Source organism: Aromatoleum sp. (genome assembly GCF_036675785.1).
In the GTDB taxonomy this organism is placed as follows: Bacteria; Pseudomonadota; Gammaproteobacteria; order Burkholderiales; family Rhodocyclaceae; genus Aromatoleum.
The window spans coordinates 1-47,490 of record NZ_JAKFEF010000014.1; the positions used below are offsets into that span (position 1 = coordinate 1).

Here is a 47,490-nt window from a genome sequence, read left to right on the forward strand (position 1 = left end):
CACGAAGCCGAGGATCTCGACCTGCTGCGCGGTGATGACGCCCGACGACGAGTGGTTCGAGAACCACGGGAACTTCACGAGCGCCCAGACGATGAAGAACTGCGCCGCGAGCGTCGCGACCGCGAGGTAGAAGCCCTTGATGCGCAGGCTCGGCAGGCCGAACGCGACGCCGACCAAGGCCGCGCACAGCCCGCCCGCCATCAGCGCGACGACGAATGGAATGCCGTCGAGACGCAGCATGAAGTTGTACGCGCCGAACGCGCCGACCGCCATGAACGCCGCCGAGCCGAGCGACAGCTGCCCGGCGTAGCCGGTGAGGATGTTCAGCCCGATCGCGGCCAGCGAGAAGATCAGCACCGGAATCAGGATCGCCTGCAGCCAGTACTCGTTCGCGAGCGCCGGCACGGCGAGGAAGAAGAAGCCGAGGATCGCGAGGAATCCGAGCTTGTCCTGGCGGATCGGGAAGATCTGCTGATCCGCCTGGTAACTGGCCTTGAACTGGCCCGCTTCGCGGTAAAGCATGCGTTGTCTCCGTTGTCTTTGTCGTCGCCGCCCGCGTCTTTGCGGCGGCGCGGATCGTCGTATCGGTCGTCAGACGCGGTCGATGTGGCGCTCGCCGAAGAGACCTTCGGGGCGGATCAGCAGGAAGCCGAGCGCGAGGACGTACGGGAACCAGCCTTCGATGCCGCCGCCGACGAAGGGGCCGACATAGACTTCGGCGAGTTTCTCGGATGCGCCGATGATCAGCCCGCCCACGATCGCGCCCGGCACCGACGTGAAGCCGCCGAGGATCAGCACCGGCAGCGCCTTCAGCGCGGTGAAGGTCAGTGCGAACTGCACACCGCTCCTCGCGCCCCAGATCAGGCCGGCGACGAGCGCGACGAAACCCGCCACCGCCCAGACGATCGCCCAGATGTGCTGCAGCGGGATGCCGATCGACAGCGCCGCCTGGTGGTCGTCGGCAACCGCGCGCAGCGCGCGACCGACTTTCGTGTATTGGAAAAGCAGCGCGAGCGACGCGACCAAGGCTCCGGCGAGCGCCGCGGCGAAGAGGTCGAACTTCGACACGAGGATGTCGGCGCTCTCCATGATCCACTCGACCGGCTCGTCGGCGATACCGAGGCTCAGTCCCCGCACGTTCGCGCCCCAGATCGCCTGCGCGATACCTTCGACCAGGAAAGTCAGGCCGATCGTGGCCATGAACAAGGTGATCGGCGGCTGGTTCACGAGCGGCCGCAGCACGATCTTCTCGGTCAGTATCCCGAGCATGATCATCGACGCGAGCGCGAGCACGAACGCGAGCCAGAACACGGTATTGCCGTCAGCCTCCAGCCCGGTCCAGCCGGGCAGCACTTCGCGGAAGCCGACGAAAGTCAGCGCGGCGAAGAACACCATCGCGCCCTGCGCGAAGTTGAACACGCCGGACGCCTTGTAGATCAGCACGAAGCCGAGGGCGACCAGCGCGTACAGCACCCCCGACAGCAGGCCGCCGATCAGCACTTCGAAAAAGAACGTCATTCCTGTCTCCTCGTCCCTGTCATTCGTGCGTCGTCTAGTGCGACGTGCCCAGATAGGCGGCGATGACTTCGGGGTTGTTCTTCACTTCGTCGGGCGCGCCGTCGCCGATCTTCTTGCCGTAGTCGAGCACGACGACGCGGTCCGAGATGTCCATGACGACGCCCATGTCGTGTTCGATCAGCACGATCGTCGTGCCGAACTGGTCGTTCACGTCGAGGATGAAGCGGCACATGTCCTGTTTCTCCTCGACGTTCATGCCGGCCATCGGCTCGTCGAGCAGCAGCAGCGACGGCTCCGCGGCGAGCGCGCGACCGAGCTCGACGCGCTTCTGCAGGCCGTACGGCAGGCGCCCGACCGGCGTCTTGCGGATGCTCTGGATCTCGAGGAAGTCGATGACCTCCTCGACCTTGCGCCGGTGCTCGATCTCCTCCTTCTGCGCGCGGCCCCAGAACAGCGCGTGCGCGAACAGCCCGCATTTCATCTTCAGGTTGCGCCCGGTCATGATGTTGTCGATGACGGTCATGCCCTTGAAGAGCGCGATGTTCTGGAAGGTGCGCGCGATGCCCTGCGCGGCGGCGACGTGCGGCTCCATCTTCTGCCGCGGCTCGCCGCGGAACAGGATGCGGCCTTCCTGGGGGTGGTAGACGCCGTTGATGACGTTCAGCATCGAGCTCTTGCCGGCGCCGTTCGGGCCGATGATCGAGCGGATCTCGTGCTCGCGGATGTCGAAGCTGATGTTCGTCAGCGCCTTCACACCGCCGAACGACAGCGAGATGTTCTGCAGGTCGAGGATCACCTCTCCGACGCGGCGCTCGGTCGCGGTCGGCGCTTGCTGGAGTTGGGCGCCGGGGGCCAGGTCGTTCATCATCATGCTCCTCTCCTCACGCGGCCCGCTTCGCGGCCTGCGGCGCGAAGGTCTTCGCATCCTCGATGCGCAGGTCGGCACTGACGCGGCCTTCGCGACCGTCCTCGTACTTCACGACCGTCTCGATGTGCTGGCTCGTGCGGTCCGAGAAGAGCGCGTCGATCAGCGCGTCGTAGCGCTCGGCGATGAAGTTGCGGCGGACCTTCCTCGTGCGCGTGAGTTCGCCGTCGTCGGCGTCGAGCTCCTTATGCAGGATCAGGAAGCGCCGGATCTGCGAGCCGCTCATCTTCGGGTCGGCCGCGAGATCCGCATTGACCTTCTCGACGCAGTCGCGGATCAGCTCGTACACCGCCGGCTGCGCCGCGAGGTCGGTGTAGCCCGAGTACGCCATGCCTTTGCGCTCGGCCCAGTTGCCGACGGCTTCGAGGTCGATGTTGATGAACGCGGTCACGAAGTCGCGCCCGTTGCCGAACGTCACCGCCTCCTTGATGTGCTGGAAGAACTTCAGCTTGTTCTCGATGTAGTTCGGCGCGAACATCGAGCCGTCATTGAGCCGGCCGACGTCCTTCGCGCGGTCGATGATCTTGAGATGTCCGTCGGCGTCGAAGAAGCCCGCGTCGCCGGTCATGAAGTAGCCGTCGGCGTCGATCGACTCGGCGGTCGCGTCCGGGCGCTTGTAGTACGCCTTCAGCAGCATCGGCCCCTTGACGAGGATCTCGCCGTTATCGGCGAGCTTCACCTCGACGAACGGCGCCGGCTTGCCGACCGAGTCGAGCTTGATCTGGCCGTCCGGCTGCAGGCAAACGTACGCGCAGGTCTCGGTCTGGCCGTAGAACTGCTTCAGGTTCACGCCGATCGAGCGGTAGAAGCGGAACAGATCCGGCCCGATCGCGGCGCCCGCGGTGTAGGCGACGCGGATGCGGCTCATGCCGAGCACGTTCTTCAGCGGCCCGTAGACGACGAGGTCGCCGAGCCGGTACAGCAGCCGGTCCGCGACCGACACCGGCTTGCCGTCGAGAAGGTCGGCCCCGCAGCGGCGCGCGACGTCCATGAAATAGCGGAACAGCGCGCGCTTGACCGCGCCGGCGTCCTCCATGCGGATCATCACCTGCGTCAGCAGGTTCTCGAACACCCGCGGCGGCGCGAAGTAATACGTCGGGCCGATCTCGCGCAAGTCCGTCATCACCGTCTCGCCGGACTCGGGGCAGTTGATCGAGAAGCCCGCGACCATCGCCTGCGCGAACGAGAACAGGTGATCGCCGACCCACGCCATCGGCAGATACGACAGGATGTCCTCGCGGTCGGTGAGCCCGTCGACCTGCATCGCGCCGGTCGCCGCGGCGATGAACGCGCCGTGCGTCTGGCATACGCCTTTCGGCTTGCCGGTGGTGCCCGAGGTGTACAGCATCACCGACACGTCGTCGGGCGCGCCCTTGTCGATCTCGGCGTCGAGGAAGTCCGGATGATTGCGGTCGTGGCTGCGCCCCGTCTCCTGCAGCGCGTCGAGCGCCATCAGCAGCGTCTGCGTGTAGTGGCGCAGGCCGCGCGCATCGTCGTAGATCACGTGGCGGAGGAAGGGCACGTCGGACTGGACTTCGAGCAGCTTGTCGACCTGCTCCTGGTCCTCGACGATCGCGAACTGGATCTCGGCGTCCTGCAGCACGTAGGTCATTTCCTGCGCGACCGCGTCCTGGTACAGCATCACCGGAATGCCGCCGAGGCACTGGCACGCGGCGACCGACCAGTACAGTCGCGGCCGGTTGTCGCCGATGATCGCGAGGCGGTCGCCGCGCTTGAAGCCGAGTTCCGCGAGGCCGCAGGCGATCGCACGGACGTTCTGCGCGACCTCGGCCCACGTGTACGTCTGCCAGATGCCGTATTCCTTCTCGCGCATCGCCGGCCGCGTCGAACGCACCGCGGCGTGATGCATCAGCAGCCGCGGGAACGTGTCCAGCGCGGCCGCCTGCGAGGTTTGCCCGCTGTCGGACATACCCACCTCCTCCTTTGGTCCAATTCCGTCGTCTCGGCCGGCCGCGGTGTAGTCGTTATCGGCGGCCGGGGGTGGGCGCGTCGTGGCGCCCGGCGTCGGTCGGTCCCGGGGACCGTTTCGCGCTGTTGTCGGGTCGCAGTGTCGCAAGCCATGTTTGCGCAACTGTTTGGGAAATGTACTCAATTGTTGCATTCGCGCTTCCGGCCGCGGCGCGAGGTCGCGAGCTCCCCGATTCGTCCCATTCGTCATCGAAATCGTGCCTTCGTGGCGTGCGTGGACCCTGAAGCACCAGCAACTCGCCCGCTGCTCGAGCGGTGCGGGGTTCCACTTGCCACCAACCGCTTCGTAACAGTGTTGCGGCCGCCCCGCCGGCGGCGGTTGGCGCATCGCGGCGTCGGGTAAAATCGCGCTCCCTGTCGACGTCACCCACTGCCTTTCGCCCATGGAACTTCTCGATCTCTTCCTCGATATCGTCCTGCACCTCGATCGGCATCTCGAAGTGCTGGTGCAGTCGTACGGCATCTGGATCTACGCGATCCTGTTCGCGGTGATCTTCAGCGAGACGGGTTTCGTCGTCACGCCGTTCCTGCCGGGCGACTCGCTGCTGTTCGTCGCCGGCGCGCTCGCCGCAATCGGGCGCATGGACATCGCGACGCTGATCGCGGTCCTGACGATCGCGGCGGTCCTTGGCAACACGGTCAACTACGCGATCGGCCGCTATTTCGGCCCGCGGGTCTTCCACTGGAAAGAGTCGCGCCTCTTCAACCGGTCGGCGCTCGAAAAGACCCACGCGTTCTACGAGAAACACGGCGGCAAGACGCTCGTCATCTCGCGCTTTCTGCCGCTGTTCCGGACCTTCGCGCCGTTCGTTGCCGGCATCGGCAGCATGACGTACGCGCGCTTCACGCTGTTCAACGTCATCGGCGCGCTCGCCTGGGTGGTGTCGCTGACGCTCGCCGGCTACTGGTTCGGCAACATGCCGTGGATCAAGCAGAACCTCACCGCCGTCATCGTCGCGATCATCGTGCTGTCGCTGGTGCCGGTCGGGATCGGAGCCTGGAAATCGCGGTCCACCGCTTGAGACGTGACGCACGCCGCAGCGCCCGGTGGCACTTCATTGCGCCCCCTACTGCCGGGCTCTAGGATGACTTCAAGGAGGGCGCCGTTCGCGCTGTCCCCCTTTCTTCAACGGTTTTCACCGCGCGACGCGAAGGATAACGAGATATCGTGCCGTACGGGCACGAGTGGACGCCGCGAAGCCGGCTCGAACCGGCCGCGCTCGAGGAAAAGGGGGAACGATGGATTATGCGGAACGTGCGTTGCGCACACTGAGCGCGGGAAATCGCACGCTGCTGCGGGCAGTTGATGAACAGGGCCTGTTGCGCGAAATGTGCCGCGTGATCGTCGAAGTCGGGGGCTACCGCATGGCATGGGTCGGCTTTGCCGAGCATGACGAGCGAAAGACGATCCGCCCCGTCGCCCACTACGGGTTCGAATCCGGGTTTCTCGAAGTCGGCCATTACAACTGGACCGACGAGGAAGGCGGCCCGACCGCCGAAGCCGTAAGAACCGGAAAGCCCGCCGTCGCGCAGGACGTCAGCGCGGTCCTCGCTTCGCACTTGCCGATGCCGCTCACGGAGGCGCTCGATCGGGGTTATGCGTCGGTGGCCGCGTTTCCGCTGATCGTCCGCGGCGAGATCGTCGGCAACCTGACGATCTTCGCGCCCGAGCGCGACGCTTTCCGCGAGCGCGAAGTCGCGCTGCTCGGCGAGATGGCCGACGACCTCGCGTTCGGGATCGACACCCTCAGGGTTCGCGCGAGTCACCGGGAGGCGGAAGAAACGATCCGCCGCATGGCCTACTTCGACACGCTGACCGACCTGCCGAACCGCACGTCGCTGCAGCAGGAGCTGGCCGGTTCGATCGAAGCGGTTCAGGCGGCGCACCACCCGCTGGCGATGCTGATCATCAAGATCGGCCGCTTCCAGGAAATCGGCGACACGCTCGGCTACCAGGAAGCCGACCTCCTCGTGCTCGAGATGTCGAAGCGGCTGTCGCAACTCGCGGGCGAGGGCCGGACGATTGCGCGCGCCGGCGAGGACGAATTCGCGCTGGTGCTGCCGGAAACGAGCGCCGAGGTCGCCCTCCGTCTCGCGCAGCGGATGATGCGCGAAGTCTGCGACCCGGTGCCTGTCGGCAGCCTGACCGTCGACCCGCACGCCTTCATCGGCATCGCGATGTTTCCGGGGCACGGCAACACGCCGGACGCGATCCTGCGGCGGGCGAAGATCGCCGCGGGACAGGCGCGCAACACGATCGGGAAGATCGCGCTCTACAAAGGGACTGTCGACCAGGAATGCACGCGGCGCCTCGCGCTGATGAGCGACCTGCGCACCGCGATCGACAAGCACGAGTTGCTGCTCTATTGCCAGCCCAAGGTCGCCATCGCGACCGGACGGGTGTGCGGCGCCGAAGCGCTGGTGCGCTGGGAGCATCCGCAGCACGGGATGGTCGCAACCGGCGAATTCATCTCGCTCGCCGAGCGGGCCGGCCTCATCATGCCGCTGACGCGCTGGGTGCTCGAGACCGCGTTCCGGCAGAGCCACACCTGGTACGAAAGCGGCATCCGGCAGCCGCTGTCGGTCAACCTGTCGGCGCAGGACCTGCGCGATCCGCGCCTCGTCGATCGCATCGCGAGCCTGTTCGCAACCTGGGCGATGCCGCCGGAGATGGTGCAGTTCGAGCTGACCGAGAGCGCCCTGATGGAAGACCCGGCCGGCGCACTCGAGACACTCGCCCAACTCAAGGGGCTCGGCGTCGAACTCTCGATCGACGATTACGGCACCGGCTATTCGAGTCTCAGCTACCTGCAGAAGCTGCCCGTCGACGCGCTGAAGATCGACCAGTCGTTCGTCGGGAGCATGCTGACGAACGCGGGCTCGGCGGTCATCGTGCGCTCGACGGTCGAGCTCGGCCACAACCTCGGCCTCGGCGTCATCGCCGAAGGCGTCGAAAGCGAGGCGCTATGGGACGGCCTGCGCGCCCTCGGCTGCGACACCGCGCAGGGACATTTCGTCGGCCGCCCGATCCCGGTCGACCAGTTCGTCGACTGGGAAGCCCATTCACCGTGGCGCAAGGATGCACCGCCGGCGGATACGACGACCGTCGCGAGCTGATCGACCGGTTGCGCAAAAACCCCCGTCGGATGGGGACCGGATGCCTCGATCTGGGCAATCTTGCAGTTCGGGCCCCGCAGCGCCCCTAGCACGGCGGCACCCCATACTGGCGGCTGCCACATCCGACGGCTGCGGCACGTGACCTACCTGCGCTAGGGCGAGCGCAACCTTCAAGGAATCGGCAAAAAAACGGCACCCGAAGGTGCCGTTTTCTGTCTCCCGCAGAATCGCGCGCTTACATGCTGCGCCGGTACTGACCGCCGACCTGATACAGCGTCGAGGTGATCTGACCGAGCGAGCAGTAGCGCACGGCGTCGACGAGCACTTCGAACACGTTGCCGTTCTCGATGACCGTCTGGCGCAGCTTCGCGAGCCACTTCGGCGCTTCCGCGGCGTTGCGCGCCTGGAAGTCGGCGAGGCGCGCGAGCTGGCCCTGCTTCTCTTCCTCGGTCGAGCGCGCGAGCTCGATCTCCTGCTGCGCCTGGCCCTTCGGGTTCAGGAAGGTGTTCACGCCGATGATCGGATACGAGCCGTCGTGCTTCTTGTGCTCGTAGTACAGCGATTCCTCCTGGATCTTGCCGCGCTGGTAGCCGGTCTCCATTGCACCGAGCACGCCGCCGCGCGACGCGATCGCCTCGAACTCCTTCAGCACCGCCTCTTCGACGAGGTCGGTGAGCTCGTCGATGATGAAGCTGCCCTGGTTCGGGTTCTCGTTCTTCGCGAGGCCCCATTCGCGGTTGATGATCAGCTGGATCGCCATCGCGCGCCGCACCGATTCCTCGGTCGGCGTCGTGATCGCCTCGTCGTACGCGTTGGTGTGCAGCGAATTGCAGTTGTCGTAGATCGCGATCAGCGCCTGCAGCGTCGTGCGGATGTCGTTGAAGTCCATCTCCTGGGCGTGGAGCGAGCGGCCCGAGGTCTGCACGTGGTACTTCAGCTTCTGGCTGCGCTCGTTCGCGCCGTACTTGTTCTTCATCGCGACGGCCCAGATGCGACGGGCGACGCGGCCGATCACCGAATACTCGGGATCCATGCCGTTCGAGAAGAAGAACGACAGGTTGGGCGCGAAGTCGTCGATGTGCATGCCGCGCGCGAGATACGACTCGACGTAGGTGAAGCCGTTCGACAGCGTGAAGGCAAGCTGCGAGATCGGGTTCGCGCCGGCTTCGGCGATGTGGTAGCCGGAGATCGACACCGAGTAGAAGTTCTGCACCTGGTGATGGACGAAGTACTCCTGGATGTCGCCCATCATCTTCAGCGCGAATTCGGTCGAGAAGATGCAGGTGTTCTGGCCCTGGTCTTCCTTCAGGATGTCGGCCTGCACGGTGCCGCGCACCGACGACAGCGTCCATTCGCGAATCTTCTGGAACTCGGTCTCGGTCGGCTCGCGGCCGTTGTCGGCGCGGAACTTCGCGACCTGCTGGTCCATCGCGGTGTTGAAGAAGAACGCGAGGATGATCGGCGCCGGGCCATTGATCGTCATCGACACCGAGGTCGTCGGCGCGCACAGGTCGAAGCCGTCGTACAGCACCTTCATGTCGTCGAGCGTCGCGATCGACACGCCGGAGTTGCCGATCTTGCCATAGATGTCCGGGCGCACGTCCGGGTCGCAGCCGTACAGCGTCACCGAGTCGAACGCCGTCGACAAGCGGTGCGCGGGCATACCTTCGGAGACCTTCTTGAAGCGGCGGTTCGTGCGGAACGCGTCGCCTTCGCCGGCGAACATCCGCGTCGGGTCCTCGCCTTCGCGCTTGAACGCGAACACGCCGGCGGTGTACGGGAAGGAGCCGGGGACGTTCTCCTTCATCAGGAAGCGCAGCGACTCGCCGTCGTCGTCGAAGTTCGGCAGCGCGACCTTGCGGATCTTGCTGCCCGACAGCGACTCGGACGTCAGCTTGGTGCGGATCTCCTTGTCGCGGATCTTCACGACATACTCGTCGGCGGCGTAGAGCTCCTTCGTCTTCGGCCACATCTCGAGCAGCTTCTTCGCCGTCGGCGTCAGCTCGCCGTCCTTCCAGTCGATCAGTTCGGCGAACGAGCCCGCGTCCTTGCCGCACTGCTCGAACAGTCCCTTCGCGATCTTCAGCGACTGGCGCTCGCGCGCGACCTTCGCCTGCTGCTCGACGTGCTTGTGGTAGTCGCGGACCGTGTCGGCGATCTCCGCGAGGTAGCGCGTGCGCTCGGCCGGGACGATTGCGCGGCCGTGCGAGGACGCCTTCGTCGTGACGAGCGGCAGCGCGCCCAGCTTCGCCTTCAGGCCCTTCTCGACGAGCTTCGGGAACATCGCCTGGTACAGCGCGGTGACGCCGTCGTCGTTGAAGCGCGCGGCCATCGTGCCGAACACCGGCATCGCGTCGGTCGGCTGGCTGAAGAGTTCGCGGTTCCTCTGGTACTGCTTCCTCACGTCGCGCAGCGCGTCGTCAGCGCCCTTGCGGTCGAACTTGTTGATCGCGACGAAGTCGGCGAAGTCGAGCATGTCGATCTTCTCGAGCTGGCTCGCCGCACCGAATTCGGGCGTCATCACATAGAGCGACAGGTCGACAAACGGCACGATCGCCGCGTTGCCCTGGCCGATGCCGGAGGTCTCGACGACGACGAGGTCGAAGCCGACGAGCTTCGTCGCGGCGATGACTTCGGGCAGCGCGGCGGAGATCTCCGAGCCGGTGTCGCGCGTCGCCAGCGAGCGCATGAAGATGTTCTCGTGCTCGATCGCGTTCATGCGGATGCGGTCGCCGAGCAACGCGCCGCCGGTGCGCTTCCGCGACGGGTCGATCGACACGATCGCGAGCTTGAGCTTGTCATTCTGGTCGAGGCGGAAGCGGCGCACGAGCTCGTCGGTCAGCGAGCTCTTGCCCGCGCCGCCGGTCCCGGTGATGCCGAGCGTCGGCGTCTTGAGCTTCGCCGCGGCCTCGACGAGCGCCTTCTTGACGTCGTCGCCGTACGCGCCGTTCTCGAGCGCGGTGATGATGTGCGACAACGCGCGCTGGCGCGGGGCGCGCTCGCCGGTCGTCAGCTGCTTGACGACTTCGTCGGCCGACTGCGGGGCGACTGCGGTGAGGTCGAAGTCCGACTTCTCGACGACGTCGTTGATCATCCCCTGCAGGCCCAGCATCGCGCCGTCTTCCGGCGAATACACGCGCGTGACGCCGTAGTCGTGCAGCTCGCGGATTTCCGACGGCACGATGACGCCGCCGCCGCCGCCGAACACCTTGATGTTCTCGCCGCCGTTGGCCTTCAGGAGGTCGATCATGTACTTGAAGAACTCGACGTGGCCGCCCTGATAACTGGTGATTGCGATGCCCTGCACGTCTTCCTGCAGCGCCGCGTTGACGATCTCGCCGACCGAACGGTTGTGGCCGAGGTGGATGACTTCGGAGCCGGTCGACTGGAGGATCCGCCGCATGATGTTGATCGACGCGTCGTGGCCGTCGAACAGCGCCGCGGCGGTCACGAAGCGGACCTTGTTCTTCGGCTTGAAATTGACGAGCTTCTTGGCTTCGCTGAGGTTGGTCATGTCGATTTCCACGTGATGATCGCTGATGTCCGGCATCTTAGGAGCCGGAGGGAGCGATGGCCATTGTCCGGCCGGACGCTGATCGTGCAAAATTCGCCAACCTTTCGGTCGAACGCACCCCGTTTGCAGACCCCGCACAAAGATGTCCCTGCCCTCCGCCGATGACGCATTCCCAGCCCCTGCGACGCGCCCCGTCCGCAGTCGCCGTGCGACCGTCGCGATGGGCTTCGTCACCGGCATGCTGTCGGGAATGCTCCGGCAGGGGCGCGATCCGAAGGCGTTGCTCGCGGCGACCGGGATCGACCTTGCAGACGCCGCCAGCCGCATTCCGATCGACCGCTACGCGGCGCTCTACAACCGGATCGGGCGCGAGATGGACGACGAGGGCTTCGGACTCTTCGCGCAGCCGATGCGCTCGGGCAGCTTCGAGTTCCTGTGCCGCGGCATGCTCGGGGCGGCGACGCTCGGCGAAGCGCTCGACCGCGCGGCGCGCTTCCTGCGCATCGTGCTGCCCGACCTCGCGTTCGGCGTGCGCCGCGGCGACGGCGACGAGCGCGCGGAGCTGCGCATCACCGAGACCCGCCGTCTCGCAGACCGGCGGGGCGACCCGGCGCGCGTGTTCGCGTTCGAGTGGCTGCTGCGCCTGATCCACTCGGTGTCGTGCTGGCTCGTCAGCCGCGAGCTCGCGCTCGACTCGGTACATTTCCCCTACCCTCGCCCGCCGCACGCCGACGACTACGCGCTGGTGTATACGGAGCATTCGTTCTTCGACGCCGGCACGCTCGTCGCGAGGCTGCGCGACAACCTGCTCGACCTGCCGGTCCGCCGCGACGAGGCCGCGCTCGCCGACTTCCTCGACGGTGCGCCGGGCAAGATCACGATGCTGTACCGGCGCGACCGCGACATGGTGTATCGCGTCCGCGACCTGCTGCGCGACGCACTGCCCGACAACTTGTCGCTCGAGACCGTCTCGCACCGCCTGCACCTGTCGCCGCGCACGCTGCACCGGCGGCTCGAGGAGGAAGGGTCGAGCTTTCGCACGATCAAGGACGCGCTGCGCCGCGACATCGCACTCGCGCGGCTGACCAAGACCGCGCAGCCGGTCGCGCAGATCGGCGCCGAACTCGGCTATGCGGACACGTCCGCGTTCTATCGCGCCGTGGTCGCCTGGACCGGGGTGTCGCCGGAGCGATTCCGGAAGCAGTTGCTGAATCAAGTCGGCTCGCCGGACCTGCCCACCCCGGCACCCGTGTCCCCCGCGCCGCGCCGCGTGAGGTAGTCGGCGCCTCTGCGCCGACGCAGGTGGCTAGAATGGCCGGGCGCTACCACCGCACCGAACCCCGGAGGATGCCCGCCCAATGCTGCGCAACACCCCGACACCGCCCCCTTCGAAGTCGGCACTGCCGTCGCCGAAGCCATCGTCCCAGGAGCTTCGGCGCTACGACCTGCTGCTCGCGGGGCTGGACCTGCTCGACCAAGCGATCGCAGTGTTCGATGCGACGCCGAAGCTCGTCACGTGGAACAAGGCGATGCTGCGCCTGCTGGATTTTCCCGAGAAGATGGTGCGCGTCGGCACGCCGTTCGAGGACTTCGCGCGCTTCAACGCCGAGCGCGGCGAATACGGCGACGGCGACGTCGAAAAGCTCGTTGCCGAGCGCATGGCGGCGGCGCGCGCGTTCCTGCCACACTACGCCGAGCGCGAGCGCCCGAACGGCAAGATCCTCGCGATCCGCGGCGTGCCGATCCCGAACCTCGGTTTCGTGTCGCTGTGGACCGACATCACCGAGCAGCGCCGCTACGAAGCCGTCATCGAGCGGCAGAACGCCGAACTCGAAGCACGGGTCCGCGCGCGGACCGTCGAACTCGAGAGCGCGAACATCCGCCTCGCACACGCGAACGCGGAAATCGACGAGATCGCCGGCGCGCTACGGCGCAGCGAGGAACGGCTGAAGCTGATCATCGATTCGATTCCGGCGCTGATCGCGTACGTCGGCCGCGACGAGATCTACCAGTTCGCGAACCGTGGCTATGCGGAATGGTTCGGCCTGACGAAGGACACGATCGTCGGGCGCAGCATCACCGAAGTGTTCGGCGCCGAGCTGTATCCGCTCGTCATCGACCAGCTGAAGGTCGCGGTGACCGGCGAGCGCGTCAGCTATGAATATTCGCGCAAGCTCGACAACGGCCGGCGCGTCCATGCGCGCAGCGTGATCGTGCCGGAAGTGTCCACGGAGCGCGAAGTCGTCGGCTACTTCGTGCTGTCGACCGACATCACCGAACAGAAAGCGAGCGAGGCGGCGCTCATACAGGCGCAGAAGATGGAAGCGGTCGGCCAGCTCACCGGCGGGCTCGCGCACGACTTCAACAATCTGCTGACGATCATCATCGGCAACCTTACGGCGCTGCAGCAAAAGCTGCCGGCCGGCGTCGACCGCGCCGAGCACCTCGACCCGGCGCTGCATGCCGCGCGCCGCGGCGCCGACCTCATCAAGCGTCTGCTGACGTTCTCGCGTGGCCAGGGGCTGGAACCGGTCGCGGTCGAGGTCGGCGCACTGGTGCTGAACATGGCGCAGCTGCTGTCGCGGTCACTGACCGAGAACATCCGCCTCGCGACGCGACTGCCGCCGTCGCCGCTGCACGCCTTCGTCGATCCGCACCAACTCGAGAACGCGCTGCTGAACCTCGCGCTGAACGCGCGCGACGCGATGCCGAACGGCGGCGAGCTGACGATCGCGATCCGCGAGCGTCGGATTTCCGCCGCCCAGTCCGCGCGCACCGAACTGCCGGTCGGCGACTACGTGCAGATCGACGTCGCGGACACCGGCAGCGGCATCGACCCCGAACTGCTGCCGCGCCTGTTCGAACCGTTCTTCACGACGAAGCCGTTCGGCCAAGGCAGCGGGCTCGGGCTCGCGATGGTGTACGGCTTCGTCCGCCAGTCGGGCGGCAACATCCGCATCCGCAGCGCGAAGGGCGCCGGCACGACCGTGACCTTCGTGCTGCCGCGCGCGGCGCCTCCCGCCGCTACGTCGGAGGGCAGCGAGAAGGCCGCCGCCGGCAGGGTGCGCGCGACCGCCGGGCCGGTGCTCCTCGTCGAGGACGAGCCCGAAGTGCGGCGCGTCATCCGACTGCAGCTCACCGCGCTCGGCTACCCGGTCCTCGAAGCCGGCGACGGCGTCGAAGCCTGGACGCTGCTCGAAGCGGTGCCCGAAATCGCGATCCTTGTCACCGACACCGTGATGCCGGGCGATATCGGCGGGCGGGAACTCGTCGCGCGCACGCGGGCATTGCGGCCGGACCTGCCGATCCTGATGATCACGGGCTATGCGAGCGACAATGCGCTCGCCGGCACCGCTGAACTCGACGTGCCGATCCTGCGCAAGCCGTTCGAGCAGGACGCGCTCGCCGCGCAGCTCGCGGAGATCCTGGATTCGCCGCCCACGACCGGAACAACGACCGACCGATGACCGACACCCTGCTTCCGCCGCCGCAGATCCTCGTGCTCGAGGACGAGCCGGACATCGCGAAACTCATCTGCAGCGCGCTCGCCGGCTACGGCTTTCGCGCCGACCATGTCGCGACCGGCCGCGAGTTGCTCGCGCGCGCGCGCCAGTCCCCGCCGGATCTCGTGATCGTCGACCTCGGCCTGCCCGACATGGACGGCATGCAGGTCGTGCGCGAGCTGCAGGACGGCAGCCCGTGCGCGGTGCTGATCCTGACCGGGCGCAACGACGTCACCGACCGCGTCCTCGGGCTCGAACTCGGCGCCGACGACTACATCGTCAAACCCTTCGAACCGCGCGAGCTCGTCGCCCGCGTGCGCTCGATCCTGCGCCGCTACCTGCGCGCGCCCGCACCCGAAGCCGACGCCCCCGAGCGCAACGTCGCCGTCTTCGGCAACTGGCGCTTCGACAGCGCGCGCCACGCGCTGATCGGCGCCGACGGCGGCGAAGTGGGCCTCTCCGCCGCCGAAGCCGTGCTGCTGCTCGCGCTGCTGCGCCGGCCGAACAAGATCCTGAGCCGCGAGCAGCTGCTCGGCGAACGCGACGTCGACCCGTTCGACCGCAGCATCGACGTGCGCATCTCGCGGCTGCGCCGCAAGCTCGACGACGACCCGTACAATCCGAAGCTGATCAAGACGGTGTACGGCGCAGGCTACCTGTTCTCGGCTCAAGTCAGCTGGGAGTGAGACCGGCGAGCGCGGCGTCGGGCTTCGCTGTGCGCGACGACCTGCGGCGGTTCGCGCGGCCACGCGCCCCCGCGTAGGTCGGACCGAGCGAAGCGATGTCCGACAAAGGCCGGTTCTCGGCCGTTCGCGTCGGCCTTCGCTGCGCTCACGCCGACCTCCGTCCACGCGGAACCGACGCTCGAGGTCGCCTGCAAACGCGCTTGCGGCTCCTCGCAGCCGGCTCTCGACTCCGTCCTTCTCGCCGGCCATAATTATGAATTCTTAACAACGGAGAGACCCATGGCGCAGCGCCCGTTCAAAATCCTCGGCATCCAGCAGATCGCGATCGGGGGCCCGAGCAAGGAAAAGCTCAAGGCCTTGTGGGTCGACATGCTCGGACTGGAAGTCACCGGCAATTTCGTCAGCGAGCGCGAGAACGTCGACGAGGACATCTGCGCGATGGGCACCGGACCGTTCAAGGTCGAGGTCGATCTGATGCAGCCGCTCGACGCGGACAAGAAACCCGCGGTGCACGCGACGCCGCTGAACCACGTCGGCCTGTGGGTCGACAACCTGCCGGTCGCGGTGGAGTGGCTCAGCACTCAGGGCGTGCGCTTCGCGCCGGGCGGCATCCGCCGCGGCGCGGCCGGCTTCGACATCACCTTCCTGCACCCGAAGGGCAACGACGAGTTCCCGATCGGCGGCGAAGGCGTACTCGTCGAACTGGTCCAGGCGCCGCCGGAAGTCGTCGACGCGTTCGCACGCCTCGCGGGCTGACCGAGCGGCCGGCGCCTTTTAGAGCGCTTGCCGCCCCGTCCGCATTCACAGCGCCCCGGCGCTGAAGGTATCACACGCGCGCAGATCGCCCCGTTCGAGGCCGGTGCGGAACCAGCGCGTGCGCTGGGCGGAGCTGCCGTGCGTGAAGCTGTCGGGGAGGGCCCGCCCCTGCACCTCTTTCTGCAGCCGGTCGTCGCCGATCGCCGACGCGGCGCCCAGCGCCTCCTCGACGTCGCCCGTTTCGAGGATCTGCCGCGTGCGGTCGGCATGATGCCCCCAGACGCCGGCGAGACAGTCGGCCTGCAGTTCGAGCCGAACCGACAGCGCGTTCGCCTCGCGTTCGGACACCCGGCCGCGCGCCTGCTGCACCCGCTCGGAAATCCCGAGCAGGTTCTGCACGTGGTGACCGACTTCGTGCGCGATCACGTACGCCTGCGCGAAGTCGCCGGGCGCCGCGAAACGGCTATGCAACTCGTCGAAGAACGACAGGTCGAGGTAGACCTTCTGATCGGCCGGGCAGTAGAACGGCCCCATTTCGGCTTGGCCGACGCCGCACGCGCTGCGCGTGGCCCCCGTGAACAGCACCATCCGCGGCTCCCGGTATTGGCCGCCGGCGGACTCGAAGATCGGACCCCAGGTGTCCTCGGTATCGGCGAGCACCATCGAGGCGAAGCGTGCGAGCTCGTCTTCGGCCGGCGAGCGCGGCGCGGCGGATTCGGGGGCGGGCGACCGGACGACGCTCGCGGTGTCGAGCACGACGCTCGGGTCGATGCCGAAATACATCGCGACGAGCGCGAGCACGATCGTGCCGATGCCGATGCGCCCGCCACGCCCGCCGAGCCTGAAGCGATGCCCGCCCTCGCCGCGCCGATCCTCGACGTTCTCGCTCTCGCGGTGGTCATCGAATCGCATGTCGCTCTCCCGATAGGTTCCCGTTCGCGGTCGTCCTTCCGACCGGGAGCCTAACCGAAAGCGGCCGATCTCGTGCAACCCGTGCTTCCGCGCCCCCTCGCGCGGTCGCCGGGACGGACGGACGCGCGACGGGGCTGCGTTGCAAGTTCCGCTCCGGGCCCACCCCCGCGAGCGACGGGCGGGCGCCGCCCCCGGCGGACCTCAGCTGTCGTCGCGCATCGCCGCGTACTCGTCCTCCCAGAACCACTTTTCGTCGCCGAAGGCCGGCTTCAGATGGTTCAGCCAGGTCGCCTGCTCGTCGTACTTCGCGAAGAACGGCCGCTGCACCCAGTCGGGGTTGCGCCCCTGGATGAAGCGCAGCACGAACACCTTCTCGCCGGCGACTTCGGTGACGCCCTGGATCTCGACCTTGCCGGGGCTCGCGCTCATGCTCGGCCCGCGCGCGGTCCGTCCGAGTCCCGACACCCGCTGCATCGCGTCGCGATAGATCTCCCACGCGCGCACGAGCGGCACCTCGAAGTAGTTGCGCGCGCCGGTGTCGCGCTCGACGAACATGTAATACGGCACGATGCCGAGGCGCACCTGCGTCTGCCACAGCCGCGCCCACACCGCCGGATCGTCGTTGATGTGCGCGATCAGCGGGCCTTGACCACGGATGACCGCACCCGTCGCGCGCACCCGTTTCACGGCCGCCTGCGCGGGGCCGGTCTCGAGTTCCTTCCAGTGGTTGTAGTGGGCCATCAGCGCGACGTGCTTGCCGCCCGCGACGAGCCGCTCGAGCAGCATCATCAGCTCCTCGGCATCCTCGGCGCCGAGGAAACGGAACGGCCAGAAGCTGAGCGCCTTTGTGCCGATGCGGATCGTCCGGACATGTTCGAACTCCGGCGCGAGCAGCGGCTCGAGATATTCGCGCAGATGCCGCGTCTTCATCACCATCGGGTCGCCGCCGGTGAACAGCACGTCGGTGACTTCCGGGTGCGCGCGCAGGTAAGCGTGCAGCGTGCCGGCTTCCGACGACGCGATCTTCAGTTCCTTGTCGCCGACGAACTGCGCCCATCGGAAGCAGAAGCTGCAATAGCTGTGGCAGGTCTGGCCCTGGCTCGGGAAGAACAGCACTGTCTCGCGGTACTTGTGCTGCATGCCTTCGAGACGGTTGCCGTGCTCGTCGCGCGGCATGTTCATTTCCATCTGGTCGGCGGGGTGCGGGTTCAATTCGTGACGCACGGCAGCGACCGCGGCTTCGACCGCCGTCTTGTCGGCGCCGTCGGCGAGCAGCGCGGCGACCCGCTCGTAGTGCTCCGGCGCGAGCATGCCGCGCTGCGGGAAGGTCAGCTGGAAGATCGGGTCGTCGGGGACGCGGCTCCAGTCGATCAGCTCGTCGATCACGTACTGATTGACGCGGAACGGCAGCACCGAGGAGACGACTTTCATCTCGAAGCGTTGTTCGGCGGGAAGTTTCGCGAGCGGCGCGATCTGATCGAGATCGCGCTGGGTGTAAACCTTGAAAGGCTTCGGCACGAAGCGGGAGGACGCTTCGAGGATGAGCGGGCGGGTCAGCGGATGGACTTTGGCGTTCATCGTAGTCTCCTGAGTGGTCGTTCGAGCATCGCGCGCGGCGCCGGGCGACGGAAGCCCGGCGAGGGTTCCGGTCGAACTTCGGTCTCGTGGCAGCGGTTCGGATGTCGCGATGGAAAGGAAATGCGACGTGCTGCCGTTCAGGAAGGCCATCCGTGCGTCATGACGAATGGCCGTTTGGAGGTCGCATCCTATCTCACGAATTATTTTCGCGCAAATATATCGACACAAAAGCGCGTCGCATGCCGCCATGCTCAGCAGCCCGTTGGCGGGCGACCTCCCGTTTTCGAGCGGCCTGCCCGAAAAATCGGGCGAGTCAATTTCCTTGTGATCGGCGGGGGAACTCGCCCCCCTCAGGTGCGCGCCGCAACTTGAGGTGACACTCGCACGGCATGAGCGGCAGGCAGGCGCCGTGGGCGTCGATACCGTGCACCCAGAAAAATGGGCCCGCTTTCGCGAGCCCAATCAAGTCGGGACGGACGCGTTGCACGCCCGTCCGGCCCGTTGCCAGCCTTACTCGAACTCGACGATCACCTCGTCGACCGCGAGGCTCGCGCCGGCGGTCGCGACGATCTTCTTGACCGTGCCGTCCTGTTCGGCCTTCAGGACGTTTTCCATCTTCATCGCTTCGATGACCGCGAGTTTCTCGCCGGCTTTCACTTCCTGGCCGACGCGGACGGCAATCTCGCGCAGCAGGCCCGGCATCGGCGACAGAAGGAAACGCGACAGATCCGGCGGCAGCTTCGTCGGCATCAGCGACTGCAGCTCCGCCCAGCGTGCGCTCATCACCAGCAGCACCGCCTGCGTGCCGTTGTGCGACAGGCGATAGCGCAGACCGGTGCGCGCGACCTGGACCATGAACGGCTTGCCGTTCAGGCTGCCGTTCATCAGCGTCTCGCCGAACTGCCAGTCCGTGCGCAACGCGAAAGTCTCGCCGGCGAGCTTCACGTCATAGCCGCCATTCGCCGGCAGCACCTCGACGAGGCTGCGCTCGTCGCCGCGGATCACGGTGTAGTCGTCGCCGACGATGCGCTCGTGCCCCGGCATCTGGCCCGAGATCTGCGCGTCGCGGTCTTCGAAGCTGCGATGCAGCGCCGCGGCGACCGCGATGAACAGCGCCGGGTCGTCGTGCGGGACCATCGACGCGTCGAAACCCTTCGGAAATTCCTCGGCGATGAAGCCGGTGTTGAAGTTGCCCGACACGAAGCGCGGATGCTGCATCAGCGCGGCCTGGAACGGAATGTTCGAGTTGATGCCGCGGATTACGAACGCGTTCAGCGCCTCGCGCATCCGCTCGATCGCCTGGTCGCGGTTCGCACCGTGCGTGATCAGCTTGGCGATCATCGAGTCGTAATACATCGAGATCTCGCCGCCTTCATAGACGCCGGTGTCGACTCGCACCTGCCCCGGCACCTCGGCGGGCGGCTGGAATCTCACGAGCCGGCCGGTCGAGGGCAGGAAGCCGCGGAACGGATCTTCGGCGTTGATGCGGCATTCCATCGACCAGCCGTTGATCTTCACGTCGGCCTGGGTGATCGGGAGCTTCTCGCCATTGGCGACACGGATCATCTGCTCGACGAGATCGAGGCCGGTGATGAGTTCCGTGACCGGATGCTCGACCTGCAGGCGGGTGTTCATCTCGAGGAAGTAGAACTCCTTGGTCGCGCCGCTGACCACGAACTCCACCGTGCCGGCCGATTCGTAATTCACCGCGCGCGCCAGCGCCACCGCCTGTTCACCCATCGCCTTGCGCGTCTCGGGGTCGAGGAAGGGGCTCGGCGCCTCCTCGATGACCTTCTGGTGACGGCGCTGGATCGAGCACTCGCGCTCGTTCAGGTACACGTAATTGCCGTGCGAGTCGCCCAGCACCTGGATCTCGATGTGGCGCGGCTCGAGCACGTACTTCTCGATGAACACGCGGTCGTCGCCGAACGAGGCCTTCGCTTCATTGACGCAGGACGAGAAGCCTTCGAAGGCTTCCTCGTCGTTGTACGCGACGCGCAGGCCCTTGCCGCCGCCGCCGGCGGACGCCTTGATCATCACCGGGTAACCGATCTTCTTCGCGATCTCGACCGCCTCGGCCGGGCCGGCAATCGCGTCGTTGTAGCCGGGGATGGTGTTCACGCCGGCTTCGATCGCGAGCTTCTTCGACTCGATCTTGTCGCCCATCTTCGCGACCGAGTAGTGCTTCGGCCCGATGAACTTGATGCCTTCCTCTTCGAGGCGGCGCGAGAACTCGGCGTTTTCCGACAGGAAGCCGTAGCCCGGATGCACCGCCTCGGCGCCGGTCTGCTTGCACGCGGCGATGATCTTGTCCATGACGAGGTACGACTCTTTCGACGCGGCCGGCCCGATGCAGACCGCCTCGTCGGCGAGGTCGACGAAGAGCGCTTCCTTGTCGGCTTCCGAATACACGGCGATCGTCTGGATGCCCATCTTGCGGGCGGTCTTGATGACGCGGCAGGCGATTTCGCCGCGGTTTGCGATCAGAATCTTCTTGAACATGTTGTCGTGTCCTCCCTGACGCTTAGAGCGGGATGTTGCCGTGCTTGCGCCACGGGTTGTCGAGTTGCTTGTCGCGCAGCATCGCCAGCGAGCGGCAGATCCGCTTGCGGGTGTTGTGCGGCATGATCACGTCGTCGATGAAGCCGCGGTGCGCCGCGACGAACGGGTTCGCGAACTTCTCCTTGTACTCGGCTTCGCGCGACGCGATCTTCTCGGGGTCGTTCTTCTCGTCGCGGAAGATGATCTCGACGGCGCCCTTCGGGCCCATCACCGCGATCTCGGCGCTCGGCCACGCGAGGTTCACGTCGCCGCGCAGGTGCTTGGACGACATGACGTCGTAGGCGCCACCGTAGGCCTTGCGCGTGATCAGGGTGACTTTCGGCACCGTGCATTCGGCGTACGCGTACAGCAGCTTCGCGCCGTGCTTGATGATTCCGCCATATTCCTGCGCGGTGCCCGGCATGAAGCCGGGGACGTCGACGAAGGTCACGACCGGGATGTTGAACGCGTCGCAGAAGCGCACGAAGCGCGCCGCCTTGATCGAGCTCTTGATGTCGAGGCAGCCGGCGAGCACCAGCGGCTGGTTCGCGACGATGCCGACCGTCTGGCCTTCCATGCGGCCGAAACCGATGACGATGTTCTTGGCGTAGTCGGGCTGCAGCTCGAAGAAATCGCCTTCGTCGACGATCTTCGTGATCAGCTCCTTCATGTCGTACGGCTGGTTCGCGTTCGCCGGCACCAGCGTGTCGAGCGACTCGTCGATGCGGTCCGCGGGGTCGAGCGTCGGCTTGACCGGCGGCTTCTCGCGGTTCGACAGCGGCAGGAAGTCGATGAAACGGCGCAACATCGCGAGCGCCTCGACGTCGTCCTCGAACGCGAGGTCGGCGACGCCCGACTTCGTCGTGTGGGTGACCGCGCCGCCGAGCTCCTCAGAGGTGACTTCCTCGTGCGTGACGGTCTTCACGACTTCCGGACCGGTCACGAACATGTACGACGAGTCCTTCACCATGAAGATGAAGTCGGTCATCGACGGCGAATACACCGCGCCACCGGCGCATGGCCCCAAGATCATCGAGATCTGCGGCACGACGCCCGACGCCATCACGTTGCGCTGAAAGACGTCGGCGTAACCGCCGAGCGAATCGACGCCTTCCTGGATCCGCGCACCGCCCGAGTCGTTCAGGCCGATCACCGGCGCGCCGACCTTCATCGCGTGGTCCATCACCTTGCAGATCTTCTGCGCGTGCGTCTCGGACAGCGAGCCGCCGAACACCGTGAAGTCCTGCGAGAACACGAACACGAGCCGGCCATTGACCGTGCCGTAGCCGGTCACGACACCGTCGCCGGGGACGGCTTCCGCGCCCATGCCGAAGTCGGTGCAGCGGTGCTCCTTGTACATGTCCCACTCTTCGAAGGAGTCTTCGTCGAGCAGCAGTTCGATGCGCTCGCGCGCCGTGAGCTTGCCCTTCGCGTGCTGGGCGTCGATGCGCCGCTGGCCGCCGCCGAGACGGGCCGCCGCGCGCTTTTCGTCCAGCTGACGGATGATGTTGTGCATTGAAAAACCTCCTTGTTGATCCCGCCGCGCGCGAAGCATCCCGGCAGTGGAAAAATGGTCCGGCTAGTCGAATCGCCCGGGCGCACCGATGTGCGTCCGGGCACGGATGTATCCAGTTCAGTTCAAATGGGCGAGCAATCGGGCGGCGGCGGCGGCCGGCGTCGTCACGCCCTGCTCGACCGCGGCCTGCAGCGGCGCGAGATCGGCGCGCACCCGAGCGTTGTCGCGAAAACGGCTGCGCAGCCCGCTGTCGATCATCTCCCACATCCACGACAGCGCCTGATGACGGCGTTTCGCCTCGAATTCCCCGGTCGGCGTCAGCACGTCGCGATAACGCTTCACCTCGGCCCAGAAATCCGCAATGCCCTGCTTCTGGAGCGCCGACAAGGTCATCACCGGCGGCGTCCAGTTCGGCGACGCATGGCGGAACATCATCAGCGCACCCTTCATCTGCGACTGCGCCCGCTGCGCCGCGCGCGCGTCGATATCGGCCTTGTTGATGACGATCAGGTCGGCGATCTCCATGATCCCCTTCTTGATCGCCTGCAGGTCGTCGCCGGCGTTCGGCAGCTGCAGCAGGCAGAAGATGTCCGTCATGCCGGCGACCGCGGTCTCGGACTGGCCGACGCCGACGGTCTCGACGATAACGACGTCGAAGCCCGCGGCCTCGCAGACGAGCATCGTCTCGCGTGTCTTCGCGGCGACGCCGCCGAGCGAACCCGCCGACGGGCTCGGACGGATGAACGCCGCGGTGTTCTGCGACAGCAGCTCCATCCGCGTCTTGTCGCCGAGGATCGAGCCGCCCGTCACCGACGACGACGGATCGACCGCGAGCACCGCGACGCGGTGGCCCTGCTCGATCAGGTACAGCCCGAACCCCTCGATGAAGGTCGATTTGCCGACGCCCGGCACGCCGGAAATGCCGACCCGGATCGCATTGCCGGTCGCCGGCAGCAGCGCCGCGATCACGTGCTGCGCGCGTGCCTTGTGATCGTCGCGCGACGACTCGATCAGCGTGATCGTCTTCGCGAGCGGCCGCAGTTGACCGGCGAGCACGCCGTCGACGAGGGCGCGGTCGACGGCGTCGAGTTCGGGCAGATGTTCCGGCTTGTTCATCGGCATCGAGAGATCGGGTGCATCACTTCGCGGAATGGTTCATGTAGGGCGGGAAAGCGAAGCGCATCCCGCCACTCCAATGGTGGGAACGGGCTCAACCGGCCGCGTGGCGGGATACGCTGCGCTTCTCCCGCCCTACGTCCGCTGGCCCGTTACGCCGTTCCCTTCGCTGCGCGGATCTGCTTGAGCACTTCGCGTGCGGCGGTCTGGATCGGCGTGCCCGGGCCGAAAATGCCCTTCGCGCCGGCCGCATACAACGCATCGTAGTCCTGCGCGGGGATCACGCCGCCGACGAAGACGACGATGTCGTCGGCGCCGAGCTTCTTCAGGCCGTCGATGATCTGCGGCACGAGCGTCTTATGGCCGGCGGCGAGGCTCGAGCAGCCGATCGCATGGACGTCGTTCTCGACCGCGTGGCGCGCGGCCTCTTCCGGCGTCTGGAAGAGCGGGCCGATGTCGATGTCGAAGCCGAGGTCGGCGAACGCCGACGCGACGACTTTCGCGCCGCGGTCGTGCCCGTCCTGGCCGAGCTTCGCGACCATCACGCGCGGGCGGCGGCCTTCCTCGGCGACGAACGCGTCGATGTCGGCCTTCAGCGCCTTCCAGTCGGCGTCGTTCTCGACGACCGCGCCATATACGCCCGACACCGCCTGCGGATTCGCGCGGAAGCGGCCGAATACTTTCTCGAGCGCATCCGACACTTCGCCGACCGTCGCGCGCAGCCGCACCGCCTGCACCGCGAGGTCGAGCAGGTTGCCTTCGCCGGTCTCGGCGCACTTCGTCAGCGCGTCGAGCGCCGCCTGCACCGCGGCCGCGTCGCGCGTCGAGCGAATCCTGTTCAGCCGCGCGATCTGGGCTTCCCGCACCGCGTGGTTGTCGATGTCGAGGATCTCGATCGGGTCTTCCTTCGCGAGCTTGTACTTGTTCACGCCGACGATGACGTCCTTGCCCGAGTCGATGCGCGCCTGCTTCTCGGCCGCGCATTCCTCGACCTTCATCTTCGCCCAGCCCGACTCGACGGCTTTCGTCATGCCGCCCAGCGCCTCGATTTCCTCGATCAGCGCCCACGCCTGGTCGGCCATGTCCTGCGTGAGCTTCTCCATCATGTAGGAGCCGGCCCACGGATCGACGACGTTACAGATGTGCGTCTCTTCCTGGATGATGATCTGCGTGTTGCGTGCGATCCGCGCCGAGAACTCGGTCGGCAGCGCGATCGCCTCGTCGAGCGCATTGGTGTGCAGCGACTGCGTGCCGCCGAACACCGCCGCCATCGCCTCGATCGTCGTGCGCACGACGTTGTTGTATGGGTCCTGCTCGGTCAGCGACCAGCCGGATGTCTGCGAGTGCGTGCGCAGCATCATCGATTTCGCGCTCTTCGGCTCGAACTGCTTCATGATCCGCCACCACAACAGACGCGCCGCGCGCATCTTCGCGATCTCGAGGTAGAAGTTCATGCCGACCGCCCAGAAGAACGACAGCCGGCCGGCAAACGTATCGACGTCCATGCCGGACGCGATGCCGGTGCGCACGTATTCCATGCCGTCGGCGAGCGTGAACGCGAGCTCGATCGCCTGGTTCGCGCCGGCTTCCTGGATGTGATAGCCGGAGATCGAGATCGAGTTGAACTTCGGCATGTTCGCCGACGTGTACTTGAAAATGTCGGCGATGATCTTCATCGACGGCGTCGGAGGGTAAATATAGGTGTTGCGGACCATGAACTCCTTGAGGATGTCGTTCTGGATGGTCCCGGAGAGCTTGTCCTGCGGCACGCCCTGCTCTTCGGCGGCGACGATGTAGCCGGCGAGGATCGGCAGCACCGCGCCGTTCATCGTCATCGACACCGACACCTTGTCGAGTGGGATGTTGTCGAACAGGATCTTCATGTCCTCGACCGAATCGATCGCGACCCCCGCCTTGCCGACGTCGCCGGTCACGCGCGGATGGTCGGAGTCGTAGCCGCGATGCGTCGCGAGGTCGAACGCGACCGACACGCCCTGCCCGCCGGCGGCGAGCGCCTTGCGGTAGAACGCGTTCGACGCCTCGGCGGTCGAGAAGCCGGCGTACTGGCGGATCGTCCACGGCTTGACCGCGTACATCGTCGGCTGCGGGCCGCGGAGGAAGGGTTCGAAGCCGGGCAGCGTGTCGGCATGCTGCAGGTCCGCGACGTCCGCCTTCGTGTACAGCGGCTTCACCGCGATCCCTTCCGGGGTGTTCCAGTTCAGCTTCTCGACATCGCCGCCGGGCGCGTGCTTCGCCGCGGCCTTCTTCCAGGCGTCCAAATCCGGCTGGGGATACGCCGGCATCTTGGCGTTCGACATGACAAACCCTCTCTCTGATTCATGAGCCGCCGTGGCGGCGAAACGATGTTCGGTCATAGCCCGGGGGCCGGATCGACCGCTGCCCCGGGGCATTGAAACCTGTTCGAAAAATCATTCCTGCGACGACGAGGCCGTCCGCAGCAATCGCCACGGACGGCCGCCGGCGCTCCGACGCGCGGCGCGGCGCCCTCTCCATCGTCGCCGGCCCGGACGCTTCCCGGGCCGGCGACCTCCCTTCCGCGCCGTGCATTGGAAGTTGACTTGTGGCAGCGGGGGAATAATACTTTATCCATAATTATGTATGCAACTCCGCGCGGGATCCCGTCGGATGAGCAGCCCTCTCGACTCGAAACTGCCCCATGACAGCCATCCGTATCGCCCCGCTCGCCCTCTATCAGGAGGTCGCAGAGAGGTTGCGTGAGCGCATCTTCTCGCATGAACTTCCGCCCGGCAGCTGGGTGGACGAACAGGCGCTCGCCGACGACTACGGCATCTCGCGGACGCCGCTGCGCGAGGCGCTGAAAGTCCTCGCATCCGAAGGCCTCGTCACGCTGAAGCCGCGGCGCGGCTGCTACGTGACCGAGATTTCCGAGCGCGACCTCGACGAAATCTTCAACGTCATGGCGCTGCTCGAAGGCCAGTGCGCCCAGCTCAGCGCGCGCAAGGCCACCGACGCGGACCTCCTGCGCCTGCGCGACGTCCATGCGAAACTCGAGAAGGCGGCCGGCAGCGGTGACATCGACGGCTTTTTCGAAGCCAACCAGGCCTTTCACCACACGCTCCAGGAAATCGCCGACAACCGCTGGCTGCTGCAGGTGATCGAGGACTTGCGCAAGGTCATCAAGCTTTCCCGTCACCACTCGCTGTTCGGCGAAGGCCGCCTCGAACAGTCGCTCGCCGAACACCGCGACCTCCTCGCCGCCCTCGCCGGCCGCGACGAGCAACGCGCCGAACTCCTGATGCGCGCGCACATCAACAGTGGACGCGCCGCGCTGGCGAGAATCGCGAAGGCGAAGAGCAGAAGCGCCTGACACCGGCTTCTCGCGGGACCTTCGCCCCGCGTCGGCCTTCGCCTGCGGCTCACGCCGACCTACGAGACATCGACTCCGCATGCGTAGGTCGGACTGAGCGCAGCGATGTCCGACGTCGCCCGCCTCAGGGCCGCATTACGTTCCCGGCCGCGTCATCGCCTCCGGGTTCACCCACAGCTCGAACTCGTCGGCATCGACGTAGCCGGACGCCAGCGCGGCCTCGCGCAGCGACAGGCCTTCCTTGTGCGCCTTCTTCGCGATCTCGGCGGCGCGGTCGTAGCCGATGTGGCGGTTCAGCGCGGTCACGAGCATCAGGTTCTTCTCGAGGTTCTCGCGGATTCGCGGCAGGTTCGGCAGGAGTCCCCGTGCGCAATGCGCCTCGAACGCGTCGCAGGCTTCGGCGAGGAGCGCGATGCTTTCCAGCACGTTGTGCGCCATGACCGGCTTGTACACGTTCAGCTGAAAGTTGCCCTGCGTGCCCGCGAACGCGACCGCGGCGTCGTTGCCGAACACCTGCACGCAGACCATCGTCAGCGCCTCGCACTGCGTCGGGTTCACCTTGCCGGGCATGATCGACGAGCCCGGTTCGTTCTCGGGGATCGTCAGCTCGCCGATGCCGCAGCGCGGCCCGCTCGCGAGCCAGCGCACGTCGTTCGCCATCTTCATCAGGCCGCCCGCGAGCGTGCGCATCGCCGCCGACGACTGCACCAGCGCGTCGTGCGCGGCGAGCGCGAAGAAGCGGTCCGGCGCGCTGCGGAAAGGCTGTCCGGTGAGGGCCGAAATGCGCTCCGCGGCCCGATCACCGAATCGCGCATGCGCGTTCAGCCCGGTGCCGACGGCGGTGCCGCCGATCGCGAGATCGAACAGTCCGGGCAGGCTCGCCTCGACCGCCGCGACGCCGAAATCGATCTGCGCGACCCACGCCCCGATCTCCTGTCCGAGCGTCACCGGCGTCGCGTCCTGCAGATGCGTGCGGCCGGTCTTGACGACGTCGGCGAACGCCTTCGCCTTGTCCGCGAGCGTCTCGCGCAGCCGCCCGACCGCCGGCAACAGCCGCTGCTGCAGTTCCTCGACGACGGCGATGTGCATCGCGGTCGGGAAAGTGTCGTTCGACGACTGGCCGCGATTGACGTGATCGTTCGGATGCACCGGCCGCTTCGAACCGAGCTCGCCGCCTGCGAGCTCGATCGCGCGGTTCGCGATGACCTCGTTCGCGTTCATGTTCGACTGCGTGCCCGAGCCCGTCTGGAACACGACGAGCGGGAAATGCGCATCGAGGCTGCCGTCGATCACTTCGTCCGCCGCGCGGTCGATCAGGTCGGCGATTTCCGCCGGCAGCTCGCCGAGCTCGGTGTTCGCCTGCGCGGCGGCCTTCTTCAGGATGCCGAGCGCGCGGATCATCGGCCGCCCCCAGCGGAAGCGCCCGATGCCGATCGGAAAATTCGCGACGGACCGTTCGGTCTGCGCGCCCCAGTAGCGGTCGGCCGCGACCTCGACCGGGCCCATCGAATCGGTTTCGGTACGCGTCGCGTTCATCGCCATCTCCTTGGTCCGGACACGACGCGTTTGACGACGCGATCCCGACAGGATTCCCTGCGTGCGCATTAGTAACTGAGTTGTGCAGAATGTAACTTTGTGCCCATGCAGCATTGACGCTAAGATGAAGAGCATATAGCACGATCGGCTGAAAAAAGCCGGCATCGGCGGCGAGTACGTGACGAACACGTGATGAACACGTGGCGAATCCGCGGCCATCAGGGAGGACTTCACGGAGATGAACGGAAACACCGGCGCGGCCCGTCTGTCTCGAGCGAACGGGGGCGCGCGTCCCCCGATCGATGGCAGTGGAGACCTGCGGCGCGTTCTCGCGAATTTCCGCGTTCTCGTCGCCCTCCTCGCGCTGGCCGAAGCCGCGTCCCGCCCGCTTTCTTCCGTTCCGCTGATCGTCGCCGCCGCGCTCGTGTACGCCGCGTACGCGGTGGGCCTGTGGGCGATGGAGATCGCGAATCGCCCCGTCGCATCCGGCCGCATGCCGGTGTGGGGCGACGTCGCGGCGATCCTGACTCTCGCGTGGCTCGCCGGACCGCAGGCAAACCTCTTCGTGCTGCTGCTGTTCTTTCCGGTGCTGCTCGCCGCGCTGACGTACGGCTTCGCCGCCGGCGTCCAGGTCTCGGTCGTCGCCGCGGTCGCCGCCGGCGGCCTGGCGGTGATCCAGGGCCAGCAGCTCGACGCGCTGTCCCACCCCGCGATCCTGCACCCGCTGGCCCTCCTGCTGATCGGCCCGCTGGTCGCCGGACTCGCGCGCGCCGGCACGCGGCGCAGCGAGCAGCACGCAATCGTCGAACGGCTTCTCGAGCAGGCCGACCCGCGGCTGGGCGTCAGGCGCATCGCCGAAATCCTGCTGCAGTCGCTGGCGCGGCACTGCGACGCCGAACTCGGCGTGCTCCTCGTGTGGCTCGCGGACGGCGAGCCGCGCGTGTTCCGTTGCGATGCCGCGGGGCGCGTGCGCGAGCTGTCGGGCGCGCTCGGCACGACGCTGCGCGACGCGCTCGCGAACCTCCCGCCGGACATCGCGAGCGTGCACCACGTCGCGCACCTCTTCGGCCGCATTCCCGTCCGCTACCGGAGCGGCTTCCAGGTCGGCAACCAGCAGCCGACGAACGCGGGCCGGCAGGTCATGCAGGATCTCGCGGACGCGCTCGACGCACGCTCGCTCGTCGCGGTGCCGCTGTGCCGCCGGTCGCCGTATCCGTGCCGGCTCGTGTTCGAATCCGGCCGGCGGCGCTTCGGCCCGCGCAGCGCCGAAGTCCTCGCCGGCGTCATGGAGCAGCTCGGCCCGGTCATCGAGAACGCCGCGCTCCTCGAACGCCTCGCCGAAGAGGCCATCGCGACCGAGCGCGCCCGGATCGGGCGCGATCTTCACGACAGCGCGGTCCAGCCCTACCTGGGATTGAAATACGGGATCGAAGCGCTCGCCCGCAAGGCCGCGCTCGACAATCCGCTGTATCGCGACATTCACGCGCTGCAGGATGTCGCCGTTGCCGAACTGCACCAGCTGCGCGAACTCGTCAGCGGCATGCGCTGCGACGGCGGCGGCGCCGACAACGCGCTGGTCCCGGCGCTGCGGCGCCAGGCGCGGCGCTTCGGCGAGCTCTTCGGCCTCGACGTCACGGTACAGTGCGACGACGACCTGCACGCCGGACGGCGGCTCACCGCGGAAATCTACCCGATGGTGAGCGAGGCACTGACCAACATCCGCCGCCACACGGCTGCCATGCACGCCGACATCCACGTCGGCGAATGCGGCGCGCAATACGTGCTCCATGTCACGAACAGCCACGACCCGTCGGCGCCCCCCGCGCCCTTCGTCCCCCGCTCGATCGCCGAGCGGGCGGAATCGATCGGCGGCCGTGCGGTAGTCGACCTATACACCCCCGGAGTCACTGATCTAATGATCTCCATCCCCAAGACCCCGAGAGAATCGGACCATGATAATAACGACCGAAAGCCCGATCAGAGTGTTTCTCGTCGATGACCACCGCACGCTACTGTGGGGCATCGAAAGGCTCATCGAAAGCGCTGGCGACCGCATGCAGCTCGTCGGCAGCGCGACCAGCATCGAGGAACTGCTCGCCTCGCCCGATAGCCGCGACGCCGACGTCCTCGTGCTCGACCTAGACTTAGGCGGCTTCGATTCGAGCATGTCGCTCGCGTCGCTGCAGCAGGCGCTGCCCGCGCGCATCCTCGTGCTCACCGGCGCCCGCGACGCCGAGGCACACCGCCGCGCAGTGCTCGCCGGCGCGCGGGGCGTCGTCAAGAAGGAAGAGGCGGTCGACGTGCTGCTACGCGCGATCGAGAAAGTCCACGAGGGCGACGTCTGGGTCAACCGCGCGCTGATCGGCGACATCATGGACATGCTCAAGGGCGGTCATCCACCCCCCGACGAGCACACCGCGAAGATCTCGAGCCTCACGCCGAAGGAACTCGAAGTCATCGCGACCGTGGTCCGCCACAAGGGCGCGAAGAGCCTGATCCTCGCCGAAAGCCTCGGCATCAGCGAACACACGCTGCGCAACCACCTCACGGTGATCTACCACAAGCTCGAACTGCGCGGCCGGCTCGAACTGTACGTCTACGCGAAGGAACACGGGATCGGACCGGTCAAGCAGTAGGTCGATCGCCGCCGGCGCTCGACGCCGCCGTTCGCCGCGGCTCTGCAGACACCCGATCAAGGGGCGGACGCGTTGTTGGCGCGCCCGGCCCTTTTTTCGGAACGCCTGGCGCGATCAGTACGCGTACCCCCGCCCCCGCCATTCCGGATTGATGCGCCACATCTCCCGCTCGACCAGCGCCATGCGCGCGTTCTCGATGTCGTCCTCGGTTTGCGCATTCCCGCTTGCCGTCGTCGTCTCGCCGGGGCAGTTCGAGGCCGTCTTCCAGCCCCGGGACGAGTACAGACTCGCGTCGCCGTCCGGCACGTAGTAGATGTCGCTCCGGCGCATCACGAATCGATTGTTCTCGGAGATCGTCGTCGTCACGACGATCTCCGTCCGGGTCGCCGCAGACGAACGCCCTAGCCACCAATCGATGAACGCCGCTCCTGCAAAGGCTGCCGCGCCTCCGGTGGCGGTCGAGAGATGGACCTCGGACAGCTGGTGCGCGGCCAGTACGCCCGCCGCGAGCCAGGTGAACTTGCGCGGCTCGTTGCCATAGGCGCTCAGATCGGCGCCGTGCCGCACGACCTGCGTGTCGTACGTAACCTCGATCTGCGCTCCCTCGGCGGTGAAGCCCTCCTTCTTCTCGGGCGCTGCACGGCAGACGTCGACCGCCCTGCCCTCGGCGACGAGCCGCGTGATGAGGAACTCCCGAAATGCGTTGTTGAACGCGGAGCGCTGCGCCGACGCGGAAACGTACAGAGGCCGGCCCTTCAGCGTCTCCTCGTCTTCGAGCGTGTCGATCGTTTGCTCGACGACGTCGTCTGCGACAACGTCCCAGTGCCGAGCGCTGCGCGCGATTTCCTGGTCCGACAGCGAAAAGTTCTCTGCGACCGGCACCGGCGACGCGCAGCCGACGACGGCCAGTGCCGCCGGGATCAGAAGGACGTAAACCCGTTTCATCATTGTTCTCCGTGCCTGGAAGCGGGAAACGCGGCGGCAGATTGCCCACGCGTCGACGATGACAGACGCGAACGTACCTTCGCGCGGCCCTGCTTGCCATGGTCAAAAGCGCTCGACGGCGCATGACAAGCGTCACGGGACGGCGACGGGCGCATGCGTGACGCGCCGGCGTTCCGGACGGCCGATTCGCGCCCCTTTCAGCTAAAACGGGCGAAAAGTCCCTCGATTCACCGCGTGCCCGTGGTCGAACTGTCATGGCCACGGCGGTCGTCTTCTCCCGGACGGCGCTCCGTGCGCGCCAATCACGCCGCCCGGTCAATCCGGCAAACCGTTACAACCGTTACAACCGTTTGCGCTGAACCCGTCGCCAAGCCCGTCCTGAGCTTGGGCGACGGGCTCAGAACTGACCTGTCGAAGGGCGGTGGCAGGGCGGCGAAAAGCCGTTCCTGCGCAAAGCCCAAAGGGCTCGCGCTGGCGGTGCCATCGCAGGTGCCGCGATGGCTCGCACCCACGTCCGGAACCCGGCGCCGCGCCACCCGCGCCGCCCGACCGGTCGCGTTGTCACGTCCGTTGCGGGCGAGTTTTCCCATGTGCAACTTAATAGGGCACCAGTATCTTCGGCTCATCGCGGCTGCCGCCGCACGCGGGAGCACGTGATCTTGTCGAGCGTTTCGGCCTCACCGATCGGGATCCTGATCGTCGACGATCATCGCGCGATCCTCTCCGGCGTCGCCGCGCTCGTCGGCAGCGAATCGCCCCGCATGCACATCGTCGGCCAGGCACGGTGTCGCACCGATGCGCTCGTGCTCGCGCGTACCGCCCGCCCGAACGTCATCGTCCTCGACGTCGAACTCGGCGGCGACGACGGTCTCGACCTGATTCCCCCGTTCCACACCTGCTGCGACGCCGCCATCGTCGTGTTCACCTGCGCAACCGATCCCCGCGTGCGCCTGCGCGCGCTGCGGCTCGGCGCGGCCGGCTTCGTGTCGAAGACCGCTCCCGGCGGCGAGTTGATCGCCGCGATCGACGCCGCCGCGGTCCGCCCGGCGCCGCGCGAGGCATGACAATTGTCACAGCCGCCCCAGTCGAACCCGATCAGCCGGCTTAGTCGCATCGGCGGATGCCGGCGACGTAGGAGGGCCGCAACATGGTTCCGTTGCTGCGCAATTCGTTACAGATCCACGAAACAGTCCTCGCCGACGACAAACCGGTTAACGCCGGGTCGTTCGAGCAGCCGATTCCGGTCGGATGATTGTCCGCACAAAAACGACGCAAGGAGATGCCCGATGCCCCGAGTCAAATGTTCGCGCCTGTCGCGATCCCTGCAATCGACGTTCGGCGCGCTGCTGTCGGTCGTGCTGTTGCTGATCGCGATCTCGCACCTCGCGACCTTCGCCGAGACCGGCATCACCGCGGTGCTGCTGTTCAGCCTAGCCGAGATCGTCATCGCGGTGATGTTCCTGCTGCGCGTGCCGTTCCGCCGCCGCCGGGCGGAAATCGACGATTTCGATTGCGCCGAAATGGCCGGCTGGGAATCGACCGGGTCGGTGCGGGAGACGTGCGGGACGTATTCGCGGTGCTGAGTGCAAGTCCGGCAACGGGCTGACACCCTGCAACGTGGCTTCCCAAATATCGAAGGCGCCCTCCAACAAGAAGCGCGGAAGATCGGCTCGAAAGAGCCCCACCAACTTGCAGAGATCTCTTGGATGACCACGATCGAAAAACTTCTCGCGACGCCGGGAATGCAACTTCTAACTGGAATACTGCTTTCGGCGCTGTGGTTGCTGTTCGCGGCAGCCCACGTTTCGACCTATGGGACGTCCGGTAAGGCGAGTCTCGTGATGTTCGCGATCGCCGAGACTGTAATCGCAGTACTTTTTCTGATTCGCAGCCCGGCGAGAACTCTTTCCGCAAAACCTATGGAATGGATCGTCGCGATCGCCGCCACCTTCCTTCCCCTGCTTTTGCGACCGACCGCGGAGGCCGCGCCCGTCGCTGAATGGGGCCTGATACTCGGATCGGCTCTACAGATCGCGGGCGTTCTATCGTTGAATCGCAGCCTCGCTCTCGTCCCCGCCCTACGCACGCTCAAGACGACAGGGATGTATAGGTTTATTCGGCATCCGATCTATTTCAGTTATCTAATCACGTTCTCGTGCTATCTAGCCGCGAATTTTACGCCACTCAATCTGGCAATCCTACTCGCCAGCTTTAGCCTGCTCGTTGCTCGCATTTATTTCGAGGAGCGGCATCTCAGGCAGACAGCCGAATACCGCTCATATCAAGATCGTGTGAGGTGGCGGCTGATTCCTTTCGTGTTCTGATCCTCAACTGAATGGCAAGCGTCTCTCGACGTTTGAATACATGACAAATGTCACAGCTACAGTCGTCGCATACGACTAACAAAACCGAGCGTAATTGCCGATGTATGTGAAGCCATCATCGCTTAACCTGAACTCAAGCGGCAGGAGAAGAAAGCGATGAAGGACGAGCAAATTTTCGAGCTGTTAAAAGGCTTTCTTGCTGATCAAGACGGTGTCACATCGATTGAATACGCACTGCTCGCAGCGCTTATTTTTGGCGCGATAGTGATTTCGATCGGCTCCTTGGGCGACAGCATCGAGACGCTTTTCCGCGACGTCGCGGGCAAAGTTTCAGCGGCAGCCTGAACGAGCAGCTATTTCAATGGGAGGTCGACAACTCCCAGAAATTTTCCGGAGCGGGCTTTCCGCTCCGGTTGGTTGCCGGAAGATCCGGCGTTTTTTCCTAGATGAAGGAGAGGACCATGATGGAAATGATCAAGAAGTTCGTTAAGGATGAAGAAGGCGTAACGGCGATCGAATATGGCCTTATCGCTGCGCTAATTGCCGTAGCCATTATCATAAGCATTACGTCGGTCGGAACAAATCTCGCGGCAGTTTTCACGAAGATCGCCGGCGACCTTGCTGCCGCTCTGTAGCTTTAACGCACGGGGGCGTTGATTGTTGCAGATCGGTCCAGCGCCCCTAACCAAAATACTATTTTCCTACAAGCAGTCAGAATCTCAATGAATCTGGGACTAGCAACTCTACTCAGCGCACTTACGATGAGCGTATTCATCGATCTGGGTACGCGTAAGGTGCCGAACCTGTTGATCCTCGCGGGCATTCTCGCCGCCTTAGCCTTTCACGTTGTTGCCGACTCGGGCAGAGGGATCTTAGTGGCTTCCGGAGGCGCTATTGGCCTCTTTCCCTCCGTCGCCGGCATCGCCGTCGGCTTCGCAGCGCTGTTTCCCCTCTACGCGCTCCGCGCAATGGGAGCCGGCGACGTCAAGCTGATGATGATGGTCGGTGCGTTTCTCGGTCCGATGAACACGCTGGGAGCCGTCGTGCTGACGTTTCTCACCGGCGGCGTGCTCGCGGTCGTCATGGCGCTGTGGCAGCGCTCGTTCCGGCAACTCGCGGGAAATCTCCACTTCATGCTGACGACGAGCGCAGTGCGCGCCGCGGGCGGAGAAGCACCGCGCTTCGAGCCGCTCGCACAGACCGCCGGCCGCATGCCCTACGCGGTCGCGATCGCCGCCGGCACCGTGCTGCAACTGATCCTGGTCCGCTCCGGCGGCTGGGCGTTGAGCTGATGGGACTACAGACATGACCGGCACCTCGACCGCAAACGTGATCCCGCTCGGCGAAACCGTCGGCTTCCCGCGCGCGCCGCGCACGCTCGACGAAACCGGCCTGCCGCTGCTGTTCCTCGTCGAGTTGGCGACGAAGCTGCTGTTCGTTCGCGGCCAGATGCGGCTGACCGAGCTGTCGCAGCAGTTGCGGCTGCCGGCGATCGTGCTCGAGAACCTGCTCGCGTTCATGCGCGCGGAGCGCATCTGCGAAGTGATGCGGCGCGGCGAGACGGATGGCGACATCCTCTATGAACTCACCGACGCCGGGCGCGCGCGCGCGTCGGAATATCTCGGCCGCTGCAAGTACGCGGGCGCCGCGCCGGTCAGCCTCGCCGCCTATGTCGCCCAAGTCGAGCGCCAGTCGGTAACGAAGATGGACGTCACGCGCGAAGGCGTGAACGACGCGTTCCGCGGGCTGATCATCAAGCCGGAAGTGCGCGACCAGCTCGGCGCGGCGATGGGATCGGGGCGTGCGCTGTTCCTATACGGCCCGGCCGGCGCCGGCAAGACGTATCTCGCCGAACGGCTCGCGCTGCTGCTCGACGGCGACATCGCGGTGCCGCACGCGATCCTCGTCGACGGCGAGATCATCCAGGTGTTCGACCCGCTGATTCACACACCGGTCGCCGACGACCACCGCCCCGCCGCGCTCGACGTGATGACGCGGCCTGACCAGCGCTGGGTGCGCTGCAAGCGGCCGGTCGCGATCACCGGCGGCGAGCTCACGCTGCGAATGCTCGACCTCGACTTCGACGCAACCAGCGGCTTCTACCAGGCACCGCCGCACGTGAAAGCGAACAACGGGCTCTTCGTCGTCGACGACCTCGGCCGCCAGATCGTCACGCCCGAGCAGCTGATGAACCGCTGGATCGTGCCGATGGACCGGCGCCACGACTACCTCGCGCTGCACAGCGGCACGAAGTTCGCGCTGCCGTTCGACGTCGTGCTCGTGTTCTCGACGAACCTGCAGCCGGCCGACGTTGCCGACCCGGCCTTCCTGCGCCGGCTCGGCTACAAGATCCACATCGGGCCGATGGACGAGGACGACTACCGCCGCATCTTCGTCGGCGTCTGCGAGGCGCGCGACGTGCCGTTCGACGAAGCGGCGTTCCAGACGCTGCTGAAGGATTACCACGAGGCGCACGACCAGCCGCTGCTCGCGTGCTACCCGCGCGACCTTGTCAACCAGATCGCCGACCTCGCCCGCTACCTGGGCGAGCCGGCACGTCTGACGCGGGAGGCGTTGGACTGGGCCTGGCATAACTACTTCGCGACCCGATAGGGCGCGAATCGGAGGGGAGGGGGAGACCCGGCGGCCGCGCAAGCGGTCGCCGGATTCCACCCACTGCGCGCGCACTGCGGGCGCTATGGCGGACGACGGCATTACGCGAGCACCGCCGAAACAAGGGGATTCGAATGAAAGCAAAGGGGATGGGTTTTCTGCTGGTCGCGATGCTCGCCGGCCTCGCCGCGGTCGTGCTCGGCGTGCGCTGGCTGCAGGCGAAATCGGCCAGCGACGGCAACGGGATCGCAGTCGCCGCGGTCGAGCTGCAGCTCGGCAGCCGCATCGCGCCCGCGGCGATCCGCCTCGTCGAATGGCCGTCGGGCAGCATCCCGAACGGCGCTTTCACCGACCTTTCGAAGCTCGACGGCCGCGTCGCAATCACCGGGATACAACCGGGCGAACCGATCCTCGAATCGCGCCTCGCGCCGGACGGAACGAAAGGCGGGCTGTCGGCGGTCGTGCCCGAGGGCAAGCGCGCAATCACCGTGCGCGTCAACGACGTTATCGGCGTCGCCGGCTTCACGCTGCCCGGCAACTACGTCGACATCATGGTGAACACCGAGAACACGGGCGCGAACCGCAACAACGAGGACCAGATGATCTCGAAGATCGTCCTCGAGCGGATCCTCGTGCTCGCGGTCGCGCAGGAGGCGAACCGCGATGAGACGAAGCCGAAGGTCGTCAACGCGGTGACGCTCGAAGTCACGCCCGAACAGGCCGAGCGCCTCGACCTCGCACGCAGCGTCGGCAACCTGTCGCTCGTGCTGCGCAACCAGATCGACTCGAACCCGACCGACACGGCCGGCATTACGAAAGCGATGCTGCTGCGCACCTCGGTTGAGGCGCCGGTGGCGCCGCAGTCCCCGCCGGCAAAGCCCGCGGCGCCGCGTCGCCCGGCCGCGAAACCCCGCACCGAAACCCCTGCCCCCGCCCCCACGCCGGAGCCCGCCCCGAAGCAGCAGGTCTGCGTCGAGGTGATCCGCGGCGTCTCCAAGGTCAACGAATGCTTCTAGCCGCTTCCAATCGATTGCCGAGCGCAGGGACCATCATGAACACGAACCCCCTCTCCAGCCGTCCACGCTCCCAAGTGATCGGCGCCTCCTTGGCACTGGCGCTGATGCTTCCACTCTCCGCCGTCGCAACCATCGCCTCGTCACCCGCGGTAGCCAAGACGGCCGCGGTCTCGGCGACCGGCGGCTCGCCCTGCGGACGCGTCGAGATCGCGCCGATGGTCACGATCCCGGTCGGCAAGTCGTCGGTGATCCGGCCCGAAGTTCCGGTCACCCGCATCCTGCTCGGCAACCCCGACAACGCGCAGGCCGCGCGGCCGAGCACCGAACCCGCGAAAGACGACAAGAACGCGAAGCAGACGAAGCAGAGCGACGGCCGCCCCGGTGTCGCGCAGGTCGACGTGCTGCTGCTGAGCCCGAACGAAATCTATCTGCTCGGCAAGAGCGTCGGCTCGACGAACGTCGTGCTCGTCGACCGGTCCGGCGGCTGCATCGCGCTCGACGTCACGGTCGCGATGGACGTGACGTCGGTACAGAGCGCGCTCACGGCGCTGCTGCCGGACGAAAAGGGCATCAAGGTTACGTCGGCATACGACTCGCTCGTGCTGACCGGCACGGTCAGCGACGCGACGAAGGTCGACCGCGCCATCGAGATCGCGTCGGCCTACGTGCGGGAAGGTGACGGCGGAGAGAGTGGGCGCAACGTGCGCGTGCTGAACATGCTCGGCGTCGGCGCGCCGCAGCAGGTGATGCTGGAAGTCAAGGTCGCGGAGATTTCAAAAGCGGTGCTGGATCGCTTCGGCATCGATTTTTCGCGCGCCTATGCCGCCGGGGACGGATCGATGATCCGCTTCCTGTCCGGGATCTTTGGTGGCGGGGCAGGTGCCCTCGGACAGCTTTCCAAGACAGGGCCGCAGAACGTCCCGCTCAGCTCGGTAGACGCGGTGGTCGGCGGTACGGTACCGAGCAACATTGGGAGCGGAGGCAATGTCACGGTCGAACAAACATTGTTCGGTCCCAAGTACACGACGACGTTCGGAACCGTGCCTGCTCGCGGTGTTAGCAACGTCGCACTCGACATGCAAAAAAACGACGGCCTGGTCAAGATTCTCGCTGAGCCGACGGTCATGGCAATCAGCGGTCAGGAAGGCAGCTTTCTCGCCGGGGGCAAGATCTTCATCCCTGTTGCGCAGAGCAACAACGCCGGGGCTCAGACGATCACCTTGGAAGAGAAGGAATTCGGTGTGTCGGTGAAATTCACCCCGACCGTGCTCGAAGGAGGTCGCATCAATCTCGCGGTGCGTCCCGAGGTATCCGAGTTGAATCGTGAGGGCATCGGACTGAGCGCGCCCGGCGTAAACGGTCTCGCAATCCTGCCGTCCTTCACGACGCGTAGAGCATTCACGACTGTCCAGCTTCAGGACGGCCAGAGCTTCGCGATCGGCGGGCTGATCAAGAACAACACGACGACGAACATCAAGGCATTCCCGATCCTCGGCGAGCTTCCAATCCTCGGCGCGTTGTTCCGCAGCACAGAATTCCAGACCGACCGCTCGGAACTCGTGTTCGTCATCACGCCGCGTCTCGTGAAGCCGCTGCCCGAGAACTACGCACTGCCAACGGACAACTACGTCGAGCCGAGCCGCAGTGACGTGATCTGGCGCGGCAAGCTCGAAGGCAACGGCCCCGCCCCCGCCGACCACGCCGACCTTCTGCCCGGCGCGGAAGCTCCCGCCAGCGGCGGCTTTGCACCGAAGTGAGGAACAGACCATGAACACATTCATCCGCCTTGCTGCCCCACTCCTGACACTCGCCCTAGCCGGCTGTGTCGCAACCTCCCCAAAATGGGACGAACGCTTCGGCGAAGCCGCGAGGACGATTACCGCTCAACAGGTAATCGCACCGGACGCATCGAAGAATACCGATACGGTCGCCGGAATTGACGGGAAGGCGGCTCAGGGGGCGATGGGTGAGTATGCGAAGAGCTTTACGGTTCAGGAAAAAAAGACGTCCACGCTAAACGTCAACTTCAAAGATGCCTCTTCGAAATAGAGGCACCTTCGCAGGAGCGGTATCAATGAAAATCGCGAGCCACGGTGCAGAAAAACAGCGGGGAGCGGTAGCAATCATCACCGCGCTGTCGCTCGTCGTGCTCGTCGGCTTCGTCGGCCTCGCGCTCGATCTTGGCCATCTATATGTCAACAAGACCGAGCTACAAAACGCAGCGGATGCGTGCGCTCTGGCCGCTTCGCGCGAGCTGACGTGCGATCCCGACGCCGGCCCCTGTTCCACCAGCTATTTGACAAATGCCGTGGCGGCCGGCACCGCCGTGGCAGCAAGGAATTCGCGCGACTTTCAGGACGCTGCGATCGCGATTGCTCCGGGCGACGTGCGGTTCCACACGGCACTCGCGCCCAACTCGGCCTACCTGCCGAGCGGAAGCGCCGACGTCAACTCGCGCTTCGTTATGTGCATTGCTCGCGCCGAGGACATTCCGCCGTGGTTCATGCAAGTCCTGGGACAAGGCCCGAAGGACGTTTCGGCGCTGGCGGTCGCGACGCTCCGCAATGCGCAGACGAATTGCGCGATCCCGCTCGGGTTGTGCAAGCCGCCCACCTCCCCGGTGAGCTCTCCGCTCTCCGGTCTCGTTGTCGGACAGTGGGTGACGAGCAAGCTGACCGAATCCGCAACCGGCAGCTTCGACTGGATCGATTTCTCGCCGGGCGGAGGGGGAGCAAGCGAACTCGCCGACCTGTTCAAAGGCCCGGGCCAATGCGCGTTGCCCGCCCCGGGAACGGGCACCCAGGTCGGGCAGCAGGGCAACATCGCGTCGCTCGGAAAGGCGTGGAACACGAGGTTCGGCCTCTACAAGGGGAGCGATTCGGCTGCCAACGCGCCGCCGGACTGGACCGGAATGAGCTATACGCCCACGTCCTGGCCGTCGAAATTCAACGCCTACGGCGGGAGCGGCGCGATCTCCAACTACCGGACCGCGCGCTCGCAATACAGCCCCTATCAAGGACCGGCGCTGAACGGCGGTTACCGGCCGATCTCGCAGGATGAACACCGCAATTTCGGCGCCGACCGTCGGACCGTCGTCGTGCCGGTCGTCGACTGCGAAAGCTGGAAGACGTCCAATCCGCAGACCGTGCCGATCCTCGCCTACGCGTGCGTGCTGATGCTGCACCCGATGAGCAACGACAACGGACCCGGCGGCGGTGAAGAAGTGTGGCTTGAGTATCGCGGCGGCGCATCCGATCCGTCGAGCCCGTGTGCAACCTCGGGCTCGGTCGGCGGCCCGGGCAGTATCGGGCCACTAGTTCCCGCACTCGTGCAATAGGAGCGGCGATGCGAACGAAGAACTCACAACGAGGCGTCGCGGCGGTGGAACTCGCGCTGGTGATGATTCCGCTCGTGCTGATGGCGTTCGGAATCACCGAGTTCGGCCGCGCGATGTACCAATACAACACGCTGGCGAAATCCGCCCGCGACGCGGCGCGCTTCCTGACGCAGAAGGGACCGGGCGAAGGCGCGGGGACGGCGCGCTGCCTCGCGGTGTATGGCAACCGGACGTGCGGTGGGATGCCGGTCGCGCCCGGCCTGAGCGAGAGTCACGTCCAGGTCCGCGACCAGACGAGTGATCCGGCGACGCATCAGAATCAGGCGACCGGCAGCGGCGTCGTCAACCTCGTCAGCGTGACGATCGCGGGGTACCAGTTCGTGTCGCTCGTGCCCTTCGTCGCGCCGAACATGACCTTCGGCGACATCAGCGTGACGATGAGACAGGTGATGTAATGGACGCGCGATTCGGAACCGGATCAGGCAGTCAGCGCGGGGTCGCGGCGGTCGAGTTCGCGATCGTCGCGGCGCTCTTCTTCACGCTGCTGATCGGCGTGATGGAGATGGGCCGGGTGTTGTTCTACTGGAATACCGCGACCGAAGCGACGCGGCTCGGCGCACGGATCGCGGTCGTCTGCGACATCGCCGATTCGGCGGTCAAGGCGAGGATGACGGCGCTGTTTCCGACGGTCCCGAGCGACAAGATCGAAGTGGTCTATACGCCGTCCGGTTGCAGTGCCGAGAATTGCGACGAGGTGACGGTGCGTATCCAGCCGGTACCGATCGCGACTTACATCCCGCTCGTACCGCTCAGCCTGAGTCTGCCGGGCTTTGCGACGACGCTGCCGCGCGAAAGCCTCGTCAGCTCCATCGAAGACGTCCCCAATCCTCAGTGCATATGAAAACAGCCCAGCATCTCCCCGGGACTCAACTATGAAGATCAGGATCCTTTCGGACAGCCACGAGAACGCGGAGCGCTTGCGCGCGTCGCTCGCGGGGACGGGAAGTTCGATGGACATCGCGGTCGGGCACGCGACGTCGAGCGAGCCCCTCGGCGCCGTGAACGGCAGCGTGCCGGACATCGTCGTCCTCGACGCGTTCGATCCGGCCGACATCGCGGCGCTCGAGACGCTGACGTTGCGCTTCCCCCAGATCGACCCGATCGTAATCACCGGGGACACGTCGTCGGACTTCCTGCTACGAGCCCTCCGCGCCGGGGTGCGCGAAGTGCTGCCGGGCACGCCGACGCCCGAGGCGCTGCTCGGCGCGGTCGCCCGGATTCGCGTCAAGCGCGGCGGCGCGTCGACCGACGGCAAAATCCTCGCCCTCACCTCCTGCAAAGGCGGCAGCGGCGCGACCTTCCTCGCGACGAACCTCGCGTGGGTCCTCGCGGCGGCGCATGGCAAGCGCGTCGCGCTGATCGACCTGAACCTACAGTTCGGCGACGCGGCGATGTACGTGACGGACCAGAAGCCGGCGAGCAACCTCGCGCTGGTGTGCCAGCAGATCCACCGGCTCGACGCGGCGTTCTTGACGTCGGCAATGATCGAGGTCGCACCCGGTTTCCACCTGCTCGCGGCGCCGGATGATCCGGCGCATTCGGTCGACGTGAAGGCGGAGCACGTCGAGGCGATCCTGAAGGTCGCGCGGGCGAACTTCGATTTCGTCATCGTCGACGTCGGGCGCTCGCTCGACGCGGTGAGCCTGCAGCCGTTCGACATGGCGGACATGATCTTCCCGGTCGTGCAGCTGACGCTGCCGTTCATCCGCGAGGCGAAGCGGCTCGTCGAAGTGTTCGTGTCGCTCGGCTACCCGATGTCGAAGGTCGGGCTGATCGTCAATCGGCACCTCAAGAACAGCGAGATCAGCGTCGCGGACCTCGAGCGGACGGTGCAGGCGAAGCTCTTCAAGACGGTGCCCAACAGCTACGACACGGTCGCGGCGTCGGTGAACCAGGGCGAGCCGATCGCGCGGCTCGCGAAGAACAGCCCGGTGACGAAGGCGCTGCGCGAGATCGCCGAGTCGATCGCGGCCGAGCCCGAGAAAGCGAGCCGTGGCTGGCTGTCGCGGCTGTTCACGCACTAAGCGCCCCCACTTTGAAAGGAATCTGGAAATGAGTCTTCGCCAGCGCCTCGAATCAGTCTCGGTGACGGCGGACATCGCGCCCCGGTCGCCAGGCAGCGTCGTCGACGCCACCGCGAACAAGGCTTACCAGGCGCTGAAGATGCGCATCCATCAGCTGCTGCTGTCGCGCATCGACCTCGAAGCGATGGAGAGCCTGTCGCCGGACCAGTTGCGCGACGAGCTGCGGCTGATGGTCGAGCGCCTGCTCGCCGAGGAGAACGTCGTCGTCAACACGAGCGAGCGGCGCGACCTCGTGCGCGACATCCAGTACGAGATGCTCGGGCTCGGCCCGATCGAGCCGCTGCTCGCCGACCCGACCGTGTCGGACATCCTGATCAATGGCGCGCAGCAGATCTACGTCGAGCGCCACGGCAAGATCGAGCTGACCGACGTGACGTTCAGCGACGACGCGCACCTGATGAAGATCATCGACAAGATCGTGTCGCGCGTCGGGCGGCGCGTCGACGAGTCGAGCCCGATGGTCGATGCACGGCTGCCGGACGGCTCGCGCGTCAATGCGATCATCCCGCCGCTCGCGCTCGACGGCCCGGTCGTGTCGATCCGCCGCTTCGCCGCGGTGCCGCTGACGATGGAGAAGCTGATCGGTTTCAAGGCGCTGACGCCGCCGATGGGGGAACTCCTCGCCGGACTCGTGCGGGCCGAGGTCAACATCCTGATCTCCGGCGGTACCGGCAGCGGCAAGACGACGCTGCTGAACATCCTGTCGAGCAACATCCCCCACGACGAGCGCATCGTCACGATCGAGGACGCGGCCGAGCTGCAGCTGCAGCAACCGCACGTGGTGCGGCTCGAGACGCGCCCGCCGAACATCGAGGGAAAGGGCGAAGTGACCCAACGCGCGCTGGTGAAGAACGCGCTGCGGATGCGGCCGGACCGCATCATCCTCGGCGAGACGCGCGGCGCCGAAGCGTTCGACGTGCTACAGGCGATGAACACCGGCCACGAGGGTTCGATGACGACGGTGCACGCGAACACGCCGCGCGACGCGATCGGCCGCATGGAGAACATGATCGGCATGTCGGACGCGAACCTGCCGGCGAAGGTCGCGCGCGCGCAGATCGCGAGTGCGATCGGCGTGATCGTGCAGGCGAGCCGACTGACCGACGGCAAGCGCAAGATCGTCAGCATCCAGGAGATCACCGGGATGGAAGGCGAGATGATCACGATGCAGGAGATCTTCGCGTTCCGGCAGACCGGGATCGCCGAGGGCGGCGCGGTGCAGGGCTATTTCACCGCGACCGGCGTGCGGCCGCATTTCGCCGACCGGCTGCGTTCGTACGGCATCCGGTTACCGGAAGAGATGTTCGACCCGGGCCGGCGGTTCGAGTGAGGCGGCGATGGACATCCTGACGCTTCTCTTCGCACTCGCGACCTTCGTCGCGGTCGTGCTGTTCCTCGAAGGCGGCTACCTGTGGTGGAAGTCGACGCACAGCGCCGAGGTCAAGCGGCTGAACCGGCGCCTCGACGAAGTCGCGAGCGGCATCCGCAGCGCAAAGCCGGCGACGCTGTACAAGGAGCAGAACGAGGCCGGATCGGCCGCGGGAGACCGGCTGCTCGCGGCGGTGCCGCAGCTCTCCGGGCTGAACCGGATGATCGTGCAGTCGCGGCTGCAGATGACGCTCGCGCAGTTCGCCGGCTGGACGGTCGCGCTCGCGGCGCTCGGCTTCGCGCTGCCGGTGCTGCTGAACCGGCCGGTGTTCCTCGGCGTCGCGTTCGCGGTCGGGTTCGGCGCGCTGCCGCTGTTCTACGTGGCACGCGCGAAGAACCGCCACATGCAGGACTTCGAGCGGCAGCTGCCCGAGGCGCTCGACCTGATGGGCCGAGCGCTGCGCGCCGGCCATGCGTTTCCGACGGCGATCAAGATGGTCGCAGAGGAGATGAAGGACCCGATCGGCGGCGAGTTCCGCATCCTGTTCGACGAGATGAACTACGGCGTGCCGCAGCAGACCGCGCTGCTGAACCTCGCGTCGCGTACCGACAGCACGGACCTGTCGTATTTCGTCATCGCGGTGCTGATCCAGCGCGACTCGGGCGGCAACCTCGCCGAACTGCTCGACAACATCAGCAAGATCGTGCGCGCGCGGCTGAAGCTGTACGGCGAGATCCGCACGCTGTCGGCCGAGGGCCGGCTGTCGGCGTGGATCCTCGGCTGCCTGCCGTTCGCGACCGCGGCGCTGATCAACATCGTCAATCCGGGCTTCATGAAAGTGCTGTGGGAAGACCCGGCCGGCATCAACTTCATCTACGGCGCTATCGGGATGATGGTCATGGGCGTGCTGTGGATGCGCAAAATCATCCGCATCCGCGTGTAGCGGCGCGAAAGGGAAGCAATCATGGACCTCACGCAGATCGCCTTTCTCGGGCTGCTGTTCGTCGCGGTGACGGCGGGCGCGTTCTACGTCATGAGCCTGTTCTCGCGCTCGCCGACCGCCGAGCGCCTGAGCGCGCTCGCGGGCGGCGGCAAGACGTCGGCCGGCGCCGGTGCCGACGCGTGGATCGAGCGCACCGTGAAGTTGACGAAGCCGTTCGCGAAGCTCTCCACGCCCGAGGACAGCGAGGGCACTTCGGCGCTGCGCGCGCGCTTCATGCACGCGGGCATCCGCCACGCGTCGGCGCCGCTCGCGTTCTTCGGCGTCAAGACCGCACTCGCGCTCGGACTGCCTCTGGCCGCGTATTTCACAGTGCTGGTGTCGTCGCCGGCGCTGCAGTTCCAGGGGACGCTGTTCGTCGTGCTGCTCGCGGCGACGCTCGGCTATTACGCACCGAACATCGTGCTGAACCGGCTGATCTTCGTGCGCCAGCGCGAGATATTCGAGACTTTCCCGGATGCGCTCGACCTGATGACGGTGTGCGTCGAGGCCGGTCTCGGCGTCGAAGCGGCGCTCGTGCGCGTCGCCGACGAGATGCAGCACAAGAGCGAGGCGCTCGCGGAGGAACTGCACCTGGTCACGCTCGAACTGCGCGCCGGCCTCGAACGTGCGCGCGCGCTGCGCAACCTCGCTGCGCGCACCGGCGTCGAGGAAGTCGAAGGTTTCGTCGCGATGATCATCCAGGCCGAGCGTTTCGGCACCAGCATCGCCACGTCGCTGCGCGTGCATTCGGACATGCTGCGCACGCGCCGACGCCAACGCGCCGAGGAAGCCGCCGCGAAGATATCGCTGAAGCTGCTGTTCCCGCTGATCTTCTTCATCTTTCCGTCGCTGATGCTGGTGCTGCTCGGGCCGGCGATGATCCAGATTTACCGCATCCTGCTGCCGACGATGGCCGGCACCAGCGGCGGCTGACACGGAGAACCGCGATGAAAAGGACCGTGCTCGTGTTCAAACCCGTGCTCGCCGCGCTCGTGCTCGGCGCCTGCAGCACGAATCCCGTGCTGCCCGAGAACGCGTGGAAGATCGCGCCGGTGCAGAAAGTGCGCCACGGCGGATCGAACGCCGCGGGCGACCTCGCGCTCGGCCGCTACCGCGAAGGCCAGGGCGCATTCGAAGAGGCGAGCGCCGCCTACCGCAAGGCGCTCGACGCGGACCCGAAGTACGCGCCGGCGTGGAACGCGCTCGGCACGCTGCAGGTGCAGCTCGGCCAATTCGACGACGGCCTCGTCGCGCTCGAACGCGCGGTGCAGCTTCAGCCGTCCGCGAGCCACCTGCACAACAACCTCGGCTACGCGCTGCTGCTCGCCGGCCGCGCCGAGCACGCGGTCGCGTCGCTGCGGCGCGCGGTCGAACTCGACGGCTCCAATCAGCGCGCGTGGCGCAATTTGTCAGCGGCCAGCCGGCAAATCGGCGCGCTCGACGATGCCGCGTCCGCCGACGCGCGAGCGGAAGGGCAGGCGACGATGGCATCGCGGGAGGTGGCGAAGCAGCGGGCCGCCGATGAGCGACGCGTCGCCCTCGCGGGCGCGGGCGCCGCTTCCGTGCCC

40 protein-coding genes are annotated in these 47,490 nt (G+C 66.3%); 27 read left to right on the top strand and 13 right to left on the bottom strand.

Annotation, left to right across the window (positions count from 1 at the left end; all coding sequences use genetic code 11):
• The 4 genes from V6M37_RS03285 to V6M37_RS03300 form a co-directional block, all read right to left on the bottom strand.
• A partial coding sequence (locus tag V6M37_RS03285) for a branched-chain amino acid ABC transporter permease (RefSeq protein ID WP_332671026.1) occupies positions 1-522 on the bottom strand: 522 nt, incomplete at its 3' end.
• Positions 523-591: 69 nt separating this feature from the next.
• A complete protein-coding gene (locus V6M37_RS03290) occupies positions 592-1,518 on the bottom strand; it encodes a branched-chain amino acid ABC transporter permease (RefSeq protein WP_332671027.1) in 927 nt (308 codons plus the stop codon).
• A gap of 34 nt (positions 1,519-1,552) precedes the next feature.
• The gene (locus tag V6M37_RS03295) at positions 1,553-2,389 is read right to left on the bottom strand and encodes an ABC transporter ATP-binding protein (RefSeq protein WP_332671028.1); all 837 of its coding nucleotides are present in this window, start codon (positions 2,387-2,389) and stop codon (positions 1,553-1,555) included.
• Between the two features lie 10 nt (positions 2,390-2,399).
• A complete protein-coding gene (locus tag V6M37_RS03300) occupies positions 2,400-4,373 on the bottom strand; it encodes an AMP-dependent synthetase/ligase (RefSeq protein ID WP_332671030.1) in 1,974 nt (657 codons plus the stop codon).
• 442 nt (positions 4,374-4,815) lie between these two features.
• Here V6M37_RS03300 and V6M37_RS03305 point away from each other — a divergent pair, with 442 nt between their 5' ends.
• Together V6M37_RS03305 and V6M37_RS03310 are read left to right on the top strand one after the other, a co-directional pair.
• The gene (locus V6M37_RS03305) at positions 4,816-5,454 is read left to right on the top strand and encodes a DedA family protein (RefSeq protein WP_332671031.1); all 639 of its coding nucleotides are present in this window, start codon (positions 4,816-4,818) and stop codon (positions 5,452-5,454) included.
• Positions 5,455-5,671: 217 nt separating this feature from the next.
• A complete protein-coding gene (locus V6M37_RS03310; protein ID WP_332671033.1) occupies positions 5,672-7,549 on the top strand; it encodes a putative bifunctional diguanylate cyclase/phosphodiesterase in 1,878 nt (625 codons plus the stop codon).
• Positions 7,550-7,784: 235 nt separating this feature from the next.
• Here the strand turns inward: V6M37_RS03310 and icmF are convergent, their stop codons facing one another.
• Positions 7,785-11,063, bottom strand: coding sequence for a fused isobutyryl-CoA mutase/GTPase IcmF (icmF, locus tag V6M37_RS03315; RefSeq protein ID WP_332671035.1), 3,279 nt, complete (start codon positions 11,061-11,063; stop codon positions 7,785-7,787).
• A gap of 220 nt (positions 11,064-11,283) precedes the next feature.
• Between icmF and V6M37_RS03320 the strand changes: the two genes are divergently transcribed.
• The 4 genes from V6M37_RS03320 (at position 11,284) to V6M37_RS03335 (ending at position 16,008) form a co-directional block, all read left to right on the top strand.
• Positions 11,284-12,342 (top strand): AraC family transcriptional regulator, encoded by a 1,059-nt coding sequence (locus V6M37_RS03320; RefSeq protein ID WP_332671036.1) that lies wholly within the window; start codon positions 11,284-11,286, stop codon positions 12,340-12,342.
• Between the two features lie 79 nt (positions 12,343-12,421).
• On the top strand, positions 12,422-14,530 hold the full coding sequence (locus tag V6M37_RS03325; protein WP_332671037.1) for a PAS-domain containing protein: 2,109 nt from the start codon (positions 12,422-12,424) through the stop codon (positions 14,528-14,530).
• A complete protein-coding gene (locus V6M37_RS03330; RefSeq protein ID WP_332671038.1) occupies positions 14,527-15,252 on the top strand; it encodes a response regulator transcription factor in 726 nt (241 codons plus the stop codon). The genes V6M37_RS03325 and V6M37_RS03330 overlap by 4 nt, the downstream gene beginning before the upstream one ends.
• A 279-nt stretch (positions 15,253-15,531) precedes the next feature.
• Entirely contained in the window at positions 15,532-16,008 is a 477-nt protein-coding gene (locus V6M37_RS03335) for a VOC family protein (RefSeq protein WP_332671040.1), read from the top strand.
• Positions 16,009-16,053: 45 nt separating this feature from the next.
• On the opposite strand, the gene ypfJ is transcribed toward V6M37_RS03335, so the two are convergent.
• From ypfJ to scpA, 6 genes are all read right to left on the bottom strand, one after another.
• Complete coding sequence (gene ypfJ, locus V6M37_RS03340) at positions 16,054-16,920, bottom strand: KPN_02809 family neutral zinc metallopeptidase (RefSeq protein WP_332671042.1); 867 nt, start codon at positions 16,918-16,920, stop codon at positions 16,054-16,056.
• A gap of 201 nt (positions 16,921-17,121) precedes the next feature.
• Positions 17,122-18,498, bottom strand: a complete 1,377-nt coding sequence (locus V6M37_RS03345) for a KamA family radical SAM protein (protein ID WP_332671043.1) — start codon at positions 18,496-18,498, stop codon at positions 17,122-17,124.
• A 510-nt stretch (positions 18,499-19,008) separates the two neighbouring features.
• The gene (gene accC / locus V6M37_RS03350) at positions 19,009-21,000 is read right to left on the bottom strand and encodes an acetyl-CoA carboxylase biotin carboxylase subunit (RefSeq protein ID WP_332671045.1); all 1,992 of its coding nucleotides are present in this window, start codon (positions 20,998-21,000) and stop codon (positions 19,009-19,011) included.
• Between the two features lie 22 nt (positions 21,001-21,022).
• Positions 21,023-22,555, bottom strand: coding sequence for an acyl-CoA carboxylase subunit beta (locus tag V6M37_RS03355; protein WP_332671046.1), 1,533 nt, complete (start codon positions 22,553-22,555; stop codon positions 21,023-21,025).
• Positions 22,556-22,672: 117 nt separating this feature from the next.
• A complete protein-coding gene (gene meaB, locus V6M37_RS03360; RefSeq protein ID WP_332671048.1) occupies positions 22,673-23,677 on the bottom strand; it encodes a methylmalonyl Co-A mutase-associated GTPase MeaB in 1,005 nt (334 codons plus the stop codon).
• Between the two features lie 146 nt (positions 23,678-23,823).
• Positions 23,824-25,989, bottom strand: coding sequence for a methylmalonyl-CoA mutase (scpA, locus tag V6M37_RS03365; RefSeq protein WP_332671049.1), 2,166 nt, complete (start codon positions 25,987-25,989; stop codon positions 23,824-23,826).
• A gap of 359 nt (positions 25,990-26,348) precedes the next feature.
• On the opposite strand from scpA, the gene V6M37_RS03370 reads away from it, so the two are divergent.
• On the top strand, positions 26,349-27,020 hold the full coding sequence (locus V6M37_RS03370; protein WP_332671051.1) for a GntR family transcriptional regulator: 672 nt from the start codon (positions 26,349-26,351) through the stop codon (positions 27,018-27,020).
• 135 nt (positions 27,021-27,155) lie between these two features.
• Here V6M37_RS03370 and fumC read toward each other — a convergent pair whose 3' ends face one another.
• On the bottom strand, positions 27,156-28,556 hold the full coding sequence (gene fumC / locus V6M37_RS03375; protein ID WP_332671053.1) for a class II fumarate hydratase: 1,401 nt from the start codon (positions 28,554-28,556) through the stop codon (positions 27,156-27,158).
• Between the two features lie 238 nt (positions 28,557-28,794).
• Between fumC and V6M37_RS03380 the strand changes: the two genes are divergently transcribed.
• Entirely contained in the window at positions 28,795-30,555 is a 1,761-nt protein-coding gene (locus tag V6M37_RS03380; RefSeq protein ID WP_332671055.1) for a sensor histidine kinase, read from the top strand.
• Positions 30,539-31,192 (top strand): response regulator transcription factor, encoded by a 654-nt coding sequence (locus tag V6M37_RS03385; protein ID WP_332671056.1) that lies wholly within the window; start codon positions 30,539-30,541, stop codon positions 31,190-31,192. Before V6M37_RS03380 ends, V6M37_RS03385 begins: the two co-directional genes overlap by 17 nt.
• Positions 31,193-31,306: 114 nt before the next feature.
• On the opposite strand, the gene V6M37_RS03390 is transcribed toward V6M37_RS03385, so the two are convergent.
• Positions 31,307-32,140 carry a hypothetical protein gene (locus tag V6M37_RS03390; protein ID WP_332671057.1) on the bottom strand — a complete coding sequence of 278 codons (834 nt, stop codon included), beginning with the start codon at positions 32,138-32,140 and terminating at the stop codon, positions 31,307-31,309.
• 656 nt (positions 32,141-32,796) lie between these two features.
• On the opposite strand from V6M37_RS03390, the gene V6M37_RS03395 reads away from it, so the two are divergent.
• From V6M37_RS03395 to V6M37_RS03480, 18 genes are all read left to right on the top strand, one after another.
• A complete protein-coding gene (locus tag V6M37_RS03395; protein ID WP_332671058.1) occupies positions 32,797-33,201 on the top strand; it encodes a response regulator in 405 nt (134 codons plus the stop codon).
• A 222-nt stretch (positions 33,202-33,423) separates the two neighbouring features.
• A complete protein-coding gene (locus V6M37_RS03400) occupies positions 33,424-33,720 on the top strand; it encodes a hypothetical protein (protein ID WP_332671060.1) in 297 nt (98 codons plus the stop codon).
• 123 nt (positions 33,721-33,843) lie between these two features.
• Entirely contained in the window at positions 33,844-34,461 is a 618-nt protein-coding gene (locus V6M37_RS03405; RefSeq protein ID WP_332671061.1) for a methyltransferase family protein, read from the top strand.
• A gap of 156 nt (positions 34,462-34,617) precedes the next feature.
• Positions 34,618-34,806, top strand: coding sequence for a Flp family type IVb pilin (locus tag V6M37_RS03410; RefSeq protein WP_332671063.1), 189 nt, complete (start codon positions 34,618-34,620; stop codon positions 34,804-34,806).
• Between the two features lie 116 nt (positions 34,807-34,922).
• Positions 34,923-35,096: a Flp family type IVb pilin gene (locus V6M37_RS03415; protein ID WP_442880986.1), complete on the top strand. Its 174-nt coding sequence runs from the start codon at positions 34,923-34,925 to the stop codon at positions 35,094-35,096.
• Between the two features lie 87 nt (positions 35,097-35,183).
• Positions 35,184-35,753: an A24 family peptidase gene (locus tag V6M37_RS03420; RefSeq protein WP_332671064.1), complete on the top strand. Its 570-nt coding sequence runs from the start codon at positions 35,184-35,186 to the stop codon at positions 35,751-35,753.
• A gap of 13 nt (positions 35,754-35,766) precedes the next feature.
• Complete coding sequence (locus V6M37_RS03425) at positions 35,767-37,074, top strand: ATP-binding protein (protein WP_332671066.1); 1,308 nt, start codon at positions 35,767-35,769, stop codon at positions 37,072-37,074.
• 134 nt (positions 37,075-37,208) lie between these two features.
• Positions 37,209-38,090, top strand: a complete 882-nt coding sequence (gene cpaB / locus V6M37_RS03430; RefSeq protein ID WP_332671067.1) for a Flp pilus assembly protein CpaB — start codon at positions 37,209-37,211, stop codon at positions 38,088-38,090.
• A gap of 35 nt (positions 38,091-38,125) precedes the next feature.
• Complete coding sequence (locus tag V6M37_RS03435; protein ID WP_332671068.1) at positions 38,126-39,847, top strand: type II and III secretion system protein family protein; 1,722 nt, start codon at positions 38,126-38,128, stop codon at positions 39,845-39,847.
• Between the two features lie 10 nt (positions 39,848-39,857).
• Positions 39,858-40,139 carry a pilus assembly protein gene (locus tag V6M37_RS03440; protein WP_332671069.1) on the top strand — a complete coding sequence of 94 codons (282 nt, stop codon included), beginning with the start codon at positions 39,858-39,860 and terminating at the stop codon, positions 40,137-40,139.
• A gap of 25 nt (positions 40,140-40,164) precedes the next feature.
• Complete coding sequence (locus V6M37_RS03445; protein WP_332671071.1) at positions 40,165-41,427, top strand: pilus assembly protein TadG-related protein; 1,263 nt, start codon at positions 40,165-40,167, stop codon at positions 41,425-41,427.
• Positions 41,428-41,435: 8 nt separating this feature from the next.
• Positions 41,436-41,882 (top strand): TadE/TadG family type IV pilus assembly protein, encoded by a 447-nt coding sequence (locus V6M37_RS03450; RefSeq protein ID WP_332671072.1) that lies wholly within the window; start codon positions 41,436-41,438, stop codon positions 41,880-41,882.
• Positions 41,882-42,328, top strand: a complete 447-nt coding sequence (locus tag V6M37_RS03455) for a TadE/TadG family type IV pilus assembly protein (RefSeq protein ID WP_332671073.1) — start codon at positions 41,882-41,884, stop codon at positions 42,326-42,328. Before V6M37_RS03450 ends, V6M37_RS03455 begins: the two co-directional genes overlap by 1 nt.
• A 31-nt stretch (positions 42,329-42,359) precedes the next feature.
• Positions 42,360-43,511 carry an AAA family ATPase gene (locus V6M37_RS03460; RefSeq protein ID WP_332671075.1) on the top strand — a complete coding sequence of 384 codons (1,152 nt, stop codon included), beginning with the start codon at positions 42,360-42,362 and terminating at the stop codon, positions 43,509-43,511.
• 28 nt (positions 43,512-43,539) lie between these two features.
• Positions 43,540-44,901 (top strand): CpaF family protein, encoded by a 1,362-nt coding sequence (locus V6M37_RS03465; RefSeq protein WP_332671076.1) that lies wholly within the window; start codon positions 43,540-43,542, stop codon positions 44,899-44,901.
• Positions 44,902-44,908: 7 nt separating this feature from the next.
• Positions 44,909-45,883, top strand: a complete 975-nt coding sequence (locus V6M37_RS03470; RefSeq protein ID WP_332671078.1) for a type II secretion system F family protein — start codon at positions 44,909-44,911, stop codon at positions 45,881-45,883.
• 21 nt (positions 45,884-45,904) lie between these two features.
• A complete protein-coding gene (locus V6M37_RS03475) occupies positions 45,905-46,855 on the top strand; it encodes a type II secretion system F family protein (protein WP_332671079.1) in 951 nt (316 codons plus the stop codon).
• Between the two features lie 14 nt (positions 46,856-46,869).
• On the top strand, positions 46,870-47,490 hold a 621-nt coding region (locus tag V6M37_RS03480; protein ID WP_332671080.1), incomplete at its 3' end, for a tetratricopeptide repeat protein.

What these genes read in the sequence shown, in the direction of transcription:
- V6M37_RS03415 (WP_442880986.1), top strand. Translation starts at nt 34,923, where the DNA reads ATGATGGAAATGATCAAGAAGTTCGTTAAGGATGAAGAAGGCGTAACG.
- V6M37_RS03460 (WP_332671075.1), top strand. Translation starts at nt 42,360, where the DNA reads ATGAAGATCAGGATCCTTTCGGACAGCCACGAGAACGCGGAGCGCTTG.
- V6M37_RS03400 (WP_332671060.1), top strand. Translation starts at nt 33,424, where the DNA reads ATGCCCCGAGTCAAATGTTCGCGCCTGTCGCGATCCCTGCAATCGACG.
- V6M37_RS03445 (WP_332671071.1), top strand. Translation starts at nt 40,165, where the DNA reads ATGAAAATCGCGAGCCACGGTGCAGAAAAACAGCGGGGAGCGGTAGCA.
- V6M37_RS03325 (WP_332671037.1), top strand. Translation starts at nt 12,422, where the DNA reads ATGCTGCGCAACACCCCGACACCGCCCCCTTCGAAGTCGGCACTGCCG.
- V6M37_RS03455 (WP_332671073.1), top strand. Translation starts at nt 41,882, where the DNA reads ATGGACGCGCGATTCGGAACCGGATCAGGCAGTCAGCGCGGGGTCGCG.
- V6M37_RS03310 (WP_332671033.1), top strand. Translation starts at nt 5,672, where the DNA reads ATGGATTATGCGGAACGTGCGTTGCGCACACTGAGCGCGGGAAATCGC.
- V6M37_RS03410 (WP_332671063.1), top strand. Translation starts at nt 34,618, where the DNA reads ATGAAGGACGAGCAAATTTTCGAGCTGTTAAAAGGCTTTCTTGCTGAT.
- fumC (WP_332671053.1), bottom strand. Translation starts at nt 28,556, where the DNA reads ATGAACGCGACGCGTACCGAAACCGATTCGATGGGCCCGGTCGAGGTC.
- ypfJ (WP_332671042.1), bottom strand. Translation starts at nt 16,920, where the DNA reads ATGCGATTCGATGACCACCGCGAGAGCGAGAACGTCGAGGATCGGCGC.
- meaB (WP_332671048.1), bottom strand. Translation starts at nt 23,677, where the DNA reads ATGCCGATGAACAAGCCGGAACATCTGCCCGAACTCGACGCCGTCGAC.
- cpaB (WP_332671067.1), top strand. Translation starts at nt 37,209, where the DNA reads ATGAAAGCAAAGGGGATGGGTTTTCTGCTGGTCGCGATGCTCGCCGGC.
- V6M37_RS03425 (WP_332671066.1), top strand. Translation starts at nt 35,767, where the DNA reads ATGACCGGCACCTCGACCGCAAACGTGATCCCGCTCGGCGAAACCGTC.
- V6M37_RS03355 (WP_332671046.1), bottom strand. Translation starts at nt 22,555, where the DNA reads ATGCACAACATCATCCGTCAGCTGGACGAAAAGCGCGCGGCGGCCCGT.
- V6M37_RS03345 (WP_332671043.1), bottom strand. Translation starts at nt 18,498, where the DNA reads ATGAACGCCAAAGTCCATCCGCTGACCCGCCCGCTCATCCTCGAAGCG.
- V6M37_RS03470 (WP_332671078.1), top strand. Translation starts at nt 44,909, where the DNA reads ATGGACATCCTGACGCTTCTCTTCGCACTCGCGACCTTCGTCGCGGTC.
- V6M37_RS03300 (WP_332671030.1), bottom strand. Translation starts at nt 4,373, where the DNA reads ATGTCCGACAGCGGGCAAACCTCGCAGGCGGCCGCGCTGGACACGTTC.
- scpA (WP_332671049.1), bottom strand. Translation starts at nt 25,989, where the DNA reads ATGTCGAACGCCAAGATGCCGGCGTATCCCCAGCCGGATTTGGACGCC.
- V6M37_RS03440 (WP_332671069.1), top strand. Translation starts at nt 39,858, where the DNA reads ATGAACACATTCATCCGCCTTGCTGCCCCACTCCTGACACTCGCCCTA.
- V6M37_RS03435 (WP_332671068.1), top strand. Translation starts at nt 38,126, where the DNA reads ATGAACACGAACCCCCTCTCCAGCCGTCCACGCTCCCAAGTGATCGGC.
- accC (WP_332671045.1), bottom strand. Translation starts at nt 21,000, where the DNA reads ATGTTCAAGAAGATTCTGATCGCAAACCGCGGCGAAATCGCCTGCCGC.
- icmF (WP_332671035.1), bottom strand. Translation starts at nt 11,063, where the DNA reads ATGACCAACCTCAGCGAAGCCAAGAAGCTCGTCAATTTCAAGCCGAAG.
- V6M37_RS03465 (WP_332671076.1), top strand. Translation starts at nt 43,540, where the DNA reads ATGAGTCTTCGCCAGCGCCTCGAATCAGTCTCGGTGACGGCGGACATC.
- V6M37_RS03370 (WP_332671051.1), top strand. Translation starts at nt 26,349, where the DNA reads ATGACAGCCATCCGTATCGCCCCGCTCGCCCTCTATCAGGAGGTCGCA.
- V6M37_RS03380 (WP_332671055.1), top strand. Translation starts at nt 28,795, where the DNA reads ATGAACGGAAACACCGGCGCGGCCCGTCTGTCTCGAGCGAACGGGGGC.
- V6M37_RS03290 (WP_332671027.1), bottom strand. Translation starts at nt 1,518, where the DNA reads ATGACGTTCTTTTTCGAAGTGCTGATCGGCGGCCTGCTGTCGGGGGTG.
- V6M37_RS03450 (WP_332671072.1), top strand. Translation starts at nt 41,436, where the DNA reads ATGCGAACGAAGAACTCACAACGAGGCGTCGCGGCGGTGGAACTCGCG.
- V6M37_RS03390 (WP_332671057.1), bottom strand. Translation starts at nt 32,140, where the DNA reads ATGATGAAACGGGTTTACGTCCTTCTGATCCCGGCGGCACTGGCCGTC.
- V6M37_RS03335 (WP_332671040.1), top strand. Translation starts at nt 15,532, where the DNA reads ATGGCGCAGCGCCCGTTCAAAATCCTCGGCATCCAGCAGATCGCGATC.
- V6M37_RS03305 (WP_332671031.1), top strand. Translation starts at nt 4,816, where the DNA reads ATGGAACTTCTCGATCTCTTCCTCGATATCGTCCTGCACCTCGATCGG.
- V6M37_RS03320 (WP_332671036.1), top strand. Translation starts at nt 11,284, where the DNA reads ATGGGCTTCGTCACCGGCATGCTGTCGGGAATGCTCCGGCAGGGGCGC.
- V6M37_RS03330 (WP_332671038.1), top strand. Translation starts at nt 14,527, where the DNA reads ATGACCGACACCCTGCTTCCGCCGCCGCAGATCCTCGTGCTCGAGGAC.
- V6M37_RS03405 (WP_332671061.1), top strand. Translation starts at nt 33,844, where the DNA reads ATGACCACGATCGAAAAACTTCTCGCGACGCCGGGAATGCAACTTCTA.
- V6M37_RS03475 (WP_332671079.1), top strand. Translation starts at nt 45,905, where the DNA reads ATGGACCTCACGCAGATCGCCTTTCTCGGGCTGCTGTTCGTCGCGGTG.
- V6M37_RS03420 (WP_332671064.1), top strand. Translation starts at nt 35,184, where the DNA reads ATGAATCTGGGACTAGCAACTCTACTCAGCGCACTTACGATGAGCGTA.
- V6M37_RS03295 (WP_332671028.1), bottom strand. Translation starts at nt 2,389, where the DNA reads ATGATGATGAACGACCTGGCCCCCGGCGCCCAACTCCAGCAAGCGCCG.